Below are 57671 nucleotides of genomic sequence, written 5' to 3' on the forward strand. Positions count from 1 at the left end.
TCGCATCTTAATTTTGAAAATGCAGGTTGCTAAACAGGTGGAGTCCATATACGTCGTGTTCGGCCATTCGAAAGCCAAATCGATTTTGCCTAAAAGTCAGAGTCGTATTAAGTCAGGCGTTGCCTGACTGGGTAACTCACCAAACATTCAGATTTATTCAGTTAACTCTTTAATTGGTAAAGCTTTTATTAATCTGATACTAATAAGTCAAAGGAAAAAACGTGACTGATTGCGGTAGAAAAACGACCCATTTTCTCAATATTAAGTTGTTAAGTGCCTTTGGGAGGCTCTTTGGAAACATTAGACTATCTTAAAGATCGGTATGCCGAGGAGCTTTCTAGGTTTAATCATTTTGAAACCAAATGCTCCAAATTCTTGACGTTCATTACGGGCATTATTGGTGGGATGACCGCATTTGCTTCTTTCACTAAAGAAACATTACTTATGCCAGAAACACCAATTGGATGGATTCAATTACTTTTATTTTGTTTATCCTTATTCATAGCGATCTGCGCTTGGGGTCACTCGCTATTAGCTCTTCGAATCGGCAAATGCCCGATTCTACCAAAGAGTAAAGTCGCAGCGAGTTACATAAATAGAGTAAGTGAAACCGAGCGTATCGAATACATATATGAGTGTTATGTCGATACTCTGGAGTTGTTGACGGAAGAAATTGACAAAAAATCACATAACTTAGAGCTTGCGTATTCAGAACTAACTATGAGTGCATGGGGCTTAGGTATACTGGGATTCCTTACTATCTTTGTGGAGACTGCAAAATGACAAATCAAAAACCAGCAAACAACAATCAAAAACCAGACACAACTGAGTATGCCAAGAGAGGCCAAGAGCCGGCTCAAAACCAGAAGAAAAAATAGGCACTTAACAAACGCATCAAGTCGCGCGAGGGCTAGTTGGGACATCAAAACTACGTGGTGATTAGTTTTGGTGCTCAGCCCAAGTTTAACCAATCGCAGCTTAAGTTTTGCTGCCCCTTATGCGTGCGTTATGCCAAACGAGGAGCATACCATGTGCTTATCATTTGAATGGTTTGATGATTCATCAAACCGGAGGAAAAAGTGGGATGAAGAAGGCATATCACTAAAAGAGGCAAAAGGTGCTCTTTATACGTATTACAGCACTGTCTACCCAATTGCCACAGAAATGGCCGAGTACATCTTTGAAAATTGGACAGCTCGCAGAGTAGCGATGCTCGATCAAGAAAGCAGAAAAATTCTCTTTGAAATATGGGATAAGCATTTATCCTATAATGAACCGATAGAGTCAGCAAAGGCCCCTGGTGGTTTTGAGTTCAAGGGTATACTTTTTGAATCTGGTACAAAGCTCCGTGTGAGAGACAACCCAAGTGACACGGCAGAAATAACCGAAAACGGTATCTTATTCAGAGGGGAATATTTCACAAGCTTTTCCGCGGCAGCAAACATCGCAAGACCGCATACTCAAAACAATGGGTGGATTCAATGGGAGTACTTCGATCAGAAAGAAAGCCAATGGTTGCTTGTTGATCATAAAAGAAAAAATGCGCTTTCCGATCTGTTGTAATGGCATAACAAACGCATTAAGGGTGGACGCAAGCTAGGTTGCGCTCATTCTTCGCTTAGTAAAGCCAAACCTTTTTCGCCACGTTTGCTGGCGTTAAGTAGATAAAATCAATTACTGAAAAGTCAAACTCCCTTTCAAAGCCAAGCGCCAGCTTGGCTTTTGGTTTTTCTGCGACTCTGACTTTTAGGCAAAAGCAAACTGGCTGTCGAATGGCTAAACAGGAGGTTTAGCCAAGGCCAATGCTTTGCATGGATAGCTGCCTTTGGCCGGTTCGATTAAAAGACAGCTTGGTTTTGGCGTTAAAAAGTAAGGGAGCAAAGGAGCTTTTGCCTATTTGGCTCCTTCCAAATAGGCTCGCGCCCATAGGACTGGGCGTGAAAACAATCATGAATGATGGCGATAAATTCAAATTTTGCGACTAAAGTCGCTCCTACAGCACCTTCATTTGCTTACCGTGTCGGTCAAAAATATATTGCCCCGCAAGGATGCGGGGAGAATAAAGCTAGGGATGGCTGTGCGCCTGTAGAGGTGTTTCGCATGGATGCGAGTTATAAGTATCAGGGATGATAAAACCAAAAATCAGCAGATGATTTGCTGCAAAACATGCTGGTTTCCAGCTTCTACCACATGTCCTTGTGTTACTGCGGTTTCAACACAACAAAACGATAAATACCCATTATCTGGCATATCGGCCAGTGCTGCACTTTTTTCGGCCCAGGGGTTCCAGATCACCAGACTGTCGTGGCCTTGGCTTAACACCTGAGTTTGTTGGCTGTTATCTAATTGGCTGTCGTTGATCACGACTTCGGGGCTTGGGGTTAATTGGATACGATCCACTTCCTGGGCAAAACGATAGGGCACTGGGGTGGTTTTTTGTATGCCGTTATCGACTTTATCCAAATAATCGCCCTGTAAACCGGCTAATTGCACATTATCGATGTGCGACACGGTGAAATAACTGTGCAGTGCGGCGTTGTAGCTAAAGGCTGTTTCACCTTTATTTTCGGTAATCAGCTTAATGGTTAAGGATTTACCGACTGTGATTTGCAAGGTGAGTTCGGCGTGCCCTTCAAACCCTTCGCCTTTTGTGCTGGCCGGTTGCAGACTGATTTGGGTGCCTTTTTTATTGTCCGAGACTGCCACCATATGCCAGGTTTGGGTACGCACATAACCATGTTGTGGGTAGGCAGCATTTGGTGCCTGATGCGGGCCAAACCATGGCCAGCAAATCGGAATGCCACCCCGAATGGCTTTAGTGCCATCCATAATCGCTGCCGGGCTCATATAGATGCGTTCACGGAGATCATGTTTGGGTTTAAAGCTAAGGATATGCGCGCCATATAAACTAAGTTCACAGCTTGCCAGTGCATTTTCAATTTTGATATGCGTAACGCCCTGTTTTTGCTGGCTGTTTAGGTGAGGGTGGGAGAGCAAGCTGTTGTTCATTAAAAAGCCCCTAAAACGTTTGATTACCGGATCACATATTATCTGTCTGAACAAAAAAGGCGACCTAAGGCCGCCTTTATTTTATATCTGAGTTGAATTAAGCGATGTGCTTAACCAAATCCAGTACTTTATTTGAGTAACCGATTTCGTTGTCGTACCAGGACACCACTTTAACGAAGGTGTCAGTTAAGGCGATACCGGCTTCTTTATCGAAGATTGAGGTACGTACGTCACCGATAAAGTCTTGTGATACCACCGCATCTTCGGTGTAACCTAAAATACCTTTCAGCTCGCCTTCAGAGGCCGCTTTAACTGCCGCACAAATTTGCTCATAGCTTGCAGGTTTCGCCAGGTTAACGGTTAAATCCACAACCGATACATCAGCTACTGGAACACGCAGTGACATACCTGTTAGTTTGCCATTTAACTCAGGAATCACTTTACCTACGGCTTTTGCCGCACCGGTAGAGGAAGGAATAATGTTCTGAGAGGCACCGCGGCCGCCGCGCCAGTCTTTTGCAGATGGACCGTCAACGGTTTTCTGGGTGGCGGTAGTGGCGTGAACGGTTGTCATCAAGCCATCAACGATACCGAAGTTGTCGTGTAACACTTTAGCTAAAGGTGCTAAACAGTTAGTGGTACAAGAGGCGTTTGATACGATTTCCTGACCTGCGTAAGTATCGTGGTTAACACCCATTACAAACATTGGGGTGTCGTCTTTAGAAGGTGCAGACATAACCACTTTTTTGGCACCTGCTTCGATGTGTTTACGTGCGGTTTCGTCAGTTAAGAACAAGCCGGTTGATTCAACCACAACGTCTGCGCCAATCGCATCCCAGGCTAACGCTGCCGGGTCGCGCTCTGCGGTCACACGAATTTCATTACCATTTACAATTAGTTTACCGTCTTTAACTTCGACGGTGCCGTCAAATTTGCCATGGGTAGAGTCGTATTTCAGCATATAAGCCATGTATTCAACGTCTAATAAATCATTGATACCCACTACCTGGATATCGTCACGCTGACATGATGCTCTGAAAACAAAACGACCAATACGTCCAAACCCATTGATCCCTACTTTGATAGTCATGATTTACCCTTAGTTATACGTTTGTTAACGAATGATGTAAGTAAATTACAGAAATTATTGCCAATGTTCAATGATTACCCATGCATATCGCCAAAATCCGTTATTAAATTACAAGATTTTATACATTGATGGCGAATTATTCGACAACGGATGCGGGTTAAGTTCCGTTTGAGTGTAGCAATGAATAGCCAGACCGGTTGAAATGCTGCTGAATTTCCCCAATATTGTTGCTTACTGATTGAGTCTGCTCCGGGAGAGTGTTTTGAAATTAACAGAACAGCAATGGCGCGAACGTTTAAGTGATGAAGAATACCGTGTATGCCGCGAAAAGGGCACCGAACGCCCTTTTAGTGGTGACTTGCTGCACGAAAACGCGGATGGCATGTATGTGTGTAAATGCTGTGGTTCTGAGCTTTTTTCATCAGACACCAAATTTGATGCAGGCTGTGGTTGGCCATCGTTTTTTGCAGAATATGCCGATAATGTTGCGTATCACACAGATACCAGCCATGGCATGATCCGTACTGAAATTACCTGTAAACATTGTGGCTGCCATTTAGGCCATGTATTTGACGATGGCCCTGAACCCACCGGCCAGCGTTTTTGTGTAAATTCAGTGTCGGTGAGTTTTAAACAAAAAAATTCATGAAAGTTATTTTCAGCGTGTCGATAAATCATCGGCATGCTGAGTTTAATCCTATTTTGTTGCTGTGATGCAATTAACTCCTTCATCTTATTCATATTTTTAATTTTGTCTTTATGCTTTTTTCTTAAAGTGTTTGTGTTTTGCTGACGTTGAACCATCGCCAAATAGCTAATGGCATGGCGTTAATTTAAGCAAATGACGTAACATTACTAAAATTATTCGTCTAACTTACTAATTTATAAGGATTTAGTAAGTTTTGTACAATTTTGCATCAGTGCCACCTTTGATTACAATGCGCGCGTTTTTGAGCCGGGAAGTTAATTCCCAATCCTGTGTAGCGTTAAATTAAAGGCAGACAGCACATATGAATCAGCAGTTAGAGCAGCAATTACAATCCAGTTGGCAGGAAAGGCAGGAATTTGCCGAGCAAATGCAACCGCTACTGGGGAAGTTATTCCGGGATAAATCCGTTGATGTTTGTGTGTATGGTCGTTCACTGGTGGGGGCTACCACCATCGAAATTATTAAGGCGCATCGCACTGTGCGTCAGTACGAAGGTGAAAAGCTGCGCCTGCGTGAAACCTTTCCGTTTATTCAGGCATTAAGCCAGATGACGTTAGCCCCGAGCGAAATCGATGTGGGTAAACTGGCTTATGAATACCACTTTAAAGGTCAAAACCAACACAGCATTGAGGCGTTTTTACAGCAAAAACTCAGCTCTGTGATGAGCGATGGCAGCAAGACGGAACCGCGTGATGTGGTGCTGTATGGTTTTGGTCGTATTGGTCGTTTACTGGCGCGTTTGTTAATTGAAAAGCAGGGCAAAGGTCAGCAATTAAAATTAAAAGCGATTGTGGTGCGCGGCGGTAAAGACGGCGATTTGGAAAAACGCGCCAGCTTGTTGCGCCGTGATTCAGTACACGGACCTTTTAATGGCTCAATTACCGTTGATAACGAACGTAATGCGATTAAAGCGAATGGTGCGTTTATTCAGGTTATTTATGCCAATAGCCCTGAAGACGTGGATTACACCCATTACGGCATTAACGATGCGATTGTGATTGATAATACCGGCATCTGGCGTGATGAAGCGGGTCTCGGTCAGCATTTACACTGCAAAGGTGTCAGCAAGGTATTGTTAACTGCGCCGGGTAAAGGCGAGCTTAAAAACATTGTTTATGGTGTAAACCATGAGGACATCGCCGAATCGGATCGTATTTTATCGGCAGCCAGTTGTACTACCAACGCGATTACCCCGGTGCTTAAATTAATTGATGAAGAATATGGCATTGAAAATGGTCACGTGGAAACTGTGCACTCTTTTACCAATGACCAGCACTTAATCGATAACTTCCACAAGGCCGAGCGCCGTGGTCGCAGTGCGGCGCTGAATATGGTGATCACCGAAACCGGTGCGGCCAAAGCCGTGGCAAAAGCCTATCCCAAACTGGCGGGTAAACTGACCGGTAACGCTATTCGGGTGCCGACACCTAATGTATCACTGGCGATTTTAAATCTGCAATTAAACAGTCAGAGTGATAAAGAACAGGTCAATCAGTTTTTACGCGATGCAGCCTTGTTCAGCAATTTGCATCATCAGATTGATTATTCGGCGTCGACAGAAATTGTGTCCAGCGATTTGGTGGGCACACGATTTACCTCTGTGGTTGATTCACAAGCGACCATTGTGGCAGATAACCGCGCGACCCTGTACATCTGGTATGACAATGAGTTTGGTTATAGCTGTCAGGTGATGCGTGTGGCGGAAAAAATGGCTGGCGTAAACATTGTCAGTTTGCCTTAACGAGGTGACAACCTGGGGTTTAAAAGCCGGTTTTTAAACCGGCTTTTTTGTGCACATTTTTTGTGTAGTAAAACCGTACTGGTTGAAAACTGTACATTTGACATCGCACATGAGGTAGTCGTGTCTGAACTATGCTAGATTAGCTGCCTTTAGTACTTGCAACTTCAACCAAAAGATTTCCAATGAGAATAAGCAGCAATTTCGATAGCGGTAATATTGAAGTGATCAAGGCCGAGAGCGCCAGTGATATCCAATTACGCATCCGCAAAGACAATCAATCCGACTTTTATCAGTGGTTCCATTTCAGACTGGAAAGTACACCGTTTGTGCAACATACCATCAATATCCTTGAGCTGGATAAATCGGCTTATCCGGGTGGATGGGAAAATTATCAGGCAGTTGTATCCTACGATCGTCAGGAGTGGTTCCGTGTAGATACTGACTTTGACGGCAAAACCCTGACCATCACTCATACGCCAGAGCACGATGTATCCTATGTGGCTTATTTTGCGCCTTATTCCTACGAACGTCATCTGGATTTAATCAGCTGGGCACAAACTCAGTTTGATTGTCGCTTAGAACACTTAGGTGAAACCATCGATGGCCGTGATATGTCTTTGCTGATCATTGGTCAGCCGGAAGAAGGCAAAAAAGCCATTTGGATCACAGCGCGTCAGCATCCGGGTGAAACCATGGCGGAATGGTTGATTGAGGGAATGCTGGAACGTTTATTTGATGAAAACGACGGTATTTCACGTTCTCTTCTAAATAAAGCCGTACTGTATGTGGTACCAAATATGAATCCGGATGGCTCAGCCCGCGGTCATTTACGTACCAACGCGGTAGGCAGCAATCTCAACCGCGAATGGGCGACACCCACTCTGGAGAAGAGCCCGGAAGTGTATTATGTGTTAAATAAAATGCAGCAAACTGGCGTAGACATGTTGTTGGATGTACATGGTGATGAAGCGCTGCCATATAACTTTGTGGCAGGCAGTGAAGGCACACCAAGCTACAGTGCCAAACGTCAGGCACTGGAAAACGCGTTTAAACAGGCGCTTTTACAGGTGACACCTGAGTTTCAGGATGAGTTTGGCTATGACAAAGATGCACCGGGCAAAGCAAATTTAACCGTGGGCAGCAACGCTGTAGCGGAAAAATTTGACTGTCTGTCTTATACACTGGAAATGCCCTTTAAAGATAATATAAACTTGCCCGATGCTGCTTATGGCTGGTCACCCCAGCGCAGTAAACAGTTGGGAGAAGATGTGCTCGTTGCGATCCATGCTGTCGTCGAGGACTTAAGATAATTACTGAATAAGGTGGCCACTGGCCACCTTATTACCATAACAATAAGTAAAATTAGGGGAATAATTTGGAATCCTTTCATTCATTTCTGCAATTGCTGGACGGCAATTTAGGGGGAGCTGCGTGGTTTCCTTATGTGCTGTTAGGCGTTGGTCTGTTTTTTACCTTCTACCTTAAGTTTCCACAAATTCGCTATTTCAAACATGCCTGGAAAGTGGTTACCGGCAAATACGATAAAGCGAATTCACCCGGAGACACCACTCACTTCCAGTCATTGGCGACCGCATTATCCGGTACTGTGGGTACCGGTAATATCGGTGGGGTGGCATTTGCTATCTACTTAGGTGGTCCGGCTGCATTATTCTGGATGTGGGCAACGGCATTTTTGGGTATGACTACCAAGTTTGTTGAAGTGACCTTGTCACATAAATACCGGGTTAAAACCGCCGACGGCACTATGGCCGGTGGTCCTATGTATTACATGGAACGCCGTTTGAACATGAAGTGGCTGGCAGTTGGTTTTGCTATTGCTACGGTTATCAGTTCATTTGGTACCGGCAGTTTGCCGCAGGTAAATAACATTGCTGACAGTATGGAAGCCTCTTTTGGTCTGGATAAGATGCTGGTAGGCGGCGTACTGGCCGTGTTGTTAGGTTTGGTTATTTTAGGTGGTATCCACCGTATTGCTGCGGTGACATCAAGAGTTGTTCCCTTTATGGCTGCACTTTACCTGATTGGTGCCTTTGCGGTTATTTTTGCCAATCTGGGCAATATTGGTCCTGCCTTTGTGTCTATTGTTGGTGATATCTTTACCGGCTCAGCGGCAACCGGTGGTTTCCTGGGGGCAACCATCGCGTATGCGTTTAACCGTGGTGTAAATCGTGGTTTGTTCTCAAACGAAGCCGGTCAGGGCTCTGCGCCAATTGCGCACGCAGCGGCAAAAGCCGACGAGCCAGTTTCTGAAGGTATCGTTGCGATTCTGGAACCCTTCATCGATACCATCATTATTTGTACCTTAACCGGTTTAGTGATTTTGTCTTCTGGCGTATGGCATGAAAAATTTGAGAACACCTTTGAACGTTCCAATATGCTGATCGTTGATGGCAAATATGATGAAAACAATCAGGCCGACCGAGAGCATATGTTTAAATATTTAAACGGTCTGGAAAGTGACGTCATTCAACCTTATAACGGCAAAATTGATGTGGTAAATGGTGAAGCGGTCAGTGGTGGCTTTACCGTCATTGCAGCTCGTTCATTTGCTGAAGATGTTAAGTTTGGTGTGGGTGATATGGATGATGTGTACACAGGCACCATTAATGTCAAAGATGGTTTGCCGGTACGTGATTCTGTGATTGTACAAGGTAAATCGTTAATTCACTCGGCGGCATTAACCACACAGGCATTTACCCGCGGCTTCTTTGGTGAATCAGGTAAATACATCGTGTCTCTTGGTATTTTGCTGTTTGCTTTTTCAACGGCGATTGCCTGGTCTTATTACGGTGACCGCGCCATGACTTATTTATTAGGTCCACGTTCGGTGATGCCATACCGGGTAATTTATTGTGCCGGGTTCTTCTGGGCTTCTTTCTCGGATACCACACTGGTGTGGACTCTGGCTAACGTTGCAATTGTGGTAATGACCCTGCCTAACTTACTGGGTATTATGTTGTTACGTAAAGAAATGAAGCAGACCGTGAATAAATACTGGGAAGACTTTGATAAAGAGTACCCCAAAGATTCATAATGCATAAACCTGTCGGGTACAGGTGACAATGAGAAAATATCAACAGGAGTGTTGGCCCGGGGTCACACTCCTGTTGCGTTAACTGGAGTAACAGATGGCATTAATTGATTGCCCTGCGTGTAACAAAAAAATTTCTGATAAATCAAAACTATGCCAGCACTGTGGTGTGGCTGTAGGCGCGCTGGATGCTGACGATATTCGTCGCAAAGCGTCACTTAAAAAGACTCAGCAATTACAAAGTGTTAATACTCAGTCGATTATCGCTATTTTGATGATTGCCGGTGGTGCCTGGTTTGCTCTGCAGGACAATGTGGACAAAGAGTCACTGGAGTATCAAATTGCAGTGGGCGCAGCGGTAGGTGGTTTTTTCTGGGCCATTGTTAACCGTGTTCGTATTGTGTTTATTAAAAGGAAATAAGCCTTATGTCGATGGACACCTTGCTAAAAGCGATTACCCCGGAAATCTATCAAAACTTATCCAGTGCCGTTGAAACCGGTAAATGGCCGGACGGTACCCCGTTAACCGAAGAACAAAAAGCCAACAGTATGCAAATGGTGATGCTGTATCAGGCCAAAGTATTAAAATCGAATGAACACATGTCGATTGGCGAAAACGGCGAAATCGTGCATAAATCCAAACGTGAACTTAAACAGGAACTGGCCGACGAGGCTTACAGTAAACAATCGATAGTGCGATTTAAATCCGATGATATTTAAAAATCTGCTTACCCCTAAACATAAAAACACCAATCCTCAAATTCGTATTCAGGCTATTGCCGACTTATCCGCAGACAAAGCAGAGCAAAAGACACTTTTACACGAACTGGCATTTAATGATGGCCATACCGATGTGCGCCTGGCGGCGTTGAATAAACTGAATCAGTTTGTGATTTGGTGGAAAGTGGCAGAAACCGATTCCAATGAGCGCATTAAAAAAACAGCTTATGAGATTGTGGAAAAGCAGTTGTTGGCCGATGTGCCTGATTTAATCAGCGACAAAGAACGTAACCAGTTTTTAAGTGAGTGCTCAAATGCAGCCTTGCTGGAAAAGGTCGCGCGGCAAAGTGACAAACATGATGTGGTGCTGGGTATTTTACGTAAATTACAGCGCCCGCAGCTTAACAAACAAATTTTCTTTAATAGCGATAACGAACAACTGCAAAGCGCCTTGTTAGAAAACTTTGATGATATCAGTTCGCTATTAAAAGTGTTAAAACGTGTATCCAGTGAGCATATCAAACAGCTGGCTGAGCAAAAACTAAATGCGTTGCAAGCTTCGCTCGACAGGAAGTTGCAACTGGAGCGTGAGGTTAAATTAACTCTGGCGAAAATGGCAGCGTTAACTGACGGCAATGACTATCAGTCAGTTAAACAGCAATCTGACCGTTTGTTTAGTGATTTTAATCAGTATCAGGCCGAATTTGAGCTGCTTGATGGGGCGCAGCGTGAAGAGTTTGAGACTAAATATCAGCAGCAACAGCAACGCATTCAGCAAAAACTGGCTAAACTTTATCCTGCATGGATGGAGCAGCAGCGCCTTGTTGAGCAAAAAAATGCCGAGCAGCAAGTACTGCAATCTTGTATTGAACAATATCAACAATTAAAAGCTGCATTAGAAGATATTGATAACATCAGCGCCGACTGGCTGGATGCAGCGAGTAAACAGCTGGTGGATGTGCAACAGAAGATTCATTCCTTTTATTCCACCGAAGCTCAGACATTAAAAAATCAATTGCACAGCCTGCAGCAAAAGGTGGCCCAGTTTCCACGTTATCAGCAACAGTACCGCTTAGCACAACAGCTGTTAGAGGATTTTAATCAGCTCATACTGCCGGAAAATATTGAACAATGGTTATTAGTTAAAGACGACTACCAGCAATTGCAGCAACATTGGCGCGAATTAAACCGACAGGCTGATAAGGACTGGTTTAGTGAGTTAAAATATAAGTGGAAAACACTCTCCAAACAATGGACAGCGCATACTAAAACTCTGGAAGCTGACATTGAAAAGTCACTGACAGACGTGCGCCAGCAATTATTTAAATTTGACCGTTTAATCGCCGCCGGTAAGTTTCATGGTGCGATTGCGTTATACCGTAAATTGCCACAAAAATTGGCGGATATCCCCGGGTATTATCAGCGCAAACTGCAAAATAAACTGGATGCCGCTGCGTTAAAAGTCAGTGAGCTAAAAGACTGGCAGGATTACATTGCCGCGCCACGCAAGCCCGAATTGATCACAGAGGCACAAACGTTGGTTAATCAGCCTAAAGCGCCTCTGGAGCAAGCGGATGCAATTAAGCAGTTGCGTCAACAGTGGAATTCGTTAGGGCAGTTAAACACTGAACAGGACAATCAGTTAAATAAACAATTTGATGAGTTGTGCGAAAGCGCATTTGAACCCTGCCGTGTTTATTTTGAAAAGCAGGAAGCCCTGCGTGCGCAAAATCTGGCAGATAAACAAGCGTTAATCGATACCCTGAATGAGCTTGTTGCAGATACAGCATTAAGTGATAGCGATAAAGTCCAGCAATTTAGCCGCATTCAGAATCAGTGGCGCAAGATTGGTGAGGTGGATTACAAACAACGCAACAATATTGAAAATCAATACAATCAGGCGGCCGAAGCACTTAAACAATTGCGTAAAGCGCAGTTTGAAGTCAATAAACAGGCTAAACAGCGCCTGATTGCCCAGGTAAATAAGCTGGTCGAACTGGAAGATGCCGCTGATGCTGTAGAGCAGGCAAAAACGTTGCAGCAAAGCTGGAAAAACATTGGTAGCGCCGGACGCAAACAGGACGAAAGTTTATGGAAACAATTTCGTCAGGCGAATGATCCACTGTTTGCAAAACGTAATCAGCAAAATAGTGAGCAGCGCCAGCAGTTAAAACAGCAAACCGATGTTTTGTTTAATCAACTGCAAAAGGCGGTACGCGCTGCCAGTGATATTGCCAGCCTTGAAGCGGGTACTGAGCAGCTAATCGGCCAAATTCAGCAACAAATTAATTTGATCACTGATCCCGGTCAAAGAGCGCTGCGCAGCAGGCTTGATAAACTGTTGTCTCAGCTGCAGCAAAAACATCGCGACATTGCAGAACAGCAGCAACAACAGCAGTTAGTTCAGTTGTTCGATTATCTGGCACTACCTGAGGGACAAGCCTCGGATGATGATGTTATGCCAGCGGCAAAATGGCTACAGGCTTTACAGGGCCCGGCAGCAGATAAATCCAGACTGCAACTGACCATTGAGCTGGAAATTATCAATGAGGTGGCAACGCCAAAAAACGAACAAGCGTTGCGACAGCAGTACCAGCTTGAGTTGATGGCAGCTAAGTTGCAAAACGGCGAACAGCCTGCCAATGATGAATTGTTGCTGCAATGGTTATCACACGGTCCTGTATCAGATGACGAACAGTCACTGTTAAACAGGACTCGTAATATATTTTTAGCGTGATTTAATAGTCGGGTAGACAAGATGAGTGCACTGGCAAACTGGGACGATATTTTATTACTGACGCAGCAACTGACCGATGACGAACGTCAAATTCAGCAGCTGGCACAGGAGTTTTGTCAGCAGCAGTTAATGCCGGGTATCTTGCAGGCCAATCGTAATGCGCATTTTGATCGCGATATTATGCGCCAGTTTGGTGAACTGGGTTTGTTAGGGGCAACCATTGATGGATACGGTTGTGCCGGGATTAATTATATCTCGTATGGATTGATAGCACGCGAAGTGGAACGGGTCGACAGCGGTTATCGCAGTGCCATGAGTGTGCAGTCATCATTGGTCATGCATCCGATTAATCTGTTTGCCCATTCAGCATTAAAACAGCGCTTATTACCCGGGCTTGCCACAGGTGAGTTAGTGGGCTGCTTTGGTTTAACCGAAGCCAACAGTGGCTCTGATCCTGCTAGTATGCAAACCCGCGCCGTGAAGGTAGAGGGCGGGTATCAGATTAGCGGCAGCAAATTGTGGATTACCAATGCGCCGATTGCCGATGTGTTTGTTGTCTGGGCAAAAAACAGCGCTGAAGATAATCAGATTTGCGGATTTGTGCTCGAAAAAGGCATGCAGGGCTTAAGCACCAATACCATTCACGACAAATTATCGTTACGGGCCTCGATTACCGGTGAAATCGTGATGGATAAGGTGTTTGTGCCCGATGAAAATATGTTCCCCGAGGTGCGTGGATTAAAAGGGCCTTTTAGTTGTCTGAATATGGCGCGCTACGGTATTGCCTGGGGGGCACTGGGCGCAGCCGAATTCTGCTGGCATGCTGCACGTGAATATGGGCTTGAACGTAAACAGTTTGGTAAACCACTGGCACAAACGCAGCTATTTCAGACCAAGCTGGCCAACATGCAAACCGAGATTACGTTAGGTTTGCAGGCTGCACTCAGAGTGGGCCAGTTAATTGACCAGCAAAATTATGATCCTGCAATGATTTCACTGATTAAACGCAACAATTGCGGCAAAGCCTTACAGATTGCGCGTGAAGCGCGGGATATGCACGGTGCTAATGGTATTGTGGATGAATATCATGTGATGCGTCATTTGGTGAATCTGGAAACGGTTAACACCTACGAAGGCACCTTTGATATTCACGGTTTAATCCTGGGACGGGCGCAAACTGGTTTACAGGCCTTTAGTTAATCTAAGCCGGTTGATTTAATTCATTCAGACGACGTTTTACAACTCGGTAGGCTTGTGTAACTTGCCGGGTTTTCTGATTACTGCCACCTTTATCCGGGTGGTGTAAGTGAAGTTGCTTACGGTATTGATAATGAAGTTGCTTGTGTGTACAGGGCAATGTTATGCCGAGAACTTCCAGTGCGCTGTCAATTTGAATATCCTGATCGGCCATGCCAATTTCGCCGGCAAATTTGCGCCAGAACTGATTGAGTAATTGTTCAACCTGACGCTCACCCGTTTGTTTAAATTGATCCCAGTCGAGATAATAACGTCGTAATTCATCATTTGTTGCTAACCCGGCACTACCCGCTGTCCAGTCTGCAATCTGGATTTTCATGCAGTGAATACTTATATCCGCGGCTTGTTGGGCTAACCAGTTATCCCTAAGCTGGTAAAGTGCATTAAATAAAATAAAATGCGTCTGGTATAAACCCAGTGAATCCCCAAGTATATTCGGGTTAAAAAACTGGTAAGGTTTATCGGCTAATAACCGAATTAGCTCATATTCAGATATACCGTCGGTATAACGCGGGAGTATTTCTGCCAGATAGTCCTGCAGTGGTTGATTGTGTTCGGGATAAGATGTCATCGGATTTAGGGTAGGGGATTTAAGTTTGAAAAGCCAGAGGCCTGACGCAGGGAGTTTGAGTGAAAGATGCATAAAGTATCAATAGAACAATGGCGTATGTTTGTTGCGGTAGTGGAGGCAGGTGGTTTTGCTGCCGCCGGTGATACCTTATTTAAAACGCAAACAGCCATCAGCCATGGCATTAAAAAGCTTGAACAAAATCTGAATAAGCCACTGTTTGAAATTAAGGGAAGACGTGCCGAGCTGACATCTTTTGGACACAGTTTATTGCCCGCCGCAAGACAACTTATTGGTAGTGCAGAGCAACTGGAACGTCAGGCGGTGAGTCAGCCTGATTTACTTAGAAAACAATTATCCATTGCACTGGATATACTTTACCCCGTAACCACCTTTTATGCCGCAGCCAAACAATTTTCAGTGTTATACCCCGATTACAATCTGGATATACATCAAACCTGTTTATCGCGTGCTGCCGAGTTATTAGAAGACGGTAAAGTCCAGTTCGCCATTGCCAGTCGTTTGCCCGCAGGTTGTATTAGTCATAGCGTATACGATGCACATTTAATGCTGGTGTGTCATGCACAGCACCCTTTATCCGGGATTAAACAACTTCAACTGAACGACTTAAAGGCGTCCACTCAGGTGGTTATTCGCGATGCAGGTGTCAGGCGGGTCGTCGATTCCGGCTGGCTTGGTTGCCCAAACCGTTTTATTGTGGCTGATATGCAACAGGCGCTACAGGCCGTATTAGCCCAGTGTGGATTTGCCTGGTTACCCTGCTGGCTGGCCGAACCTTATGTGCAAAACCAACAGCTTTGTGCTCTGCAACTGGAGCAGGGGCATAAGCGAGTGGTGCAACTTCAGTTTGGTTATTATGAAAATGAAGCGAATAATCAGGCGTTACATAAGTTAATAGCATTACTTGATAGCCATTAAGAACCGATGATTTTTTTACATCGGTTTCCCAACTTTTAATCATTATTTTTCTCTCCACGCATTCTCTAGACTTTTGCCTGTTCAATAGTCCGGAGGTTTTAGCATGCTTACCATCGAGTTTTTTCACGATGCGGTTTGTGGCTGGTGTTATAACCAGTCTCCCCGATTACGTCAGTTAGCCAGTCGTTATCAGCTCGACATAGTGCACCGTGCGTTTGTTTTGCAACGTAACGAACAGGAAATGATTGCGCGTTTTGGTTCACTTGAGCTGGCCAAAATTGAGATTCTTGGTCACTGGCAACAATGTAAGCAACACGCAGACGAGCCTGACCGCATCAATATAGAAGGTATGGCAGCGACCTCCTTCAATTACCCCAGTGGTTATCAGGCGGCGTTGGCAGCAAAAGCGGTGGAATCCATTCAGGGGCAGCAGGGGCACTGGGATTATTTTGATGCGGTGCAATACGCTCATTTGTATCTGAATCTGAATATTGCCGATCCTGAGGTGCTGGTGGAAATTGCGCGGGAACAGGGCACTAACCCGGATTTATTTTTTAACCGTTTCCGTGCCGGCTTTATTAAAGCCAGAGTTGATGCAGACAATCAGCGTGCCCGTCAATTAGGTGTTTCCACTATTCCGGCTATGCACATCGATAACGCTTATCTTATTTGCCAGTCGCTAAATTATCAGCAACTGGTTGATATTACTAAACATATGACGCGGCAACCCGCCTGAGGAACCAAGATGAAATTAACCAAAATTGCTTTATTAATGGCTGCATTAAGCGGGCAAAATGTAACAGCTCAGCAGGCTCAGGTAGCAGATAGCCCCTGGGGTGAAGATGATGAGCTTGGCCAGCTTAACCAAATGACGGCACAAAAACGTATACGCCTGATGGCCACTGCCGACTGGTCACGTGTGTTTGATTTATCGGTTGAATATTTTATTGGCATGCCAAGCTGGCAAGCAGCAGGCGATCCTACCTATCAAATCTGGATGACACACACGCCTAAAGGGTCAGTGGTGGATAATGTGTTAGGTCAGGGGGAAAAAATTAACCAACATGTAAGTTATACCGGTAGTGCCGTTTCCATGTATACCCACAGCGGCACGCATATTGATGCGCTTAATCATTTTGGCCTCAATGGTGAAATATATAACCACTTTTCCGCGGATAAATATCTTGGAGATAAAGGCTGGACACGTACCGGGGCAGAAACCATTCCGCCAGTGATTGCCCGGGGAGTGATGATTGATATTGCAGCCAGTAAAAAGGTGTCTATGTTGCCTGATGATTATCGTATTACTGCCAATGATATTAAGCAGGCACTTGAATATCAGCAGGTTGAACTTATGCCGGGTGATGTGGTGTTGATCCGCACCGGGCGTATGCAAGTGTATGAAAATGCGCAGCAGTATATGCAGCATGCGCCGGGTCTTGGCTTGGATGCTGCGCGCTATCTGGCGGAGCAGGCCAAAGCCATGATAGTGGGGGCAGATAATCTTAGTTTCGAGGCATTCCCATCTGAACTGGAAGGCAACTACGTACCTTTACATACCTATTTTCTGGCACAGCACGGTATTCCAATAATGGAACTGGTTAACCTCGAATCACTCGCCAAAGCACAGGTTTATGAGTTTGCCTTTATCGGTAGTTCACTCAAATTACGTGGTGCAGATGCTGCGCCTATGCGCCCGATTGCGGTGCCTTTACATTCCACCGGAGATAAATAATGACATTATTAGATTCACTTAACTGGCGTTATGCCGTCAGACAATTTAATCAGCAAACCCTGTCACCGTCTGATGTTAATATTTTGCGTGAGGTTGTTCGCTTAACACCTTCTTCGTACGGTTTACAACCCTATCGTTTAATTGTGGTTGAGTCTCAGGCTGTAAAGGATGCGTTGTTGCCTTTTTCAATGGGGCAACAAAAGGTAGCGGAGTGTTCGCATTTATTTGTTTTGGCACAGCGCACCGATATTGGTCAGGGCATGATAGATGATATTTTCAGTTTAACGGAACAGCAACAGCAGCTGACTGCCGGGAGTCTGGACGGATACAAATCACACGTGTCTGATGTGATTGGTCAGTTTAGTCAGCAGCAAGCCAGTACATGGGCCAGTCAGCAAGCCTATATTGCATTGGGGAATTTGCTAACTGTCGCAGCCAGTATGCAAATTGATGCTTGTCCTATGGCCGGATTTGAAGCGCCTGGATTTGATGATGTGCTGGGGCTGTCGGCACACAATCTCACGACTACTGTTATTTGTGCGCTGGGATACCGTAGTGAGGATGATGCCGCAGCCAGCTCTGGTAAAGTGCGCATACCGGCTGATACTTTTAGTCGGGTGGCCTGATGCAAGCTTTGTGGCGTTTTCTGTCAGTGCTGCCTTGTGTTTATTGCTTATCAAAATAAAAAAGCCGTGGCCAGTGTGTTGCTCTTTCGAACAGCTAACACTTTAGGAGTACATCAAATGGGGGTAATTCCAGAGTGTCGCGGACAGGGTATTGCACAACAGTTGATGGGCTTTGTTATTGACTTTGCCAGATTACAGGGACTCAAATATATTGATTTGCAGGCTTCATCGATGGGGCGGTCTTTGTATCAAAAGCTCGGATTTAAGCAGTATTACAGCATTTATTTTTTATAGTAATAAGGCGTATTTTGTTTATCGCAAAATACGCCTTATTATATCCGGGAAAGTAACCTGTATTAGCCTAACTGACGTTCAGATTGATCAATTTTAGCGTCGTTGATGCTGGCTTCGCGTCGTTCCATCAGCCCATCATCGTTAAATTGCCACAACTCATTACCATATGAACGATACCACTGACCTTCTGCATCCTGCCATTCATAAAAGAATTTCACCGCAATACGATGGGAATCAAAACACCACAGTTCTTTTTTAAGTTTGTAATTTTGTTCCTTTTGCCATTTTTCACTTAAAAATTTCACGATGTTTTCGCGACCGGAAAATATCAGGTCACGGTTACGCCATTGTGAATCTTCGGTATAAGCCAGTGATACTTTGTGTGGATCGCGGCTGTTCCAGCCATCTTCTGCCATTTGCACTTTCAGAGCAGCAGATTCTGCAGTAAAGGGGGGTAAAGGCGGACGTGTTGTCATAAGTAATTCCTTAAGATAGTTAATAAGCTAATTGCCTGTTCCAAGTCCTGTGCCAATATTATTCTTTATATTATTCAATGGGTTATGATTTTCGCTATCTTTAATTTCACAGTATTGTGTAATTACAACCCATATTTGGTTAGGCGTTGTAACGCCTATTGCCGAGCGCGTTGGGTAAGCCATTTTACTTTTGTCTGATTCAATTTAGGTGTATTTACCATATTTGGTAAATTGAACCATATTTGGTGGTTTTTTGTGAGATCTTGTTATGGGGTAAGTTTATTAAGGTATTGAAAAATAATATAAAAAAGAGTTTTTAATGTTTGGCATGTTTTTCGCGATAGGTGACAGATATTTTATTATCAAGGAAAAAATTGTGCCTAAAGTTGAAATTTATACCCGTCCAGGTTGTGGATATTGCGCGTTAGCTAAACAGTTGCTGAATAAGCGCATGCTGGAGTTTACTGAATATGATGTTTATGCCGACCCGGTGCGTAAAGATGAACTGGCACGCCGGGTTCGTTACCAGACATATCCACAAATTTTCATCAATGATTTACCTGTTGGTGGCTACGATGATCTGGCCCGTTTAGACCAACAGGCAAAGCTCAGTGGTTTTTAACTGAGTGAATGATTCCGTTTAATACACAGTAAGGACGGTATGATGCTGACATTATGGCGAGTTTATCAAAGTCGGATCAAAAGATGGTGTCATCAGTGGTTTAATCCGGATGATATATCGACAGAACCGTGCGACTACTTCCCGCATGAACTGGTTAGTCAGTATCGCTACCCCAGGGCACAGTATCATGAGTCAGAGTAACCTGTTCCATCAGGGAGAATTGCGGTTGCAACAACGCACAGGCGCCAGAGCGCAAATTGCCAGTTATGCAGATCGCATGATCCGTGACTTTATTCCAAAACAACATCAGATGTTTTATTTGTCGCTGTCTTATCTGTTTGTTGGTGCAACTGATCAGCAAGGTCAGGTATGGGCAACTGTGTTAACCGGACAAGCGGGATTTGTTCAAAGTCCTGATCCTTATACCCTGATAATCAAAACGTCGTTAGCCGATACAGATCCTTTGTCAGATGCCTTAGCGCCGGGAACTGATATCGCAATTTTAGGTCTGGATTTTAATAATCGTCGTCGTAACCGCATATCCGGAACTGTGGTGGGGTATAAGCCGGGTTGTTTGCAAATTGCAGTCAAACAAACTTTTGGAAATTGTCCCCGTTATATACATGCTCGCCAGTATGAACCCGGTAATAGCGCCGCTAAACCCAGTATTGAACGATTTTCAGCACTGTATAAACCCGCAGTCGAAATAATTAGCAGGGCGGACAGCTTTTTTGTTGCGAGCCATAGTGGTTCACAAACAAACGGTAATTGTAGCGGAGCAGATATATCATACCGTGGGGGACAACCCGGATTTGTCATTGTTGATAACAGCAACACGCTAACTGTTCCCGATTTTGCCGGTAATTTTCATTTTAATACGCTGGGGAATTTTGAACTTAATCCAAATGCGGGCCTGTTGTTTATAGATTTTGAACATGGCGATATATTGTACTTAAACGGACGAGCAAAGGTGTTGTGGGATGATACACTCGTACAATGTTTGCCCGGTGCTGAAAGACTATGGCAGTTTAAGATCGATACTGTGATTAAAGTCTCTGATGCGCTACCCATTAGGTTTCAGTTGCAGGAGTATTCTCCTTACGTTGATATGCATTCAATCTGGCCGTCCTATAATCAGGCGGTGTAATGGATTGCTAGAGCGTGTTGATCTTTGCGGTATATTTTTGCAACGAGTTGCGCGGTATTTAAACAATGAAGCACGAATGTGGTGTAGTTGTTGTACATAAATGCGTGCTGAAGCAGTAGAAATGCCGCGCAAACGTTGCCGGAAGGGTTCGTCCTAAACACTTTTTACTCTTTGTTGCTTATTTTTGACTTAATCCATTAGGCCTGCAAATAAGCGCCGCGATTAAAAAGCGTTTAGTTAGAACAAAATTCATACAGCAAAGATCAACACGCTCTAATTTAACTTTTAGAAATTTGAACATGATGGCACCAGAAAATAACGCATTGACCGATTTACTTGAACTGAACTCGCTGATTTTAAACTCAGTGGGGGAAGGGGTTTACGGCATTAATAAAGAAGGTTTTACGACTTTTAGTAATCCTGCAGCTGAACGCATGACAGGCTGGTCGGTGGCAGACTTACAGGGTAGACAGGCACATTCCATCTGGCATCATACTAAATGCTGTGGCGCACATTATCCTCAGGAAGAATGCCCGATTTATATGGCACTGAAAGACGGAGTGGTGCATCACGAGCAGGATGAATTGTTCTGGCGTAAAGATGGATCGAGTTTTCCGGTGGAATACACCAGCACCCCCATGATCCGCGATGGACACATTGTTGGCGCTGTGGTGGTGTTTCGCGATATCACTACCCGTAAACAGAATGAAAAAAAACTGACAAGTGCGTTAGAAGAAGTTAAACGCCTGCAAAAACAATTACAGGCCGAGAATCGCTATTTAAAAGCCGAATTACGTGAACAGCATCAGGCAAAGAGCATTGTTGCGGGTCATGCAAAAATGAAAACGCTATTACAATTGGTACGTCAGGTGGCGCCCACTGATGCCAGTGTGTTGATCCAGGGCGAAACTGGTACTGGCAAAGAGTTGATTGCTAATGAAATCCATCATCTAAGTCCGCGTAGTAAGAATGCGTTAGTTAAAATTAACTGTGGTGCTATTCCTCATAACCTGGTTGAAAGCGAATTGTTTGGACATGAAAAAGGCGCTTTTACCGGCGCCACATCAACCCGTATTGGCCGATTTGAGCTGGCCAATGGGGGCACTTTGTTTTTGGATGAGGTAGCAGAATTACCGGCTGATACACAAACTAAGTTGCTCAGGGTATTGCAGGAAGGTGAGTTTGAGCGGGTAGGTGGTCACAAAACCATAAAGGTGGATGTGCGTATTGTCGCCGCCAGTCATAAGAATTTACAGCAATTAAGTGAGGCAGGGGATTTCCGTTTAGATCTGTTTTACCGTTTAAGTGTGTTTCCAGTACAGGTACCACCATTGAGGGAACGCATCAGTGATATTCCTATGTTAGCCAATAGCATTGTTCAGCAGCTTGGGGTTAAGTTAGGGCGTCATTTTAAAGCGTTAAGTCAGGCATCGCTGTCATCGTTAATGGCATATTCCTGGTTGGGTAATGTGCGGGAATTACAAAACGTGTTGGAACGTGCTGCAATTTTAAGCTTGGGAGATGAAATCCATATCACCCCTGAATTATTACCGGTAACCAAAGTGTCTAATCCTATAGACCGCAGCGCTGATCAATCGCTGGCGGCGTTTGAAACGGCACATATTACTAATATTTTACAGCGTACCGGCTGGAAAATATCTGGCTCTGGTGGTGCAGCCGAAATTCTGGATATGCATCCTAATACCTTAAGAGCTCGCATGGATAAGCTAGGGATTAAAAACCGCCTTAAAGCGTGAAACTTATTTCTCTGGTTTTAACGTGAATATAGTTATAAAGCGGGGTGTTACCACAAATGACACTCTGATTCTTATGCCGCTAAACCCACTGCGGAATCCTGCACAGGAATAAAACCCCGGAGTGATTCCACGTTATGAAGCCAGTGTTTTATGTTGCTGTATGCACTTAAATCAGCCTTGCCTTCCGATGTATGTACAATATTACTGTATTGTGTAATGTCCGCCAGCGTTGGTCTGCTGGCCACCAACCAGTCATTATTCTCTAACTGGCTATCAATAAAAGCCAGATAATCGTGTGATGTACCATTGGTTTCAATGGCCCCATGAGGCGCATTAAACAAAGTAAACAGCGGCACTGTGGTTGATCCATCGGCTAGTGATCCGGAAGCGAGTGATAAATAACGATTTACACTGGCAAATTGCTGAGGATGTTTGGGTAACCAGTCTTGATGTTTGGCATAAGTTTGCGCCAGATAAATCAAAATACTGTTGGAGTCGGGAATGATGGTTTGTCCATCTACCAATACCGGGATTTGGCCTGCTGGATTTAACGCCATAAACGGCGTCTGTCTGCGTTCCTCCCCGGCCAAGTCAGCAAACATATTGTCGTAACCTAGCTCAATGATTGACAAAAACAGTGCAACCCGATGTGTGTGTCCCGAAAACGGATGACCGTACAGTTTAATTAATGACATAACTCTCTCCTTAGCTAGTGGCGTGTCAAACTGACTAAGGCTATTTATGTGCCAACTTAAAATATTAAATTAAAACAAATAGTTATGGGTTTTGATTAATTGCAATTGTCGGTATTTCGGCAACAGAAACCAAATATGGTGATATAAATTAGTTTTATCTAAGTCCTGTTTTGTCTGGGGCAAAAAGCATGCACTTGGTGTGAGGTACAGAGAACGATTGTGCTCACTTAATAATTTATAAAAAATTATTAAGTGAGAATGGTGCGTCCGGGTAGACTCGAATTATCCGACCATTGGACCGGGTCACAGAGAGCGGTGGTGCTTGCACCAGCTTAATTCAATAAAGGGATTATTCAGGAAAGTGGTGCGTCCGAGTAGACTCGAACTACCGACCCCCACCATGTCAAGGTGGTGCTCTAACCAACTGAGCTACGGACGCACTTTGAGGGTATTTACAGCCAAACGGCTGGAATGGCGCGTATATTAACGATGCTCCCCAAGGGGTGCAAGTGCTTTTTGGCAATTTGATGACAGTTCGCACAAAACGCTAACCACTTGATTAATTTATATGCAGGTGATGATTAAAATGCGAATAAAATTGACGATTGTCAGGTAATTCATACTGCTTAGTTTTATGCTGCCAGTCCGATGTAATTAAGATTGAGAATATTATGCGATTCAAACTTTTAACCTTGTTAGCCTTTTTATTTTCTACATTATCACTCGCTGCAGAACCTATTACTGTCTATATGGCGGGCGATTCCACTATGGCAATTAAGGAAGTGAAAGATTATCCGGAAACGGGGTGGGGTGTGCCATTTAGTATTTTTTTTGATGACAAGGTGAAGGTTGATAACCGTGCTAAAAATGGTCGCAGTACCCGTACTTTTATCTCTGAAGGCCGCTGGCAAAGCATTATGGATACTCTACAAACCGGGGATTATGTGATCATCCAGTTTTGTCACAATGATGAACATAAAAAGAAAGTGGATCGTTACACCACGCCTGAACAGTATCGCGCCAATTTAACGCGTTTTGTTGAGGATACCCGTGCGAAAAAAGCAACGCCTGTTTTAATGACGCCCATTGTCAGACGTAAATTTGATGATAAAGGCGTGCTGCAGGATTCACATCCTGTTTATGCCGACATTGTGCGCGATGTAGCCAGGGTTATGAAGGTAGATTTTGTTGATGCTGAATTACTAACAAAACATTATGTACAGGGATTGGGAGTCGAAGGAAGTTTATTGCGTTTTATGCATATTAAACCGGGTGTGCATCCAAACTATCCGGTGGGGGTATCAGACAATACTCATTTAAACCGTCTTGGAGCAAGAGAGGTTGCTCAGGTGATTTTAGCTGATTTGAAAAGGCAACATCATCCACTGGCTGAACGTTTACGTGTACCCGATCCTAAACACCTGAAACTGGTATATAAAGATTAGCTATCAAAATTGAGCAGGTTAATATACCTGCTCATCATCTGAGTTGATGTAAAGTTGCACTTTTTGCTCAAGATCATCGATATGAAAGCTCAGGTGAATTGGATGACAACAATTGGTGCAATCTTCGATATAGTCCTGATCGCCGTTGCTGGTATCAAGAGTGATATGCATCACATGACCACAGTGTGGGCAGCTGATTTTTTGATGGTTAATGTTATTCATATTATTACTCCCAATCACGACTCGGGTTGTTAAAGGCGTTTCCCTCCATCAACAGTCAGACTGTGTCCTGTTACATATTTGGCGTTAATTAAATACGCCATAGCGTCAGCGATATCTTGTGGGTGACCTATGCCTTTCATGGGAATAGCGGCGATTGTCTTTTGTTTCGTACTTTCATCAATCGGGTGTTCCGGCCACAAAATAGCGCCTGGTGCAATTCCATTGACTCTTATTTCGGGCGCAAGTTCCGCTGCTAAGACTTCGGTCATCATGTGCAATGCAGACTTCGCCATGCAATATAAACTGTAGCCTTTAAGTGGTTGCTGAGCATTGATATCCAGCATGTTTATAATAACACCCTGATTTTTGGCTAATTCTTTTTTTAAATGTTGGCTGAGGAAAAAGGGCGCTTGCATATTTGAACCCACTAATGATTGCCAGTCATTAATATCATAGTCACCAAAATTTTTGGCGTAGAAAGTCGACGCGTTATTGACCAACACATCGATACGGCCAAAACAGCCAATAGCCTTTTCTGCCAATATAGTGAGCTGATTAATATCAGTAATATCTGCACAAATAACCCGGGCACTATTCGCTCGGGATTTATTGAGCTCATCAGCCAATTGAATGGCACTATTTTTTGAGTGATTACAGTGGATAACAATATTAGCGCCAAGCGAATGCAAATGTCTTGCGCAATGGGCGCCCAGGCGTTTGGCCGCGCCTGTTATAAGAATATTTTTATGCTGCATGATTTATGATGAAAGCGGAGTTTGAAAAATTGTAAAGACAAGCTGTTTACACATCAAGGTTAACCAGATGAGATTTGGCAGAATCAAGATAGGGTTGGCCAAACATAACGGCATGATTTAACAGGTGATAAAGTTGATACAAGGGTTTGCGATACTCATAGCCTTTTTCCACAGGCCAGACCGCGTTATAGCCTTGATAAAAGGCAGGAGGGAATCGGCCAAAGAGTTCTGACATAGCGAGATCGGTTTCTCTGTCACCGTAATAACAGGCTGGATCAAATATATAACCTGACGACAGTGTAAAACCTACATTGCCAGACCACAAATCGCCGTGTAACAAACTGGCACTGGGCTGATGCCCTTTTAGTAATTTCCGGCAGTTGCTGACTATGGCGTCAATATCACCGATAGAATGCCCACTTTCCTTGAGCAGTTGCAGCTGATAACCAATGCGCTGTTCGGCAAAAAACTGATCCCAGCGTTTTTGCCAGCTATTAATTTGCACGCTTTTACCGATGTAATTATCTTCCTGCCACCCATATTGAGACTGGCTAGTATGTTGGTGTAAGCGGGCTAGTTGTTGACCTAACTGTAACCATTGACGTTCACTTGCGCTGCTAAAGGCTAAATAGGGCAGCGCTATCAAGCTGTGTTCACGGTGTTTTTCCAGCAATATGGGTTTAGGGATGTCGATACATTGCGCTTCAGCCAGATGTAATAAAGAAAAATGCTCAGCTGCAAAGTAATGATAATCAAGCGGCTTGCCCAGTTTAATAAAAAGCTGGTGTTGCTGATTTTGCAATAAATAAGCAGCAGAACTACAAGGTACTTGTAATAATTGAGCAGTACAGTGGTTAAAGTCACTGTTCAGCTTTTCACTCAAACGCTGGCAAATACCCTTCCACACACCGAGATCCTCTTTAGGGCGGAAAACACTTCTGATTTGTCAATTATAGCTATTTGAATTGAATATTTTCCTAAATTGTAGATTCGAGCAACTATTAGCGAAATCAATCGCTTGAGCGCGTTGCCAAACAATTACTCAATTGGGTATACTCGACCGCTTTGGCGAAACAATATTCGCTGTGGTTTTGCGCTGAGAACAGCGCGTATTTTTATCGCATGTGGCACCTGGTTTGTGTCACCACTGTATAGGATGTATTTTCATGCCCATTATTACCCTGCCTGACGGAAGTCAGCGCGAATTCCCCCAAGCCGTTTCCGTATTAGATGTTGCCAGTGATATTGGTACTGGTCTGGCTAAAGCCACCATTGCCGGTAAAGTGGATGGTGTTTTAGTTGATGCCTGCGATTTAATTGAAACTGATGCCAAACTGCAAATCATCACGGTACGCGATGAAGAAGGGCTGGAGATTATCCGTCACTCTTGTGCGCATTTGTTAGGTCATGCCATTAAGCAGCTTTGGCCAAACACCAAAATGGCGATTGGTCCGGTTATCGATAAAGGGTTTTATTACGATGTGGATATGGATCATGCTCTGTCACAGGACGATTTAGATGCGTTAGAAAAACGCATGAAGGAATTAGCCAAAACCCAGTACGACGTGGTGAAAAAAGTAGTGAGCTGGCAGGAAGCGCGTGACACTTTTGAATCCCGTGGTGAAAGCTACAAAATGGAAATTCTGGACGAAAATATCGAAAAAGATGATCGCCCGGGTTTATATCATCACGAAGAATACATCGACATGTGTCGTGGCCCTCACGTGCCTAATATGCGTTTTTGTCAGTTTTTCAAAATTCAGAAAGTGGCAGGTGCCTACTGGCGTGGTAACAGCGATAATAAAATGTTGCAGCGCATATACGGTACCGCCTGGGGTGATAAAAAACAGCTGGCAGGTTATTTAAAACAGTTGGAAGAAGCGGAAAAACGCGATCACCGTAAAATTGGTAAAACGCTTAATTTATGGCACTGGCAGGAAGAAGCGCCAGGTATGGTGTTCTGGCACAATGATGGCTGGAGTATTTATACCGAGCTGGAAAACTTCGTGCGTAAAAAATTACGTGAATATAATTATGGCGAAGTTAAAGGTCCATTGATGATGGACCGTACTCTGTGGGAAAAATCGGGTCACTGGGATAAGTACGCGGAAAATATGTTCACCACTGAGTCAGAAAAGCGTGAATATGCCATTAAACCAATGAACTGTCCCGGACACGTACAAATTTTCAATCAGGGGCTTAAATCATATCGTGATTTACCACTACGTATGGCGGAATTTGGTTGCTGTCACCGTAATGAGCCTTCAGGTGCATTACACGGTTTGATGCGTGTACGTGGCTTTACTCAGGATGACGCACATATCTTCTGTACTGAAGAGCAAATTCTGGATGAAGTAGGTGGTTGTATCGATATGATTTACGACACCTACAAAACGTTCGGTTTTGAAAAAATCGTGGTGAAGTTATCAACGCGTCCGGAAAAGCGTGTAGGTTCTGATGAGGTGTGGGATAAAGCTGAACAAGCCTTAGCCGATGCTTTAAAAGGTAAAGGTATTGAGTTTGATTACCTGCCCGGCGAAGGAGCGTTCTATGGTCCTAAAATTGAATTCACCTTACATGACTGTTTAGATCGTGCATGGCAGTGCGGAACGGTTCAGCTGGATTTCTCAATGCCGAATCGTTTGGGGTCTACTTATGTTGCTGAAGATGGTGAACGTCGTGTGCCGGTGATGATTCACCGTGCAGTGTTGGGATCGCTGGAACGTTTCATTGGTATTCTGACTGAAGAATACGCCGGATTCTTCCCACCCTGGTTGGCACCTACCCAGGCTGTGGTGATGAATATTACCGATAATCAGGCTGATTACGTTAAACAAGTTGAAAAAATACTCAAAGAAGCGGGCTTTAGAGTGAACTCGGACTTGAGAAATGAGAAGATAGGCTTTAAAATCCGCGAGCACACTCTTAAGCGAGTTCCTTTTATGCTGGTTGTAGGTGATCAGGAAATGGCTTCAGGCGAAGTCGCAGTAAGGACTCGTAAGGGTGAAGACCTGGGCAAATTCAGTATTGACGCTTTTAAAGCCTTACTGGATGAGAAAGTTTCAGGCAAAAATATTATTTAATTTCTTGGAGGAATAGCACATTAAAGGCGCTAATAACAAAGGCCAGGCATCTGATAAGGCACGTATTAACGAAGAAATCGATGCAAAAGAAGTTCGTTTAATTGGTAAAGATGGAGAGCAGGCAGGTATTGTTTCATTAAGTGACGCAATCGCCGCCGCAACTCAGGCTGATTTAGACTTAGTTGAGATCAGTCCTAATGCAGCCCCACCGGTTTGCAAATTGATGGACTACGGCAAGTTCCTCTTTGAAAAGAGCAAAGCTCTTAAAGAGCAAAAGAAAAAGCAAAAGCAAATTCAGGTCAAGGAGATTAAATTTCGCCCTGGCACTGATGAAGGCGATTACCAGGTAAAACTGCGCAACCTGCGTCGCTTTCTAGAAGGGGGTGATAAAGCCAAAGTCACAATCCGTTTCCGCGGACGTGAAATGGCTCACCAGGAGATTGGCATTGAACAGTTAAATCGCATTAAAACCGATTTAGAGGACATTGCTAACTGCGAGTCTTTCCCTAACCGGGTTGAAGGCCGTCAGATGATCATGGTGCTTGCCCCTACAAAACGGTAGTAAAGGTATAAAGTAACAACTCATCACTGTTCACCTTGCTGCTTTATTTAACTTTCGGGAATGTCCCGTTTATTGAAAATGCGGAGTTTTAGCAATGCCTAAAATGAAATCTAACAGCGGTGCCGCGAAGCGTTTTAAAAAATCTGCTTCTGGCCGCTTTAAGTCTAAGCAGTCTCACTTGCGTCACATCCTGACCAAGAAGAGCTCTAAGCGTAAACGTCACTTACGTGGCAAAAAATTGGCTCATGATTCGGATACTGCGTTAATCCAACGCATGTTGCCGTACGCTTAAGTTTGAGGAGACTGAATAATGGCTAGAGTTAAAAGAGGCGTTATCGCCCGTGCTCGTCACAAAAAAGTTTTAAAACAGGCTAAAGGTTATTACGGTGCTCGTAGCCGTGTTTACCGTGTTGCTGTTCAGGCAGTAACTAAAGCTGGTCAATATGCCTATCGCGACCGTCGTCAGCGTAAACGTCAATTCCGTCAATTGTGGATTGCACGTATCAACGCTGCGGCACGTCAAAATGGTTTGTCATACAGCCGTTTCATCAACGGTCTGAAAAAAGCGTCTGTCGAAATCGATCGTAAGATCCTGGCTGACATCGCTGTTCATGACAAAGCAGCATTTAGCGCATTAGTCGAAGCGGCTAAAGGCGCATTGGCTTAATTAACTAGTAATTAATTAAGTTTAAGTTCTTTCGGGAAGCGGGAAGCAGGATGCTTCCCGTTTTTCTTTTCCGCGCATTATTTCTCAATTGTTAATCCTGCGTAATTTTTTCCGATAAATCTGTGTTTTAACTCAACAAAACTGGCAGGCGGTACACCTTTTCGTGTAAAATTTCGGTCTTTTATCGTGACCGAAAGAGGTCAGGCAATTTTAGATTGCGTGTTGGAGAAACAATGGATTTAGATGCCATCATTAGTCAAGCGGAAACGCTGATTTCTCAGGCTGAGCAGCCTGATCAACTTGATGCGGTTCGTGTTGAGTTTTTGGGTAAAAAAGGCAAGTTAACCGAGCTGCTAAAAGGGTTGGGTAGACTGTCGAATGAAGAACGCCCAGCGGCAGGCCAAAAGATCAATCAGGCCAAACAGCAAATTCAGCAAATTATTTATCAAAAAGGTGAAGCGCTAAAAACAGCTGAACTGAATGCCAAATTAGCGTCTGAAAAAATCGACGTTACATTACCTGGCCGTAGCATCGAAATGGGTGGTTTACATCCGGTTACCCGTACCATTGAGCGTATGGAAAACTTTTTCTCTGAAATTGGTTTTAGTGTAAAAACCGGCCCTGAGGTGGAAGATGGCTTCCACAACTTTGACGCATTGAATATCCCGGCACATCATCCGGCACGTGCTGATCACGATACCTTTTATTTTAATCCTAATCTGATGTTGCGTACTCAAACGTCAGGTGTGCAAATTCGCACTATGGAAACCGAGCAGCCGCCTTTGAGAATTATTTCTCCGGGTCGTGTGTACCGTAATGACTACGATCAAACCCATACGCCAATGTTCCATCAGGTAGAAGGATTGATGGTAGATAAAAACGTTAATTTCGCTGAGTTAAAAGGCATATTGCACGATTTCCTTAATCACTTTTTTGAACGTGAACTGGAAGTACGTTTCCGTCCTTCCTATTTTCCCTTTACTGAACCCTCAGCCGAAGTGGATGTGATGCAGGAAAATGGCAAGTGGCTTGAAGTATTAGGCTGTGGCATGGTGCATCCAAATGTGCTGCGTGCAGTGAATATTGACCCTGAAGAATACACCGGTTTTGCCTTTGGTATTGGTGTCGAGCGTCTGACAATGATCCGTTATGGCGTCACAGACCTTCGTTCATTTTTTGAAAATGACTTACGTTTCAACAAGCAGTTTAAGTAAGGACAATACCAATGAAATTCAGTGAAAAGTGGTTAAGAGAGTGGGTAAATCCTGCGGTATCGTCTGACGAACTGGCCCATCAAATTACAATGGCAGGATTAGAAGTTGATGCAGTTGAGCCTGTGGCGGGAGAATTCAGCGGCGTTGTAATTGGTGAAGTGGTGGAGTGTGGTCAGCATCCGGATGCGGACAAACTGCGCGTAACCAAAGTTAATGTAGGCGAAGACGAATTGCTCGATATCGTTTGCGGTGCACCCAACTGTCGTTTAGGCCTAAAAGTAGCAGTAGCTATGGTAGGTGCTGTTTTACCTGGCAACTTTAAAATTAAAAAAGCCAAATTACGCGGTCAGCCATCACACGGTATGTTGTGTTCTTTTTCTGAACTGGGTTTATCGGATGATCATGATGGCATTATGGAGTTACCAGCAGATGCGCCGCTAGGTACAGATATTCGTGATTACCTGCAATTAGATGACGTTACGATAGAAGTTGATTTAACCCCTAACCGTGCAGACTGTTTAGGCATTCGTGGCCTTGCACGTGAAGTAGGCGTACTTAATCAAGCGGACGTTAACGAACCTGTTATTCAGCCTGTTGCTGCATCTATTGATGATAAACGTGAGATTGTGTTATCGGCACCAGATGCATGCCCTCGTTATTTAGGCCGAGTGATTAAGGGGATCAACCCGCTTGCGACAACACCACTATGGATGCAGGAAAAGTTACGCCGCAGTGGTGTGCGCAGTATTGATCCTGTGGTTGATGTGACTAACTATGTTCTACTGGAACTTGGTCATCCGATGCATGCCTTTGACTTAGCTAAAATTGAAGGCGGGATTAATGTGCGTTTGGCTAATGAAAATGAAACGTTAACTTTGTTGGATGGCAATGAAGTGACACTTAAATCCGATACATTGGTGATTGCAGACGATAATAAAGCGCTCGCCATGGCCGGTATCTTTGGTGGGCTGGATTCTGGCGTTACTGATGAAAGTAAGGATATTTTCCTTGAAAGTGCCTTTTTTGCGCCATTAGCCATTACTGGTCGTGCTCGTCAATACGGTTTACACACCGACGCTTCGCATCGTTATGAACGCGGTGTCGACCCACAATTGCAGCGCACAGCGATGGAGCGTGCGACTCAGTTGCTGATTGATATTGTTGGTGGTGAAGCGGGGCCTGTGGTTGAGGCTGTGTCTGTGCAACATATTCCTGCGGCAAATCAGGTGACTTTGCGTCAGCGTCGCTTAAGCCGGTTGTTAGGCGTTGAAATTGAGGCACAGCAGGTTACTGAGATTTTAAAACGCCTGGGATTTGATGTGGAAGTATCTGAACAGGATGCACAGAACGTCTGGACTGTTAGTGTTCCTGCTTACCGTTTTGATATCAGTATCGAAGAAGATCTCATTGAAGAAGTCGCTCGTGTGTACGGCTATAATAATATTGCAGATCAGGCACCCGTTGCAAAACTGACATTAGGCAGTGCGGTTGAGTCTGATGTTCCTCTGAATAGTCTAAAACAAACTATGGTTAATCTGGGTTATCAGGAAGCCATTACCTATTCGTTTGTTGACCCGTCCGTTCAATCTAAACTATTTCCGCAGATTGAAGGTTTGGTGTTACCACACCCGATTTCATCTGATATGTCGGTGATGCGTGTTAGCTTACTGACCGGTTTATTTAGTGCAGTGTCCTATAACCAAAAGCGTCAACAAAATCGTATTCGTTTTTTTGAGACTGGATTACGCTTTATTCCTGATCAATCCGCAGAGAATGGCGTAAGACAGCAAATGATGATTGCAGGTGTTATAGCCGGCACACGCAGCGGTGAGCATTGGGATTTAGGCTCTGACAGCGTTGATTTTTACGACATTAAAGCTGATGTCGAAATGTTACTGGCTAAAACCGGTCGCGCAGGTGAGTTTGTATTTAGTGCGGCAGAGCATAGTGCATTACATCCGGGACAAACGGCGTCTATCCATCTGGATGGCGAGCTAGTGGGGCATGTGGGGGCGGTTCATCCCGCATTTCAAAAAGACTTAGGCTTGAATTCCCGTGTTTTTGCATTTGAATTATTGTTACAACCTTTGTCATCACGTGTCTTGCCTCAAGCAAAAGAGTTATCCAAATTCCCTGCAAACCGCCGGGATATTGCGCTTGTTGTTGATGAACAAATTGCAATTGGTGAAATTATGGCTACTATTGAAAAATGTAGCGTAAATCAACTAGTTGGCCTAAACTTGTTCGACATATATAGAGGCAAAGGTGTTGCGGAAGGCAAGAAAAGTGTGGCAGTATCTCTAATCTTGCAAGATGCAACGAAAACGCTTGAAGAGCAAGAAATTCAAGCAATGGTAAACCAAATTGTCTCGGTATTGGCCGACAAATTTGACGCGTCCTTGAGGGAATGAATCTATGGCACTTACCAAAGCAGAAATGGCAGATCATTTATTTGAAAAGTTAGGGATTAACAAACGTGATGCCAAAGAGTTGGTCGAAGCGTTTTTCGAGGAAGTCCGCGAAGCGCTGGAAGCAGGGGAGCAGGTAAAGCTATCCGGCTTTGGTAATTTCGACTTACGGCAGAAAAACGAACGGCCGGGACGTAACCCTAAAACAGGTGAAGATATCCCGATTCGAGCCCGAAGGGTGGTTACATTCCGACCTGGGCAAAAATTGAAAAGCCGCGTTGAAAATTCTAAATTTTAAATAAAGCACCTTCGGGTGCTTTATTGTTATATTTCAGTCGATTGCAAATATTAGGTATCTATATCACCTGATAGGTATTGGTTTCGATAATTCCATTTTTTTCCTTTTTACTACATTTTAATGGCAGTTAATCTGACTGTTTTCATGGAGGTAGTTATGTCTGTGGAAACTTTGGCTATACAACATAGTTTGAGTCCGGCCGGAATGATAGGTAAAACTGTTTTTATCAAGCGTGGTGAATTTCAGGCTAAGCGTGCAAAGGTATTACATCAGCTTGGGGATGATGAATTTGAATTGAAATTGTTAGGCAGTGATGAGAGTGTAACCTGCCACAGAGGGGATTTTGTGCCAATGTGTCGTCACCGTCCCAATTACAGTTTTCATTTTCTTCTGTAAATAAAAAAGCCTGTTGTTAAACAGGCTTTTTTATTGATGTTTTACAGAATGTCGTTAGCGTGGGTTTTTATTATTGGCGTCTTTTTCTGCCAATAATTTGCTCCAGAACGCTTTTACTGAAAAAGAAGAGGATTTTTTCGCAGCCGCTTTTTTCGTTTTAGCGGGTGCTTTTTCTTTCTTGGCTGCAGCAGGTTTATCAGCCACTTTGGCTTTTTTCTCTGCAGGGGCGGAAGTTTCTGCCTTAGCTGCACCACCGGCTAATTCATCAGCCAGTTCATCCAGTTGAGCCAAGCGCATATTTTTACCACCATCAACGCTGTACCATCCACCTTTGGCTTCTATTTGCGGTGCCTTACCATTGGCTGCTTTGTAAGCTTTAGTGAACTTTTCTACAACTTGATCTTTGTCCAGTTTTGTCATTGCGGGATGGTTCCGTTTTTCTTTATGATTAAAAGTAATGGTTTTTATACCGTGTTTTCATTTGGAAGTCTAATTTCCGGCTACAGGATAAGCAATATGGGCTTAAAAAACAAACAATTACTCAATGTACTTAATGAATTACTTAAACCTGAAAAAGTGAAAGATTATTGTCCGAATGGATTGCAGGTTGAGGGACGCGAACAAATCAAAAAAATTATCACTGGGGTAACTGCTACTCAGGCGTTGATAGACGAAGCGATTAATAAAGGTGCGGATGCCATATTTGTTCATCACGGATATTTCTGGAAAGGAGAGAATGAATGTATTGTCGGCATGAAATATAAACGTTTAAAAGCCTTGTTAGAAAATGATATAAATTTATATGCTTATCATCTTCCCTTAGATATTCACCCTTCCTTAGGAAATAACGCTCAGCTAGCTAAATTACTAAATATCAATGTTACCAATGGGTTAGATATTGGAAATCCTCAAAGTGTAGCAATGCAAGGTCAGTTTAATGTTGAATTGTCAGTGGATGAGTTGAAGGTAAAAATAAATGACGTTTTACAGCGCGAACCGCTAGTGGAAGCTGGTGGAACACACCCAATTAAAACTGTCGCCTGGTGTAGTGGAGGTGGGCAAGGTTACATTGAACAAGCTGCAGAACAAGGCATCGACGCGTTTATAACGGGTGAAGTATCTGAACAAACTATTCATACCGCACGGGAAATGGGCATACATTTCTTTGCTGCCGGGCATCATGCGACTGAACGTTATGGTGCTAAAGCGGTGGGGGAACATTTAGCTAAACAATATAACCTGGATGTTGAGTTTGTTGATATCCCTAATCCCGCATAGGACACAAAATATGTTGAGAATACGTTTTTTAATACTTGTTTTTATATGCCAGTTCAGTGGAATGGTATGGGCCGGCCAGTTTATTAGCGCTGAGGATAAAGGGTTTGTATATAGTGGTCGTATCGATTTTTCAGATAAGTCAGCGCCCGTTTTTAGCTGGCCAGGCACCAGTGTGCAATTTAATTTTCAAGGTACAAATCTGGCTGTTAAATTAAAGGATGAGCAGGGCAAAAATTACTACGATGTGATCATCGATGGAAAGGCAAACTTTCCTTATGTGATTGAGGCCAAACAGGGACAACAGCAATACCAGATAACGTCGAATCTGGCTAATACAAAACATCATGTACTGATATACAAAAGAACCGAAGGGGCCGAGGGGGCAACACAATTTCTTGGCGTTGATATTGGTGACCAGGATAAAATGCTTGCTAGTCCTGTATTACCACAGCGTAAGATCGAGATCTTTGGAGATTCAATTACCAGCGGCATGGGCAATCTGGCGCCAATAAATGCTAAGGATAATGTCGCATCGCAAAAAGATAATTACTGGGCATATGGTTCTATTGCTGCGCGACAGTTAAATGCGCAGTTACACACTATTTCTAAAAGTGGTATCGGAATTATGGTGAGTTGGTTTGATTTCACCATGCCTGATTATTTTGACCAATTAAGTGCGGTTGGTAACAACAATTCAGTGTGGGATTTTAACCAGTGGACGCCAGATGTGGTGGTAGTGAATTTGTTTCAAAATGACAGCTGGCTTGTGATCAAAAAAGAGTATATGTCGCAGCAGCCAGACCCGGCACAAATCATTCAGGCCTACGAGGCCTTTATAAGCAGTATCCGAAACAAATATAAAAACGCCCATATTGTTTGTGCTTTAGGAAGTATGGATGCGATTAAATCTGATTCGGCATGGCCCGGATATATAAAATCTGCAGTAAAAAGTTTAAAACGCCAAGGTGACAATAATATCAGTACTTTATTTTTTGATGATCAGGGGTATTACGCGCACCCCAGAGTTATGCATCAGCAAAATAACGCTGATAAACTGGTCGCGCATCTTAAGCAGCAAATGAGTTGGTAAACGCGGCTGTTATTTACCGCGCAGTTTCAGCCACCATTGACCGAGAGTCTCATACCAAAAACGCTCGGTTTTATGAATATTATCTGAGCGCGGTAAATCACTAAACCATCTGGCTGGTTCTGTGGTATCAAAACGTACCAGGTGTTCGGTGGGAGCGGCGATAGGGTGAAGTCCGGCAGCTTCAAATAAATGTATCGCTCTTGGCATATGGGTAGCTGAGGTAACCAGTGCAAAAGGCGCAGAGCCAATCATGGGTTTTAGCGCCAGTACTTCTTCTTCGGTATCTTTGGAATTATTCTGTAATCTGATACGTTCTGGTGCGACCCCCATATCCACTGCCAGCCGTTTTAACATTTGTGCATGGGTATAAGGCTGGGTGTGCTGACCAGATGTTATCAGGATACTATCCGGATTAGCTTTGAGTAACCGGATCCCTTCCACCAATCGATACAGCGAGCAGGGTTTAATTTGGGCACTTAAGGGCAGGGCTCCGTCATAGGCGTGACCGCACCCTAATACAACAACGGTGTTAACCGGTGTAGACATATCAAACTGATGGTATTGCTGTTCAAGATCGCGTAAAACGTGGTTAGGTAACCAGGGGGTGGACACTAAAATGAGTAAAAGACAACTGGCGAGCTGGCAAGCTATAGCGACACGTTTTTTATTACGCCACCAAAAAATCCAGCTTAATAGCATTAACGCAATGATAGCCGGTAGTGGCATAATAAGCATCGCAGCGATTTTTTTTACTATAAACATATCCATATTTACATCTTTATAAAGTACATGAGCATCCATCATAAACCAGATCAGAGCTTTGATTCGATAGCAGATAAATTTCAACGCAACATTTACGGCACGACAAAAGGCCGGTTGCGCCATGAATTATTAATGCATTATCTGACGCCTTTTATTGAGCGCTCTTCAATGCGAATTCTTGAAGCTGGAGGTGGCAGTGGAGAGATGGCTGAAGAATTACTTAAACTGGGACATAGGGTACATGTAATTGATATTTCTTCAGATATGATTGAACTGGCGAAAAAGCGCTGTGCTCGTTATCCCGGGTTTAGTTGCGAAGTTAACGAAATACAGCAACATGACTCGCCTGAAAAGTATGATTTTATTCTGTGCCATGCCGTTATGGAATGGTTAACTGACCCACTTAGTATTATTCCATCATTAATCAGCTTGCTTGGTCAGCACGGGCATTTGTCATTGAGTTTTTTTAATAAGGATGCACATTTGTTTGGCAATGTGCTGTACGGCAATTTTGATTACATTGCTAAAGGGTTTAATGTGCCGAATAGAGTAAGGCTAAATCCCAACAATGCGGTTAAACCACAGGATGTGATCGATTGTTTGGGAGAACTGCAATTAAATGTCGTGCATAAGGCCGGACTACGTTGCTTTCATGATTATGTAAGAGATAAAACCATTCAACAAAGTCATTATCAGCAGTTAAAAGAAATGGAGCTTGAGTATGGCACCCAGGCTCCATTTATGTGGTTAGGTAAATATTTTCACCTTATTGCACAAAATCCTGCGGCCTAACCAGATAAGTATGTTGATCAGTTTGTTGCTGATGATGTAACAACAAGTTGTGGCATGTTGTTGACGCTATTTGTAGCAGGGCTTCTTTGGTAAAAAAGCCCTGGTGACCGGTTATCAATACATTGGGGAAACTTGATAAACGTTCAAATATATCATCCTGAATAACGGTATCGGATAAATCCTCAAAAAACAGCTCGGACTCCATTTCATATACATCAAGTCCCAGATAACCTATATGTTGATTTTTAAGGCCCTGAATGACTGCAGGAGTATCTATGAGCCCGCCACGGGATGTGTTAATTAACATGACGCCTGATTTCATTTGAGTGATATTTTGTGCGTTGATTAAATGATGGGTGGCGCTGTTTAACGGACAATGCAGACTAATAATATCCGATTGCTGAAACAATTCATTCAAAGCCACATATTGCCCGCCATGCTGAACCGCCTGCTCATTAACCTGAGGGTCATAACACAAAATATTACAACCAAAACCACGCAGGATTTTTACCAGTGCTAATCCAATATGTCCGGTACCGATAATGCCAACGGTTTTTTGATGTAAATTAAAACCCAGCAATCCTTTAAGGGAAAAGTTACTTTCGCGTATACGGTTATATGCTTTATGCGTTTTGCGGTTTAATGTCATCATTAAACTTAAGGCATGCTCCGCCACGGCTTCCGGCGAATATTCAGGAACCCGTGAAACGGAAATACCATTTTGTCTGGCCGCATCTATATCCAGATTATTAAAACCGGCACAACGAAGTGCAATGTGTTTGATGCCCAGCTCTGCCAGTTTATGAATGACATTGCGATTTAGCTGATCATTCACAAACACACAAACCGCATGATAGCCTGCGGCTAACTGACAGGTTTCTTCATTTAATCGAACATCAGTAAAGTGCAGCGACAAGTCTGCATGCTGTTGCATGGTTAAAAACTGTTGATCATATTCCTTGGCACTAAAAACCAGAACCTGCATAAGTAACTCCGTTACAGTAGGGATTCTATTTCATTTTTCAGTTGTTCAGGCTTAACAGTGGGAGCAAAACGTTTGATTACTTTGCCATCACGGTTAATCAAAAACTTAGTGAAATTCCACTTAATGCCTTTGGTGCCTATGATGCCTGGCGCCTGTTTTTTTAAATGATTATAAAGGGGATCGGCATTATTACCGTTCACTTCTATCTTTTTAAACAGTGGAAACTGTGTATTAAAATTCATTGAGCAGAACTGGGCAATATCAGAATCACTGCCAGGCTCCTGATGACCAAACTGATCACAAGGAAATGCCAGAATTTCAAAGCCCTGGTCTCTGTACTGGTCGTAGAGCTTCTGCAAACCCTCATATTGTGGAGTAAAGCCGCATTTACTGGCGGTATTCACAATCAGCAGTACTTTGCCTTTGTATTCACCTAGCTCAATTTGCTCACCGTTATTTTTAGTTACGCTGAATTGATAAATATCGCTGTTCATATGCTGTCCTTTGTTTGGTATCTGCGTTGCCAATAGTGTAACCTTTAACGCCTTGTATTGGTTACTAAAAGAGCGAATTATGCCACAAAAAGTTGCGTTTATCGGATTAGGGGTAATGGGCTATCCCATGGCCGGTTATTTGGCAAAACAGGGTTATGACGTGTGTGTATATAACCGTACAACCAGCAAAGCGGAAAAGTGGTGTGAGCAATATAGCGGACGCATGGCATTAACCCCTGCATTAGCAGCACAAGATGCTGATATTGTATTTTTGTGTGTGGGTAATGACGATGATTTACGTCAGGTGGTATATGGTGAAAATGGTGTGTTAGATAGCATGCAGCAGGGCTCAATTCTCGTTGACCATACGACAGTATCTGCCAGCGTATCACGTGAAGTTTATGCAGCGGCTAAAACTAAAAATATAGGATTTTTAGATGCGCCAGTCTCAGGTGGTCAGGCAGGTGCTGAAAATGGTGTATTAACCGTAATGGTGGGTGGTGATAAAGCCATTTTTGATAAAGCCGAGCCTGCCATTCAAAGTTTTGCCCGTTGTGTAAAACTACTGGGCGCATCAGGCAGTGGTCAACTGGCGAAAATGATGAACCAAATTTGTATCGCTGGCGTTGTACAAGGTTTAGCAGAAGCATTGCATTTTGGTCAGAACGCGGGCCTTGATTGTGAGGCTGTGATTGACGTGATTAGTCAGGGGGCCGCACAATCATGGCAAATGCAAAACCGCTATCAAACTATGTTGAATAACCAGTACGAACATGGTTTTGCCGTTGACTGGATGCGAAAAGATCTTGCTATTGCGCTGGATGAGGCAAGACGCAACGGCAGTACTTTGGCGCTGACTGCGTTAGTCGATCAGTATTATGCCGATGTGCAAAAAATGGGCGGCAATCGCTGGGATACATCCAGCTTACTGGCCAGACTGCAAAAATAAAAAAGCAGCCGGGTGGCTGCTTTTTTATTCAATTGCAAATTTACAACACGTCATACTGCCACTGGTGGTCATGATAATGGATACGTGCTGCAGCATATTCACGGTCAGCCTTCCAGGTACGGTTATTTAGTTTAACTACCACACCCGGGTAAAGCTTTTTAGTGGCGTTTAGCTGTATTTGTTCAATATACCTGTCTTTTGCAACACGCAACATATCAGACTTTCTAATGAGCTGTTGCAGCATAGAGCGTTCATCGCGATATTTGCCAATCAGTCTGTCGAGTTTGGTTCTTAATTCATAAGGAATCGTATATTTACGTAGCGAAGACATTTTCTTTTGATGCCGCTCTACGTGAATTTTTAGTTCTTCCAGCAGTTCATCGACTAAATCTATGCGCTCCTGAAGCAGATTAAATCCTTCACTGAAATCAATAAATAAGTTGCTGCCGGAAATTGCGCCTAAAATTCCGGAACGAATTGCTTCCTGGCACTGGATTTCACAGGCAAATAAATTGCCATTGGGATTTTCCAGAGGTCCTATAGTAAGGCTACCTCGGCATTTGACTTTGCTGTAGGCCAGCTGTTTACCCACAGTGACATTACCATTACTGATAATGTGCAACCCTTGTCCATGCTCGAGGTGAATACTGCCATCGGCGATTAACGTGCCTGAATAGGGCTGGTCTTCATTTTCATCATATTTGCCCATGGCACCCTGGGTAATAATAATGTCTCCACCTGACTCAATATGAGCGGACTCAACAAAGCCGTTGATGGTGACATCGCCAGTGGCAACGATTTTCATTTTTTCAGTGACATCACCGTTGACAATAACCGCGCCATCATAATTAATGTTGCCGGTACCTATGTTAACGCCTTTACACATAAAGGTTTCGTCAACCCACATTTTGCCGTCTTTAAACTTCGGCATACCAGCAATTTCAGCGCGCAAAATATTGGGGTTGCTGTCACAGATATAGGTGCCTTCACCTGCTTTTAACTTCTGCCATTCACCTTCTTTCGCATCAATAATGCCCCCACGCACGGTATAGCCATTACGACCTTTTGTCGGCGGCAGCATTTCCAGAATTTCGGTACCGGGTTTTACACAAATAATTTCGCCTAAATCACGCATGTCGACCCGGCTGCTGCTTACCGTTTGAGGTTGTAATATGCGCTCAAGTGCATTGGGAACCAGAGGGACCATTTTAGAATTTTTGCCCTGACGGGGAGGTAAACCTTTTGCCACCAGTTCATTTAGAACCGCGCCTGGTTTAGCGACGCGGGCACGTGTCGCCATATCAATCAGACGTTTGCTACTTAATCCTTTTTCAATGCCTGCATGTTTGGCCTTTGAAATTAAATAAGTTGGTGTCGCGTGTTTACCACCATAAGCAGCGGTAATTTCCAGATTTGCACTCATATCGTCTGAGGCAAAGATGAATTTAATGACGGCATCACGTTTTTCAGCAATGCGTTCTTTAATGGGGTCAGTGGTTTCGTTACGGATGGCTGCAGTATAGGCTTTAAATGCGATTCTTACTGTTTCGTCAAACAGATACAGATCGGCATGTTTTTCCTTAATGTAGTCGAGCAGGGCTTTTTCATTAAAGCTGTCTACTTCTACTTCATCGGGCTGAATTGTTAAATCAAGATAACGATCGTCATCAAGAGTACTTAAATAAATTCCGCGCATATCTTTCGCCCGCTATCGCCTGCCTTCTGTGTATATCGGCCAATCACGAATTTTGATTATTATAAACCCTGCCCATATTGATATAATGCTCTGATTATTGCCAGTTTTTTCGTATCATTTTGATATTCCTCAGCCAGCATATTGAGCTCGTTCACAAAAGATTCCAGTGTTAGTGGTCCAGTTTCCAGTAATTGTTGCTGACGATGTTGCTGCCATTTTATCGCTTCCTGTTCCGTTAACGTATGTGGGAAGTTTCTTGCGCGGTAGCGGAATAACATGGTTGATAAACGTGCATCATCAAATGACCATTGTTGACCACTTAACTGTTCTGGTGACATGCTGCGTATTTGGTCCATGGCTGCTTTGTCTTTTTCGCTGAAAAAACCGCCGGAATAGAGGGCATAATCAACATTTTCAATCGGTTCGTGAGTCATTAACTGGTACATATCTGTTAATTTTTGCGCTATATCAGGATGCCGTTTTATTAGCTGCAAATGTTCCAGGCATTGCTTGCGGTCAATACCCAGCCGTTGTGCATTTTCTTCGGTAAGCGTTTTGGCAGGAGCCAATACCGGGCATTTATTCAGATGAACCAGTTTAACGGGCAGGCGTTGTTCATCAGGTGCTAAATCGGCGTTACGTGTAAATAGCTTTTCCAGCAATTGTTCACTACTTAGTTCAATTAAAGGGGTGGGATCCAAGGCCAGATTAAGCACAATGACTGCATTTTTGTTGGTTGGGTGATAGGCCACAGGCACGATCCAACTGGTACAGCCATTCTCAGCCGGCAATTTGGATGAGATATGCACTAAAGGTAGCGCTTCCTGAATATTAATTAGCTCACCGACATTTTTCTTTTTACGTAAATTAAACAGATAGTCATAGAGCTTTGGTTGTTTTTGTTTAATTAATTTTGCCATGGCGATAGTGGCGCGCACATCTGATAAGGCATCATGCGCATCTGCATGCTGAATATCGTTAGCCTGGGTAAGTGCTTCGAGTTTAAAACTCGGTGAGCCATCTTCACGCATTGGCCAGTTAATACCTTCCGGACGCAGGGCATAACAAGCGCGCACCATATCAATAATATCCCAACGACTATTGCCGTTTTGCCATTCACGGGCATAGGGATCATAAAAATTTCTATATAAACCATAGCGGGTGACTTCGTCATCAAAACGTAAGCTGTTGTATCCCGCCACACAGGTTTGCGGCTGGCTCATTAATTCATGCACTTTACGCATAAACTCAGCTTCGCAATAACCATTTTGCATTGCATGTTGCGGTGTAATACCGGTAATTAAACATGCCACCGGCTGCGGAAGACAGTCGTTTACCGGCTGACAGTAAAACATGCTGGGTTTGCCCACTTCATTTAAGTCAAGGTCAGTACGGATGGCGGCAAACTGTGAAGGGTGATCTTTTTGTGGATCTGCTCCCCAGGTTTCATAATCGTGCCAAAGGATAGTGGGTTGGTTTGTTGGGGTATTCATGCTGTTCAGAATTAAGTGCCTTCGCTACGTTTAGTACATGGTTTGTCTGTTGGTTGAGAACTAATCAAACTCATGTATTAGGTCAGATTTTATAGTCTTTATTTGGGGTGAATCATAACGCAGCAAATTCTGTTTAGATACCGCTGTAAAAAGGTAGCGAAAATATAAACTTAGGGTCTATCTTTTAAGTGATGATGTTTTTGCAGGGGATACAAGATGGAATCACTTAAAGTTGCCGATTATATGAACACCCACCCGGTAACACTAAAACCTACCATGTCTGTGGCTGAAGCGGTTGAAAAGCTGATTAATACACCTTACTTAGGGGCGCCGGTGATTGCCGATAACCGTCAGCTACTGGGTTTTTTATCGGAACAGGACTGTCTGGCCAAAATGATTGAGTCCAGTTATTACAATCAGCAAACGGCTTATGTCAGAGATATTATGCGAACCGATGTATTAACGGTAAAACCATATCAGTCGGCATTGGATTTAGCCCAACAAATGCTTGGTGCCAAACCGAAAATTTATCCTGTGACTGACGATAATGGATTTTTAGTTGGCGCGATTAGCCGGACAGATGTTTTAAGAGCTGTTGATCTGCACTTACGTGATGCCTATCGCAAAGTAGGTTAAACAACACTGGCAATCGCTTTGCTCTTCTTCTAGGATCGGCTCCTTAGTTTATAGGAGCCGTATTTTTGTCTGTTTCAATTTCCGCTTTATCTGCCTTACTGCCTTCAACTCTTAATAGCGAAAGACATCGTTTTCGTCAGCGCATTCAGCGTACTAAAAAACTGGATAACGACAAAAAAGCATCAGCATTACAAAAACTGGCTGATGATATGCAGATATCTGCGCAAAAGGTGGCTGCGCGCATAAGTAATTGTCCGAGGATAGAATACCCGCCTTTACCTGTTAGTGAGCACAAAGACGAATTGGTTGAAGCGATTAAAACCAATCAGGTGGTGATTATTGCGGGTGAAACGGGCTCAGGTAAAACCACACAGTTGCCCAAAATATGTCTGGAAGCCGGGCGAGGCATGACGGGACTCATTGGTCATACTCAACCCAGGCGGCTTGCAGCACGTACAGTTGCCAACCGAATCGCCGATGAACTTAATTCGCCGCTGGGTGATAAGGTTGGTTTTAAAATCCGTTTTAGCGATGAAACAAGTGAGAACAGTTACATCAAGCTGATGACCGACGGTATCTTGTTAGCTGAAATTCAGCAGGATCGTTTTTTAAATCAATACGACACGCTGATTATCGATGAAGCCCATGAACGTAGCTTAAATATCGACTTTATTCTGGGTTATCTCAAACAACTGTTACCGAAACGTCCTGATTTAAAACTGATTATTACTTCGGCCACTATTGATCCCGAACGTTTTTCGCGACATTTTGATGATGCACCGATTTTTAGCGTCAGTGGGCGTACTTATCCTGTAGAAGTGCGTTATCGTCCGTTGGCCGATATGGTGGATGAAGAGGGGCAAAGTGCAGACCAAATTCAGGGGATTATTGAAGCGGTAAATGAGTTATCACGTGAAGGACGGGGTGATATTCTGGTGTTTCTAAGTGGTGAACGTGAAATTCGAGACACCGCAGATGCACTGAACCGTTTGAACTTAAAATCCACCGAAGTATTACCTTTATATGCACGTTTGTCTGCCAGTGAGCAGAACCGAATCTTCCAGTCACATGCAGGCAGACGCATTGTATTGTCTACCAACGTGGCGGAAACCTCATTAACTGTGCCCGGCATTAAATATGTTATAGATCCCGGAACTGCGAGAATTTCGCGTTACAGTTATCGCAGTAAAGTACAACGCCTTCCAATTGAAGCGATATCGCAGGCCTCAGCTAATCAGAGGGCAGGGCGTTGTGGTCGTGTTTCTGCGGGTATTTGTATTCGTTTGTATGCTGAGGATGATTATTTAAGCCGGGATGAATTTACCCAGCCTGAAATTCTCAGAACTAATTTAGCCTCAGTTATTTTACAGATGTTGTCGCTGGGCTTAGGCGAGATGTCGGCTTTCCCCTTTGTGGAAGCGCCGGATAATCGCCAGATCAATGATGGTTTCAGGTTACTCGAAGAAATACAGGCAATTGAAACCAGGCAGGGAGATAAAAAGCTCACCCAAATAGGCCGTCAGATTGCACGTTTACCTATTGACCCCAGATACGCTCGTATGGTGATTGAAGGGGCGAGCCAAAACAGTATTGCAGAAGTGTTGATCATTGCAGCAGGCATGAGTATTCAGGATCCGCGCGAACGTCCTCAGGATAAAAAACAAGCCGCAGACCAGCAACATGCTGAGTTTGCTGATAAAGAGTCTGACTTTATTAGTTTGTTTAATTTATGGCAGGCCTTTCGCGAACAACAAAAATTGCTCAGCAATAGCCAGTTACGCAAATGGTGTACCCAACATTTTATTAATTATCTGCGCATGCGCGAATGGCAGGATATTGTCAGCCAGCTGAAAAAATCCATTGCAGAAATTGGTTTACGTTTAAACTCAGCCGCAGCAGATTATGATGCGGTACACAAAGCGTTGTTAGCCGGTTTGTTGTCGCATATAGGCAGTAAAGAGCCTGAACGCCAGTACTTAGGTGCGCGCAATACCCGCTTTATGATTTTCCCGGGTTCACCCTTGGCTAAAGTCAATCCCAAATGGACCATGGTGGCCGAACTGGTGGAAACGTCGCGTTTATTTGGTCGCATCGCAGCAAAAATCCAGCCGGAATGGATTGAGCCGCTTGCCGCCCATTTGGTCAAAAGTAATTACAGTGAGCCGCACTGGTCGAAAAAACGCGGTGCGGTGATGGCCTATCAAACCGTTACCTTATACGGTCTTGCTGTGGTAAACCGGCGCTTAGTTAACTATGGTCAGATTGATCACAGGGTTTGTCATGAGATTTACCTGCGCGAAGCGCTGGTGGAAGGCGAAACCAAACTTAATCTGCCGTTTTTAAAACACAACTTGTCATTAGTCGATGATATTCAGGCACTGGAAGATAAAACCCGTCGCCGTGATATTTTAGTTGACGAACAGGTGATGATGGCGTTCTACCAACAGCAATTGCCAGAGCATATTGTTAGTGACGTGTCATTAACCAAGTGGTGGAAAAAACACGGTCAGCAGCAGCCTGATTTATTGCATTTTGATCCTGATACATTAATGAACCATCAGGCAAATGAGGTTAATCAATATAATTATCCAACTCACTGGCAGCAGCAAAATCTCAATCTTGCGCTGGAATACGTTTTTGAGCCGGGTGCAGCCGATGATGGCGTGAGTGTTATCGTGCCGTTACCCCTGTTAAATCAGTTAACGTCAAAAGGATTTGACTGGCAGGTGGCCGGTTTACGCTACGACATGATCCTTAACCTGATAAAACAGTTACCCAAAAGCTTGCGTAAAAACTTTGTACCGGCACCCAACTATGCACAGGCCTGCATGGATGATATGACGCCGTCTGATGAGGACTTTATCGCCGCACTAACACTTAAACTTAAGCGCATGACAGGTGTTGAAGTCCCGCCTGAAGAGTGGTCACCACAGGATTTACCGGACCATCTTAAAATTAATTTTAAAGTGATGGAGGGCAAAAAACTGCTGGCGCAAGGACGGGATTTAGCCAAGTTGCAGTTTTCACTGAGTGACAAGGTCAAACAAAGCTTACGTAAAGTGGCCACACCAAAACTGGAACAAACGCAATTAACTGACTGGAGCTTTGGCAAACTGCAGCAGGAATACACAGATGACAGGGGCGGCTATCAGGTTAAAGCTTACCCAGCCCTTGTGGATGAGGGGGAAAGTGTGGCGATTAAGTTATTTGACCAGCCGCATCTGGCACAAAAAAATCAGCAGCAAGGGTTACGTCGCTTAGTGCGCATTAATATTCCATCACCGGTTAAATACCTGCAGGATAAGCTGCCAAATAAATCCAAGCTTGGTCTGTATTTTAACCCCTTTGGTAACATCAAAGTCCTGATTGATGATTGTATTGATGCCGCCATTGATGACTTACTGGCCGAAAAATTTAGTGACATTCGCGATCCCGATATCTTTAAGCAGGCCTGTGATTATGTCAGAGCTGAGCTAAACGATAAGGTTCTGGCGATTGCCACTGCCATAGAGCCGGGTTTGACCCTCGCACACCAAATTAATAAACGCATGAAAGGCAATGTGCCACTTAACATGATCAATGCCCATGGTGATATTAAACAGCAGCTACAAGGTCTGGTATTCAGTGGTTTTGTAACTGAACTGGGGGCGAAACGTGTGGCTGACTGGCAACGTTATATAAAAGCCATTGAGCGCCGTCTGGAAAAACTTGCGATTGATCCCAATAAAGACCGCATGGCGCAGCTAAGCGTTGAAAAGGTGCATAAAGCCATTGAAGTGGCTAAAAATAAAATACCGGCAGGACAACCTTTGCCCGCTGAAATAAATGAGGCGCGCTGGATGATGGAAGAATTGAGGGTTTCCCTTTTTGCTCAACAACTTGGCACTGCCTATCCAGTGAGTGAAAAACGAATCCTTAATCACCTGTCAAATTTTAGCCGTTGACTTATGATAGTAAGGTGAATATAACCATGTCTGAGGCTGTAATTTGGTGAGGAGATAATCAATGCTGGGATATGACGATAAACGGAATTTTTTTCGTATGATGGTCAATTCAGGCTGTGAACTAACAGTAGTGGATGAGCAATCAAGCCGCACGGTTTCTGCAGTTTGTCATGATATCAGTGCTACAGGTATGTCGTTCGAAGTCGATGAGCCAATTGAAGTGGGTACCCGGGTTCAGGTGTCCATAGAATCAACCAGTAGTCAAATCCCGTCACTCAACGCCGACAGTAAAGTCGTGCGCTGTTCTGAGCAGGGCGAATCTAACTACATGGTTGGTGTTGAAATTACCGAAATGAAATAACGTTGCTGTTTAAATCAGGTGAGTCGGGTTATAGCACCCGACAAACCAGGCCTTTTAAATAGTAACTTTCTGGAAATGCCGACAAGGTTGGATGGTCACCAGCCTGACTCATTCGCTGAATATATTGCACTTCGCGTCCTGCATCTAAGGCGGCATCTGCCACCACTTTGTTAAATAAATCGCTGCCCATTAAACCCGAACAACTGAATGTTAATAAAATGCCATCCGGTTTTAGAATTTGCATGGCTAAACGATTGATATCTTTATAACCACGGCATGCGCGGTTTAAACTGGCTTTTGAATCCACAAATTTAGGTGGATCCAGCACTATCATATCAAATTGTTTGCCTTGTTCGGCGTAATCTCGCAGTGCCTGAAATACGTCTGCGTTAATAAATGAACAGCGACTGACATCCAGTTTGTTGATTTCGGTATTACGTTTAGCGGTATCTAAAGCTAAATCGGACACATCCAAATGGGTGACAGATTTAGCGCCTGCGGCTAAACAATAGCTACCAAAGGTGCCGGTATAACTAAAACAATTGAGTACGTCTTTATCTTTGGCGTAGCTGGCAGCGATAGCGCGGTTGTCACGCTGGTCGAGGTAAAAACCGGTTTTATGACCCTGTTTAACATTCACCAGAATTTGCACGTCATTTTCGCTGATGATCACTTCGTCTGGCACGTCACCATGTAATACCTGGGTAATCTGCTCCAGACCTTCTTTTTCACGTACGGCAACATCTGAACGCTCATAAATCGACGCATCAGGGAAACATTTTTGTAATGCCCAGACGATTTTACTGCGGTGCTTTTCTGCACCTGTGGTTAATAGCTGACAGACCAGTACGCCGTTGTAATAGTCGATTGTGATGCCAGGCAAACCATCTGCTTCTGAGGCGACAACCCGATAGCCGGTTAGTTTTTGTTGATTAATCAGGTGCTGACGGCCGGCCAGGGCTTTTTCTATCTTGCGCAGGAAAAAGCCATTATCGATAATTTCATTTTTATCAAAGGTCCAGACTCGCACCTGAATTTGTGATTGCGGTGACCAGGCACCTCGTGCCAGCCAGGTTTTATCGTGACTATATACATCCACCGTATCGCCAGCACGTAATTTCCCCTGTTGTTCGGCAATCGCCCGGGAAAACACCCAAGGGTGACGGCGGAGTAAGGATTTTTCGCGCTCTGGCTGCAAAATTACGCTGGATGACATAGCATGGCCTTTTAAATAGCTATAAAAAGCGGGAGTTTATACCAAATGAGAGAGCTATGTATAAAAGCTTTTGTGAGTGGCAAAGTACAGGGCGTGTTTTATCGTCAATCCACCAAACAACAAGCTGAAACTCATCAGTTATATGGCTACGCGAAAAATTTAGCTGATGGTCGGGTGGAAGTAGTGTTGCAGGGCGATGAGCAAAACGTGCGTCTTGTCACTGACTGGTTGCATCTGGGACCTCAGCAAGCCCGGGTTGAATCGGTTGACTGGCAACAAATTGAACCAATGCGCTTAGATGGATTTGAGACTTATTAATGAAAATTATCCAAAATCAAACATCAGAAAATAATAGCTATCAATTAGTGTTAGCAGAAGGAGATGTACCCAATCCCTTGCCACATCAGGTTTTAATTAAAGTTAACGCATTTGGTATTAATCGTGCAGATATATTACAGGCTCAGGGGCATTATCCGGCACCAAAAGGGCATAGCGAAATATTAGGCTTAGAAGTCAGCGGAGAAATAGCTGAGCTTGGAAATAAGGTGTCTGGCTGGCAAACAGGCCAGCGAGTCTGTTGTCTGGTATCAGGCGGTGGTTATGCACAATACGCTGTGGTTGATGCCAGACATTTAATTAATGTGCCGGATGATATGTCAGATCATCAAGCCGCAGGTATTGCTGAAGTCTTTTTAACTGCCTATCAGGCGATGTTTAGTCTTGGCATGTTATCAAAACAGCAGCGGGTATTAATTCACGCTGGTGCCAGCGGTGTCGGCCTAGCGGCTACACAGTTGGCCAAATTGCATAATTGTCATGTGAGTGTTACCAGCAGTAGCAGCGAAAAACTGCAGGTGTGTGCCAATAATGGTGCCGATTTGCTGATTAATTATAAAAAACAAGATTTTGTTGAGGTATTAAAGCAACAAGGGTTGCAGCATCAGATTAATCTGGTGATCGATGTGGTTGGGGCGGATTATGTAAACCGTAATTTATCTGTGATGGCGATGGATGCGACATTAGTGCAACTGGCAATGTTAGGTGGTCGCTACAGTGACAAATTTGATTTAGCTAATCTGCTGGCCAAACGTATTCGCTTTATTGGCTCTACATTACGCAATCGCAGTGATGACTATAAAGCCCAGTTAGTAATGGATTTTACTCAAAAGTTTGGTCAGGCACTTAATAGCGGGCAACTAAATACCAATCTGTATGAGGTGTTGTCCGTAAATGAAATAAACCAGGCTCACCAGGTTTTGTCGCAAAATAAAAATGCCGGAAAAGTGGTGGTGAGCTGGGATTAATTCTAAATCAGAACATTTTTTATGCGGGCTTAAAGCCCGTGTCTTCTAATAAATCGCTGCCTTCAGCGGCTGTTCTGGCAAGGTCATCACAGCGCTCATTTTCCGGATGGCCTGAGTGACCTTTTACCCATTGCCAGTCTATTTTATGGGTTTGGGTAGCGTCATCCAGTTGTTTCCACAAGTCGACATTTTTGACTGGCTTTTTATCGGAAGTACGCCAGCCATTTTTACGCCAGCCATGGATCCACTGGCTGATGCCCTGGCGAACGTATTGGCTGTCGGTAGTGAGGGTAATATCACAGGGCTCAGTTAAACATTTGAGTGCGGCCACGGCGGCAAGCAGCTCCATGCGATTATTGGTGGTTAATTTGTACCCCTGACTCAGTTCTTTACGGTGTTTGCCAAAAATCATAACCGCGCCATAACCGCCGGGTCCCGGATTACCTAAACAGGAGCCATCAGTATAAATTTCTATCTTTTTCATATGCCATTTCTAATTAACGCTTTTGTGGGATTATACCCAAAGCTAATCAAAATGCGCTGTAAATTCAGATCGTTAGTTGTTTGATTTGTGAGCGCTAGTGACTCGCATATCCAGGGCAGTCGGGTATAATGCAGCGATTAATATTAAGGTAATAAACGTGATGCGTCAGATAGTACTGGATACAGAAACCACAGGTATTGACCCGAAACAGGGGCACCGAATCATTGAAATTGGCTGTGTTGAACTGGTCAATCGCCGCCTTACCGGCAACCATTTTCATGTGTATATCAATCCCGAGCGTATTATCGAAGCTGAAGCGATTGAAGTTCACGGTATTACTAACGAACAGTTAGTCGGCGAGCCGGTATTTAAAGACATCGCCGAGGATTTTATTAATTTTATTAAAGGCGCAGAGTTGGTTATCCATAATGCCTCGTTTGACGTTGGCTTTATGGATCATGAATTTGGACTATTAAAAAACTGTTCTATTCGCAAAACTGCTGAAGTCTGCACCGTATTAGATACATTAGCACTAGCGCGTAATTTACATCCGGGGCAAAAAGCTAATCTTGATGCCTTATGTAAGCGTTACGGTATCGATAACTCTCATCGTGTGCTGCACGGCGCTTTGCTCGATGCTGAGATTCTGGCAGATGTATATCTGTTAATGACAGGTGGTCAGACTGATTTGAATTTATCTGGTAAGTCAGGTGATAACAAACAAAGTGGTGGTGAGGATATAGTTCGTCTGGCTAGCGACAGAAAACCATTAAAGATTGTTAAAGCAACGGCCGATGAACTAGAACAACATGAACAACGTCTTGATTTAGTTGCAAAAGGTGGCAACTGTCTTTGGAGACAATAAGGTAAAACGACATTATGCATAAACTTCGGTTATGGCTGCTTTGTATCTGTGCTGTATGCAGTAGTGCAATGGCACAGCAATCTGATCGAAGTCGTCCTGTTTCTCCTGTCGCACCCGATAAAACCCCGCTCACTATGTTAGGGGATGATTATCAAAACAGTGTTCCACTGTTGCAAAATCGTTTTCGTATTGACTACAAAGTAGACGAAATAAGCATGATCTTTTTCCGCCAGTATGGCAGTGCTCCTGTGGTGCTGGTCAAACCGGACGGCTCCAAGTTATTTCAGTCCCGGGTAACCGATGATGTGGCTGAATGGGTTTACGGACCCAATTACGATGCGATTAAAATAAAAAATCCGATGCCAGGGCCCTGGCAGGCTATGGGGCAAATCCTGCCCAGCAGTCGTTTAATGGTAATGTCTGACGTTAAACTGCATGTACCACCGTTGCCAGATGTGATGTTCTCGGGTGAGATCATGAAACAGACGGGCAAACTAACCAATGGCGGAAAGCCAATTCTGGATAAGGAATTTGGTGATGCGGTGAATCTCAAAATCCGTTTTGTTAGCACTAATAACCCTAATTACGATAATTTTGGCGCAGATGATGTGGAAATTGCCACCTTTAAAGATGATGGCAAAGGCATGGACGAATATCCATTGGATGGTGTATTTACCGGTCAGTACGATTTAACTGCCGGTGATGGAGAATGGTTACCGGTTTTTGTGGTTGATACGCCATTGGTTAAACGTGAGCAAATTGGTAAGCCTTTGATAGTGCATAATAATCCAGTGCATTTGAGTGTGGATGTTAGTGATGGTGAGCGTGCTTATCATGAATTGACGATAGACGCTGACCGTGAATATATCGATATGAGCAGTTTGTTGATTGACGGTAAAATCAAATTTCCCAATGGCGATATGCAGAATTTTTCGATTACCAACCCATCGCCTAATGCGCGAATCTATCATATTACTCATTATGAATACGGCTTGTTTAGAGTAAAAATAACCGCTTACGGTAATACTAAATCTGGTCGCAATTTTATTTTGGATGTGCCGGAGTTCACCTTTTTAGTGGAGCAGCCTCAGTTAAAACAAGCAGATGTTCCCCCGCTAATGGATGAAAATGGCCAGCCTATTGCAACTGCGGACAGTATGCCCGTTAGTGAGGAAACCCAAAACGATGAGAATATGTATCCTGCGATGCCAGAGCAACCCGAGCAAGAAGGGGTTTCTATTGGTTTGATTATTGGCGTTAATTTAGTGTTGTTGATTGTTGGTGTGGGAGCATTGCTGTTTATTTTTAAAATAAAGGTTCCTTTGCCAAAAGTGTCGTTACCTAAACTGAAGAAGAAAGAGAAAGTTGAAAAGGCAGAGGGTGACGACAAAACGGATAAAAAAGAAAAAAAAGCGACTAAAAAATAATCGCGCAAGCCTTGTAAACCCTGAGCTTGCTTATATTTAAAACAGTATCGCTCAATAGTTAGGCATACGGAAAAAAAGCCCAAAAAAGTGGTTGACTCACTATAGGGTAAACCGTATCATCTGCGCCGCAGTTGGGGAGGGAGCCATGCTCATCGTTCTTAACTGTATGATTTGTTTGAATAACTGGAGCGGTAGTTCAGTTGGTTAGAATACCGGCCTGTCACGCCGGGGGTCGCGGGTTCGAGTCCCGTCCGCTCCGCCAAGTTCAAATCACATCGCGTTGGAGCGGTAGTTCAGTTGGTTAGAATACCGGCCTGTCACGCCGGGGGTCGCGGGTTCGAGTCCCGTCCGCTCCGCCAACATCAAATCAAATCCCAATGGAGCGGTAGTTCAGTTGGTTAGAATACCGGCCTGTCACGCCGGGGGTCGCGGGTTCGAGTCCCGTCCGCTCCGCCAATAACTTAAGATACTATCTTAAGGGGATTAAATAAAACACGCTTTGAGCGTGTTTTGTTGTTTCTGGGGTTTGTGTTTTTTTCTCTTCTGTTCCCCCGTCTCAGTACTTAAACGTATTTTTATGCAGTATTTACACTCTGTTGCATTTTTAATCTGTTAATTCAGCAGGCTGCATTTAAAATAGCTGTTTTAAAACAATAAGTTATTTCAAGGAAAGAGAATGCGTTTTAGTTTATTTTCATTGCTGGTGAGTCTTTCCTTTTCAGGACTGGCGTCCCAGCCCTTGTTAATTAAAAACGTTAATATCGTTTCTGCGCATTTATCGGCTCCGTTAAAAAATACCAGTGTATTGATTGAAGATGGACGAATTCGCCAATTATCACCGCAGGTAATTCATTCGTCGGATAATATTCAGGTCATTGATGCAACGGGGAAATATCTGGTGCCGGGTATTTTTGATAGTCATGTGCACGTTTCTTCGGTGCCTGGAATGGGATTTGGGGTTGAGCCAGTAACGCAAAAGCATCAGCAATTAGCCAATGAGTATTATGCGCAACAGCCAGCCAGCTTTCTATATTATGGGGTCACGCAGGTACTGGACCCGAATCCCGGAAACAGCTGGCAGAAATTCACTAAAACCGGGTTACATCCCGATTACTTTCGATGTGAAGTGATCACCTCTATAAATACCTTTCCATTGGTAGAAAAAACAGATGAGCAGTCAAAATCGATGTTTCATTATCTGGTGAACGAAAAGGCCACAGCAGGTGAAGCTAATTCAGCAGAAGTGTTAGTCGAGCAAATTAAACAATCCGGTGCGTTATGCATAAAACTGTATTTTGAAGATGGCTATGGCAACGCCAGTCACTGGCCATTGTTATCTGATCATACGTTGAAACGTATTCGAATGGCTGCCGACAAGGCCGGTTTATCTATTTTGGGTCACGCTAATGCGCTTGATATGTATCAGGCTGCCATTAAAGCAGGTATTAATATCATGGCGCATGGCATGTGGAATTGGGGCCCTTATATGCGTGAAACGGAATTGCCTGAAGAGATTAAGTCTGAGCTGGATACCTTAATGTTGAATAATATTCAGGTGATGCCAACCCAAATGGTTATTAGCGGGTTAGGGGAAGTGATGCTCGAAAACACGGCTGACAACCCTGACTTTGCCGCTATTACACCCGCACCATTAATTGACTGGTATCACTCAGATGAAGCACAGTGGTTTAAACAGGAACTTCGGGTCGGCTTTGATAATTTGCCAGACGAGATTATTGCACGCATCTTTTTAAATGAGACTAATGGACGAGTAGGTAAGGGCAATAAGGTGATGGCGTATCTAAAACAGCATAATTATCCGTTGTTACTGGGGTCGGATTTTCCGGGCAGTCCCAGTTTTGCCAATCAACCGGGTTTGACCTCTGTACGTGAAATGGAAAAAATGGCTGAGGCCGGTTATACACCAATGGATGTGTTAAAGGCTGCAACTATTAATAATGCGCGTCAATTTCATCTGGAGTCAGATTTTGGAACGGTGCAATCAGGTAAGGTTGCCAATTTATTGTTATTAAACGCTGACCCGCTTAACGACGTGAGCGCATGGCGCGATATCGATTTAGTGATACTTAAGGGGAAAGTGATCAACCGCGAAACTCTTAAAGCAAATAAAGCAAAACACCAATGACGCCTGAACAAATTGCACAAGCCTATGATCAAATAACTCATTTATGGACCCGGTCTGGTTTTAACCTGAATAATGGCATTGGGGCACATCAACAAGCCATTTCATTGTGCCAAAATAAAGGCATGGCACTGGACATTGGTTGTGGCTGTACAGGACGGTTTATCCGTCTGTTACAACAAAATGGCTTTGAAGTGGAAGGCGTTGATTTATCGTTAAAAATGTTAGAGATTGCACGAAAATCAATGCCTGATGTGACATTTCATCAACAGGATATTTGTACATGGAAATCCTCCGGTACATATGATTTTATCAGTGCCTGGGATTGTTTATGGCATGTGCCCTTAGATCAACAAGCATCGGTGATCGCTAAACTGCTTGGCTGGTTGAATAAGGGGGGCGTGATGATATTCTCCTTTGGCGCACTGGAGCATGCTTCTGAACATACTGATGCCAGTATGGGACCGGAGTTGTATTATGCCACCCTGGGAAAGCAGCGAACCTTTGAGGTCATTGAACAAGCTGATTGTAAAGTGGCTTACTTTGAATCAGACCAAGCCCCCGAGTTACATTCTTTTGTTATTGCACAAAAGGTGAGTTAAACGGGGGAGCTGATTACCCCCGTTTACATTTCTATTCGCGTTTTAACGCAAGGTGTAATACCAGAAGGCCCATCGCGCCAGACAATAACGAACCGAGAATAATGCCCAAACGTTCATCAAATAGCTGATTAACGCCACTTTCTTCAAACGCCAGTCCGCCAATAAATAAACTCATGGTAAAACCAATACCACACAGGGCGGATGTACCATATAAGGCCGACCAGTTCATGCCACTGGGCAATTGGGCAATTTTAAGTTTGATACTCAACCAGCATAAACTGAATATACCCAGTTGTTTACCAATAAACAGCCCGGCGGCTATACCTAATGGCACGCCGTGCATTAATTGTTCAGTACCAACACCGTCAAAACTAATGCCTGCATTGGCAAACGCAAACACCGGCAGGATAAAAAAGGCAACAGCGGAGTGAAGATCATGTTCTAACTCTTTTACTGGCGAATAATCGGGGTTTTGCTGGCTACGCATAGGAATAAACATCGCCAGAATGACACCGGCTAAGGTAGCATGTACGCCGGATTTCAACGTAGCTACCCACATGATAGCGCCAACCAAAATATACAAGCTTTTAGATTCAATATTTCTGTAATTGAATAAAGCTAAAACAGCGATACAAATAGCAGCAACCACTAATGAAACTAAAGATATTTTGGCAGTATAGAAAAAGGCAATAATCAGAATTGCGCCGATATCGTCAAAAATGGCCAGAGAAGTTAGAAATATTTTGACCGATACGGGGACACGGCTGCCCAGTAAACTTAATATACCCAAAGCAAAAGCAATGTCCGTGGCGGCCGGGATCGCCCAGCCCTGCATGGCAGTGGGGTCATCCGCATTAAAATACCAGTAGATGAGCGCAGGCACTGCCATACCTCCGATAGCGCCCACTCCCGGTAAAATAATATTT

57 protein-coding genes and 4 tRNA genes (1 of these 61 running past the window's edge) are annotated in these 57671 nt (G+C 43.9%); 43 read left to right on the forward strand and 18 right to left on the reverse strand.

Translation table 11 applies throughout. From position 1 onward, the window contains the following. Positions 1-291 precede the first annotated feature (291 nt). Positions 292-783 (forward strand): hypothetical protein, encoded by a 492-nt coding sequence (locus tag H8B19_RS15490; protein ID WP_186507801.1) that lies wholly within the window; start codon positions 292-294, stop codon positions 781-783. 246 nt (positions 784-1029) lie between these two features. Then, a complete protein-coding gene (locus H8B19_RS15495; RefSeq protein ID WP_186507802.1) occupies positions 1030-1563 on the forward strand; it encodes a hypothetical protein in 534 nt (177 codons plus the stop codon). Between the two features lie 579 nt (positions 1564-2142). Here the strand turns inward: H8B19_RS15495 and H8B19_RS15500 are convergent. Beyond that, positions 2143-3009: a D-hexose-6-phosphate mutarotase gene (locus H8B19_RS15500; protein WP_186507803.1), complete on the reverse strand. Its 867-nt coding sequence runs from the start codon at positions 3007-3009 to the stop codon at positions 2143-2145. Between the two features lie 97 nt (positions 3010-3106). After that, positions 3107-4099 (reverse strand): type I glyceraldehyde-3-phosphate dehydrogenase, encoded by a 993-nt coding sequence (gene gap, locus H8B19_RS15505; protein WP_186507804.1) that lies wholly within the window; start codon positions 4097-4099, stop codon positions 3107-3109. Positions 4100-4361: 262 nt separating this feature from the next. On the opposite strand from gap, the gene msrB reads away from it, so the two are divergent. The 8 genes from msrB to H8B19_RS15545 all read left to right on the forward strand — a co-directional run bounded on the left by msrB (position 4362) and on the right by H8B19_RS15545 (position 14258). Then, the gene (msrB, locus tag H8B19_RS15510) at positions 4362-4748 is read left to right on the forward strand and encodes a peptide-methionine (R)-S-oxide reductase MsrB (RefSeq protein ID WP_186507805.1); all 387 of its coding nucleotides are present in this window, start codon (positions 4362-4364) and stop codon (positions 4746-4748) included. 361 nt (positions 4749-5109) lie between these two features. Further along, on the forward strand, positions 5110-6549 hold the full coding sequence (locus H8B19_RS15515; RefSeq protein ID WP_186507806.1) for a glyceraldehyde-3-phosphate dehydrogenase: 1440 nt from the start codon (positions 5110-5112) through the stop codon (positions 6547-6549). Positions 6550-6731: 182 nt separating this feature from the next. Beyond that, on the forward strand, positions 6732-7859 hold the full coding sequence (locus H8B19_RS15520; protein ID WP_186507807.1) for a M14 family metallopeptidase: 1128 nt from the start codon (positions 6732-6734) through the stop codon (positions 7857-7859). Between the two features lie 65 nt (positions 7860-7924). After that, positions 7925-9604, forward strand: a complete 1680-nt coding sequence (locus H8B19_RS15525; RefSeq protein WP_186507808.1) for an alanine/glycine:cation symporter family protein — start codon at positions 7925-7927, stop codon at positions 9602-9604. Positions 9605-9698: 94 nt separating this feature from the next. Continuing rightward, positions 9699-10022: a zinc ribbon domain-containing protein gene (locus tag H8B19_RS15530; RefSeq protein WP_186507809.1), complete on the forward strand. Its 324-nt coding sequence runs from the start codon at positions 9699-9701 to the stop codon at positions 10020-10022. Between the two features lie 5 nt (positions 10023-10027). Then, a complete protein-coding gene (locus tag H8B19_RS15535) occupies positions 10028-10321 on the forward strand; it encodes a YeaC family protein (RefSeq protein ID WP_186507810.1) in 294 nt (97 codons plus the stop codon). After that, positions 10311-13058, forward strand: a complete 2748-nt coding sequence (locus tag H8B19_RS15540; protein WP_186507811.1) for a DUF349 domain-containing protein — start codon at positions 10311-10313, stop codon at positions 13056-13058. The genes H8B19_RS15535 and H8B19_RS15540 overlap by 11 nt, the downstream gene beginning before the upstream one ends. A 21-nt stretch (positions 13059-13079) precedes the next feature. Further along, positions 13080-14258 (forward strand): acyl-CoA dehydrogenase, encoded by a 1179-nt coding sequence (locus H8B19_RS15545; protein ID WP_186507812.1) that lies wholly within the window; start codon positions 13080-13082, stop codon positions 14256-14258. Position 14259: 1 nt separating this feature from the next. Here the strand turns inward: H8B19_RS15545 and H8B19_RS15550 are convergent, their stop codons facing one another. Next, positions 14260-14886 (reverse strand): DNA-J related domain-containing protein, encoded by a 627-nt coding sequence (locus tag H8B19_RS15550; RefSeq protein ID WP_186507813.1) that lies wholly within the window; start codon positions 14884-14886, stop codon positions 14260-14262. A 66-nt stretch (positions 14887-14952) separates the two neighbouring features. On the opposite strand from H8B19_RS15550, the gene H8B19_RS15555 reads away from it, so the two are divergent. From H8B19_RS15555 to H8B19_RS15575, 5 genes are all read left to right on the forward strand, one after another. Then, complete coding sequence (locus H8B19_RS15555; protein WP_186507814.1) at positions 14953-15822, forward strand: LysR family transcriptional regulator; 870 nt, start codon at positions 14953-14955, stop codon at positions 15820-15822. Positions 15823-15925: 103 nt separating this feature from the next. Further along, the gene (locus H8B19_RS15560) at positions 15926-16558 is read left to right on the forward strand and encodes a DsbA family oxidoreductase (RefSeq protein ID WP_186507815.1); all 633 of its coding nucleotides are present in this window, start codon (positions 15926-15928) and stop codon (positions 16556-16558) included. A gap of 9 nt (positions 16559-16567) precedes the next feature. Continuing rightward, complete coding sequence (locus H8B19_RS15565; protein WP_186507817.1) at positions 16568-17557, forward strand: cyclase family protein; 990 nt, start codon at positions 16568-16570, stop codon at positions 17555-17557. Next, positions 17557-18183 carry an NAD(P)H-dependent oxidoreductase gene (locus tag H8B19_RS15570; protein WP_186507818.1) on the forward strand — a complete coding sequence of 209 codons (627 nt, stop codon included), beginning with the start codon at positions 17557-17559 and terminating at the stop codon, positions 18181-18183. The genes H8B19_RS15565 and H8B19_RS15570 overlap by 1 nt, the downstream gene beginning before the upstream one ends. A gap of 36 nt (positions 18184-18219) precedes the next feature. Beyond that, complete coding sequence (locus H8B19_RS15575; RefSeq protein ID WP_186507819.1) at positions 18220-18477, forward strand: GNAT family N-acetyltransferase; 258 nt, start codon at positions 18220-18222, stop codon at positions 18475-18477. 62 nt (positions 18478-18539) lie between these two features. Here the strand turns inward: H8B19_RS15575 and H8B19_RS15580 are convergent, their stop codons facing one another. Next, positions 18540-18953, reverse strand: coding sequence for a nuclear transport factor 2 family protein (locus H8B19_RS15580; protein WP_186507821.1), 414 nt, complete (start codon positions 18951-18953; stop codon positions 18540-18542). A gap of 376 nt (positions 18954-19329) precedes the next feature. Between H8B19_RS15580 and H8B19_RS19175 the strand changes: the two genes are divergently transcribed. The 3 genes from H8B19_RS19175 (at position 19330) to H8B19_RS15595 (ending at position 22479) form a co-directional block, all read left to right on the forward strand. After that, on the forward strand, positions 19330-19575 hold the full coding sequence (locus H8B19_RS19175) for a glutaredoxin domain-containing protein (RefSeq protein WP_338401535.1): 246 nt from the start codon (positions 19330-19332) through the stop codon (positions 19573-19575). A 109-nt stretch (positions 19576-19684) separates the two neighbouring features. Further along, positions 19685-20722: a pyridoxamine 5'-phosphate oxidase family protein gene (locus H8B19_RS15590; RefSeq protein WP_186507823.1), complete on the forward strand. Its 1038-nt coding sequence runs from the start codon at positions 19685-19687 to the stop codon at positions 20720-20722. Positions 20723-21021: 299 nt separating this feature from the next. After that, entirely contained in the window at positions 21022-22479 is a 1458-nt protein-coding gene (locus H8B19_RS15595; RefSeq protein WP_186507827.1) for a sigma-54 interaction domain-containing protein, read from the forward strand. 71 nt (positions 22480-22550) lie between these two features. Here the strand turns inward: H8B19_RS15595 and H8B19_RS15600 are convergent, their stop codons facing one another. Both H8B19_RS15600 and H8B19_RS15605 read right to left on the reverse strand, forming a co-directional pair. After that, on the reverse strand, positions 22551-23174 hold the full coding sequence (locus H8B19_RS15600; RefSeq protein WP_186507829.1) for a glutathione S-transferase family protein: 624 nt from the start codon (positions 23172-23174) through the stop codon (positions 22551-22553). A gap of 362 nt (positions 23175-23536) precedes the next feature. After that, a tRNA-Val gene (locus tag H8B19_RS15605) sits at positions 23537-23613 on the reverse strand. Between the two features lie 232 nt (positions 23614-23845). Here H8B19_RS15605 and H8B19_RS15610 point away from each other — a divergent pair. Next, the gene (locus tag H8B19_RS15610) at positions 23846-24619 is read left to right on the forward strand and encodes a rhamnogalacturonan acetylesterase (RefSeq protein ID WP_186507831.1); all 774 of its coding nucleotides are present in this window, start codon (positions 23846-23848) and stop codon (positions 24617-24619) included. An 18-nt stretch (positions 24620-24637) separates the two neighbouring features. Here the strand turns inward: H8B19_RS15610 and H8B19_RS15615 are convergent, their stop codons facing one another. Genes H8B19_RS15615 through H8B19_RS15625 form a run of 3 tightly spaced genes read right to left on the reverse strand, consistent with a single transcriptional unit; the run spans position 24638 to position 26503 of the window. Beyond that, a complete protein-coding gene (locus tag H8B19_RS15615; protein WP_186507832.1) occupies positions 24638-24841 on the reverse strand; it encodes a CPXCG motif-containing cysteine-rich protein in 204 nt (67 codons plus the stop codon). A gap of 29 nt (positions 24842-24870) precedes the next feature. Next, positions 24871-25596, reverse strand: a complete 726-nt coding sequence (locus tag H8B19_RS15620; protein WP_186507834.1) for a pteridine reductase — start codon at positions 25594-25596, stop codon at positions 24871-24873. A 46-nt stretch (positions 25597-25642) separates the two neighbouring features. After that, positions 25643-26503, reverse strand: coding sequence for a fructosamine kinase family protein (locus H8B19_RS15625; RefSeq protein ID WP_186507835.1), 861 nt, complete (start codon positions 26501-26503; stop codon positions 25643-25645). 259 nt (positions 26504-26762) lie between these two features. Here H8B19_RS15625 and thrS point away from each other — a divergent pair, with 259 nt between their 5' ends. From thrS to H8B19_RS15665, 8 genes are all read left to right on the forward strand, one after another. Then, a complete protein-coding gene (thrS, locus tag H8B19_RS15630; RefSeq protein WP_186507836.1) occupies positions 26763-28679 on the forward strand; it encodes a threonine--tRNA ligase in 1917 nt (638 codons plus the stop codon). Positions 28680-28698: 19 nt separating this feature from the next. After that, a complete protein-coding gene (infC, locus tag H8B19_RS15635; RefSeq protein WP_186507877.1) occupies positions 28699-29241 on the forward strand; it encodes a translation initiation factor IF-3 in 543 nt (180 codons plus the stop codon). A 94-nt stretch (positions 29242-29335) separates the two neighbouring features. Then, entirely contained in the window at positions 29336-29533 is a 198-nt protein-coding gene (gene rpmI, locus H8B19_RS15640) for a 50S ribosomal protein L35 (RefSeq protein WP_102795353.1), read from the forward strand. A gap of 18 nt (positions 29534-29551) precedes the next feature. Further along, positions 29552-29908 (forward strand): 50S ribosomal protein L20, encoded by a 357-nt coding sequence (gene rplT / locus H8B19_RS15645; RefSeq protein ID WP_186507837.1) that lies wholly within the window; start codon positions 29552-29554, stop codon positions 29906-29908. Between the two features lie 233 nt (positions 29909-30141). Beyond that, on the forward strand, positions 30142-31122 hold the full coding sequence (gene pheS / locus H8B19_RS15650) for a phenylalanine--tRNA ligase subunit alpha (protein WP_186507838.1): 981 nt from the start codon (positions 30142-30144) through the stop codon (positions 31120-31122). 11 nt (positions 31123-31133) lie between these two features. Then, entirely contained in the window at positions 31134-33533 is a 2400-nt protein-coding gene (gene pheT, locus H8B19_RS15655) for a phenylalanine--tRNA ligase subunit beta (RefSeq protein WP_186507839.1), read from the forward strand. 4 nt (positions 33534-33537) lie between these two features. Beyond that, positions 33538-33828 (forward strand): integration host factor subunit alpha, encoded by a 291-nt coding sequence (locus H8B19_RS15660; protein WP_186507840.1) that lies wholly within the window; start codon positions 33538-33540, stop codon positions 33826-33828. Positions 33829-33984: 156 nt separating this feature from the next. Continuing rightward, positions 33985-34224 (forward strand): hypothetical protein, encoded by a 240-nt coding sequence (locus tag H8B19_RS15665; RefSeq protein ID WP_186507841.1) that lies wholly within the window; start codon positions 33985-33987, stop codon positions 34222-34224. A gap of 54 nt (positions 34225-34278) precedes the next feature. Here H8B19_RS15665 and H8B19_RS15670 read toward each other — a convergent pair whose 3' ends face one another. After that, the gene (locus H8B19_RS15670) at positions 34279-34644 is read right to left on the reverse strand and encodes a hypothetical protein (RefSeq protein WP_186507842.1); all 366 of its coding nucleotides are present in this window, start codon (positions 34642-34644) and stop codon (positions 34279-34281) included. Positions 34645-34740: 96 nt separating this feature from the next. Between H8B19_RS15670 and H8B19_RS15675 the strand changes: the two genes are divergently transcribed. Then, a complete protein-coding gene (locus H8B19_RS15675) occupies positions 34741-35502 on the forward strand; it encodes a Nif3-like dinuclear metal center hexameric protein (RefSeq protein ID WP_186507878.1) in 762 nt (253 codons plus the stop codon). 10 nt (positions 35503-35512) lie between these two features. After that, positions 35513-36592 (forward strand): GDSL-type esterase/lipase family protein, encoded by a 1080-nt coding sequence (locus tag H8B19_RS15680; protein ID WP_186507843.1) that lies wholly within the window; start codon positions 35513-35515, stop codon positions 36590-36592. Between the two features lie 9 nt (positions 36593-36601). Here the strand turns inward: H8B19_RS15680 and H8B19_RS15685 are convergent, their stop codons facing one another. Then, a complete protein-coding gene (locus tag H8B19_RS15685; protein ID WP_186507844.1) occupies positions 36602-37360 on the reverse strand; it encodes an ElyC/SanA/YdcF family protein in 759 nt (252 codons plus the stop codon). A 21-nt stretch (positions 37361-37381) separates the two neighbouring features. On the opposite strand from H8B19_RS15685, the gene H8B19_RS15690 reads away from it, so the two are divergent. Further along, on the forward strand, positions 37382-38146 hold the full coding sequence (locus H8B19_RS15690) for a methyltransferase domain-containing protein (RefSeq protein WP_186507845.1): 765 nt from the start codon (positions 37382-37384) through the stop codon (positions 38144-38146). Here the strand turns inward: H8B19_RS15690 and H8B19_RS15695 are convergent. Continuing rightward, the gene (locus H8B19_RS15695; protein ID WP_186507846.1) at positions 38121-39131 is read right to left on the reverse strand and encodes a 2-hydroxyacid dehydrogenase; all 1011 of its coding nucleotides are present in this window, start codon (positions 39129-39131) and stop codon (positions 38121-38123) included. The genes H8B19_RS15690 and H8B19_RS15695 overlap by 26 nt on opposite strands. An 11-nt stretch (positions 39132-39142) precedes the next feature. After that, positions 39143-39625: a glutathione peroxidase gene (locus H8B19_RS15700; protein ID WP_186507847.1), complete on the reverse strand. Its 483-nt coding sequence runs from the start codon at positions 39623-39625 to the stop codon at positions 39143-39145. Positions 39626-39704: 79 nt separating this feature from the next. On the opposite strand from H8B19_RS15700, the gene H8B19_RS15705 reads away from it, so the two are divergent. Beyond that, positions 39705-40574 (forward strand): NAD(P)-binding domain-containing protein, encoded by an 870-nt coding sequence (locus tag H8B19_RS15705; RefSeq protein ID WP_186507848.1) that lies wholly within the window; start codon positions 39705-39707, stop codon positions 40572-40574. A 40-nt stretch (positions 40575-40614) separates the two neighbouring features. On the opposite strand, the gene H8B19_RS15710 is transcribed toward H8B19_RS15705, so the two are convergent. Both H8B19_RS15710 and sbcB read right to left on the reverse strand, forming a co-directional pair. Further along, positions 40615-42270: a DUF342 domain-containing protein gene (locus tag H8B19_RS15710; RefSeq protein WP_186507849.1), complete on the reverse strand. Its 1656-nt coding sequence runs from the start codon at positions 42268-42270 to the stop codon at positions 40615-40617. Between the two features lie 59 nt (positions 42271-42329). Continuing rightward, positions 42330-43763: an exodeoxyribonuclease I gene (gene sbcB, locus H8B19_RS15715; RefSeq protein ID WP_186507850.1), complete on the reverse strand. Its 1434-nt coding sequence runs from the start codon at positions 43761-43763 to the stop codon at positions 42330-42332. 216 nt (positions 43764-43979) lie between these two features. Between sbcB and H8B19_RS15720 the strand changes: the two genes are divergently transcribed. From H8B19_RS15720 to H8B19_RS15730, 3 genes are all read left to right on the forward strand, one after another. Beyond that, complete coding sequence (locus H8B19_RS15720) at positions 43980-44399, forward strand: CBS domain-containing protein (protein WP_186507851.1); 420 nt, start codon at positions 43980-43982, stop codon at positions 44397-44399. A gap of 65 nt (positions 44400-44464) precedes the next feature. Next, positions 44465-48343: an ATP-dependent RNA helicase HrpA gene (gene hrpA, locus H8B19_RS15725; RefSeq protein WP_194362743.1), complete on the forward strand. Its 3879-nt coding sequence runs from the start codon at positions 44465-44467 to the stop codon at positions 48341-48343. Positions 48344-48404: 61 nt separating this feature from the next. Next, positions 48405-48704, forward strand: a complete 300-nt coding sequence (locus H8B19_RS15730) for a PilZ domain-containing protein (protein ID WP_186507852.1) — start codon at positions 48405-48407, stop codon at positions 48702-48704. Between the two features lie 28 nt (positions 48705-48732). Here H8B19_RS15730 and H8B19_RS15735 read toward each other — a convergent pair whose 3' ends face one another. After that, positions 48733-49920 (reverse strand): class I SAM-dependent rRNA methyltransferase, encoded by a 1188-nt coding sequence (locus H8B19_RS15735; protein WP_186507853.1) that lies wholly within the window; start codon positions 49918-49920, stop codon positions 48733-48735. Positions 49921-49965: 45 nt separating this feature from the next. Between H8B19_RS15735 and H8B19_RS15740 the strand changes: the two genes are divergently transcribed. Further along, complete coding sequence (locus H8B19_RS15740) at positions 49966-50238, forward strand: acylphosphatase (protein WP_186507854.1); 273 nt, start codon at positions 49966-49968, stop codon at positions 50236-50238. Further along, complete coding sequence (locus tag H8B19_RS15745) at positions 50238-51224, forward strand: NAD(P)H-quinone oxidoreductase (protein WP_186507855.1); 987 nt, start codon at positions 50238-50240, stop codon at positions 51222-51224. The genes H8B19_RS15740 and H8B19_RS15745 overlap by 1 nt, the downstream gene beginning before the upstream one ends. A 19-nt stretch (positions 51225-51243) precedes the next feature. Here H8B19_RS15745 and rnhA read toward each other — a convergent pair whose 3' ends face one another. After that, a complete protein-coding gene (rnhA, locus tag H8B19_RS15750; RefSeq protein ID WP_186507856.1) occupies positions 51244-51708 on the reverse strand; it encodes a ribonuclease HI in 465 nt (154 codons plus the stop codon). A 160-nt stretch (positions 51709-51868) separates the two neighbouring features. Here rnhA and dnaQ point away from each other — a divergent pair, with 160 nt between their 5' ends. From dnaQ to H8B19_RS15785, 7 genes are all read left to right on the forward strand, one after another. Next, on the forward strand, positions 51869-52573 hold the full coding sequence (dnaQ, locus tag H8B19_RS15755) for a DNA polymerase III subunit epsilon (protein ID WP_186507880.1): 705 nt from the start codon (positions 51869-51871) through the stop codon (positions 52571-52573). Positions 52574-52641: 68 nt separating this feature from the next. After that, entirely contained in the window at positions 52642-54000 is a 1359-nt protein-coding gene (locus tag H8B19_RS15760; protein ID WP_241737638.1) for a TIGR03503 family protein, read from the forward strand. Positions 54001-54185: 185 nt separating this feature from the next. Next, positions 54186-54262 (forward strand) — tRNA-Asp (locus H8B19_RS15765). 20 nt (positions 54263-54282) lie between these two features. Then, positions 54283-54359 (forward strand) — tRNA-Asp (locus H8B19_RS15770). Positions 54360-54379: 20 nt separating this feature from the next. Further along, positions 54380-54456 (forward strand) — tRNA-Asp (locus tag H8B19_RS15775). A gap of 220 nt (positions 54457-54676) precedes the next feature. Beyond that, the gene (locus H8B19_RS15780) at positions 54677-56146 is read left to right on the forward strand and encodes an amidohydrolase family protein (protein ID WP_186507858.1); all 1470 of its coding nucleotides are present in this window, start codon (positions 54677-54679) and stop codon (positions 56144-56146) included. After that, positions 56143-56745, forward strand: a complete 603-nt coding sequence (locus H8B19_RS15785) for a class I SAM-dependent methyltransferase (protein WP_186507859.1) — start codon at positions 56143-56145, stop codon at positions 56743-56745. Before H8B19_RS15780 ends, H8B19_RS15785 begins: the two co-directional genes overlap by 4 nt. 31 nt (positions 56746-56776) lie before the next feature. Here the strand turns inward: H8B19_RS15785 and nhaA are convergent, their stop codons facing one another. Continuing rightward, on the reverse strand, positions 56777-57671 hold the 3' portion of the coding sequence (nhaA, locus tag H8B19_RS15790) for a Na+/H+ antiporter NhaA (protein ID WP_206683199.1). It continues 302 nt past the right edge of the window; the window shows 895 of its 1197 coding nt (coding positions 303-1197); its start codon lies off the right edge, out of view — the gene reads right to left on this strand; it ends in the stop codon at positions 56777-56779.

This window comes from Neptunicella marina (assembly GCF_014270035.1).
GTDB lineage: Bacteria > Pseudomonadota > Gammaproteobacteria > Enterobacterales > Alteromonadaceae > Neptunicella > Neptunicella marina.

Excerpts from the sequence above, each read along its gene's own strand:
- H8B19_RS15495 (WP_186507802.1), top strand. The coding sequence starts at position 1,030 with ATGTGCTTATCATTTGAATGGTTTGATGATTCATCAAACCGGAGGAAA.
- H8B19_RS15500 (WP_186507803.1), bottom strand. The coding sequence starts at position 3,009 with ATGAACAACAGCTTGCTCTCCCACCCTCACCTAAACAGCCAGCAAAAA.
- gap (WP_186507804.1), bottom strand. The coding sequence starts at position 4,099 with ATGACTATCAAAGTAGGGATCAATGGGTTTGGACGTATTGGTCGTTTT.
- H8B19_RS15515 (WP_186507806.1), top strand. The coding sequence starts at position 5,110 with ATGAATCAGCAGTTAGAGCAGCAATTACAATCCAGTTGGCAGGAAAGG.
- H8B19_RS15520 (WP_186507807.1), top strand. The coding sequence starts at position 6,732 with ATGAGAATAAGCAGCAATTTCGATAGCGGTAATATTGAAGTGATCAAG.
- H8B19_RS15530 (WP_186507809.1), top strand. The coding sequence starts at position 9,699 with ATGGCATTAATTGATTGCCCTGCGTGTAACAAAAAAATTTCTGATAAA.
- H8B19_RS15535 (WP_186507810.1), top strand. The coding sequence starts at position 10,028 with ATGTCGATGGACACCTTGCTAAAAGCGATTACCCCGGAAATCTATCAA.
- H8B19_RS15540 (WP_186507811.1), top strand. The coding sequence starts at position 10,311 with ATGATATTTAAAAATCTGCTTACCCCTAAACATAAAAACACCAATCCT.
- H8B19_RS15545 (WP_186507812.1), top strand. The coding sequence starts at position 13,080 with ATGAGTGCACTGGCAAACTGGGACGATATTTTATTACTGACGCAGCAA.
- H8B19_RS15550 (WP_186507813.1), bottom strand. The coding sequence starts at position 14,886 with ATGACATCTTATCCCGAACACAATCAACCACTGCAGGACTATCTGGCA.
- H8B19_RS15555 (WP_186507814.1), top strand. The coding sequence starts at position 14,953 with ATGCATAAAGTATCAATAGAACAATGGCGTATGTTTGTTGCGGTAGTG.
- H8B19_RS15560 (WP_186507815.1), top strand. The coding sequence starts at position 15,926 with ATGCTTACCATCGAGTTTTTTCACGATGCGGTTTGTGGCTGGTGTTAT.
- H8B19_RS15565 (WP_186507817.1), top strand. The coding sequence starts at position 16,568 with ATGAAATTAACCAAAATTGCTTTATTAATGGCTGCATTAAGCGGGCAA.
- H8B19_RS15570 (WP_186507818.1), top strand. The coding sequence starts at position 17,557 with ATGACATTATTAGATTCACTTAACTGGCGTTATGCCGTCAGACAATTT.
- H8B19_RS15580 (WP_186507821.1), bottom strand. The coding sequence starts at position 18,953 with ATGACAACACGTCCGCCTTTACCCCCCTTTACTGCAGAATCTGCTGCT.
- H8B19_RS15590 (WP_186507823.1), top strand. The coding sequence starts at position 19,685 with ATGATATATCGACAGAACCGTGCGACTACTTCCCGCATGAACTGGTTA.
- H8B19_RS15595 (WP_186507827.1), top strand. The coding sequence starts at position 21,022 with ATGATGGCACCAGAAAATAACGCATTGACCGATTTACTTGAACTGAAC.
- H8B19_RS15600 (WP_186507829.1), bottom strand. The coding sequence starts at position 23,174 with ATGTCATTAATTAAACTGTACGGTCATCCGTTTTCGGGACACACACAT.
- H8B19_RS15610 (WP_186507831.1), top strand. The coding sequence starts at position 23,846 with ATGCGATTCAAACTTTTAACCTTGTTAGCCTTTTTATTTTCTACATTA.
- H8B19_RS15615 (WP_186507832.1), bottom strand. The coding sequence starts at position 24,841 with ATGAATAACATTAACCATCAAAAAATCAGCTGCCCACACTGTGGTCAT.
- H8B19_RS15620 (WP_186507834.1), bottom strand. The coding sequence starts at position 25,596 with ATGCAGCATAAAAATATTCTTATAACAGGCGCGGCCAAACGCCTGGGC.
- thrS (WP_186507836.1), top strand. The coding sequence starts at position 26,763 with ATGCCCATTATTACCCTGCCTGACGGAAGTCAGCGCGAATTCCCCCAA.
- rpmI (WP_102795353.1), top strand. The coding sequence starts at position 29,336 with ATGCCTAAAATGAAATCTAACAGCGGTGCCGCGAAGCGTTTTAAAAAA.
- rplT (WP_186507837.1), top strand. The coding sequence starts at position 29,552 with ATGGCTAGAGTTAAAAGAGGCGTTATCGCCCGTGCTCGTCACAAAAAA.
- pheS (WP_186507838.1), top strand. The coding sequence starts at position 30,142 with ATGGATTTAGATGCCATCATTAGTCAAGCGGAAACGCTGATTTCTCAG.
- pheT (WP_186507839.1), top strand. The coding sequence starts at position 31,134 with ATGAAATTCAGTGAAAAGTGGTTAAGAGAGTGGGTAAATCCTGCGGTA.
- H8B19_RS15660 (WP_186507840.1), top strand. The coding sequence starts at position 33,538 with ATGGCACTTACCAAAGCAGAAATGGCAGATCATTTATTTGAAAAGTTA.
- H8B19_RS15665 (WP_186507841.1), top strand. The coding sequence starts at position 33,985 with ATGTCTGTGGAAACTTTGGCTATACAACATAGTTTGAGTCCGGCCGGA.
- H8B19_RS15670 (WP_186507842.1), bottom strand. The coding sequence starts at position 34,644 with ATGACAAAACTGGACAAAGATCAAGTTGTAGAAAAGTTCACTAAAGCT.
- H8B19_RS15675 (WP_186507878.1), top strand. The coding sequence starts at position 34,741 with ATGGGCTTAAAAAACAAACAATTACTCAATGTACTTAATGAATTACTT.
- H8B19_RS15680 (WP_186507843.1), top strand. The coding sequence starts at position 35,513 with ATGTTGAGAATACGTTTTTTAATACTTGTTTTTATATGCCAGTTCAGT.
- H8B19_RS15685 (WP_186507844.1), bottom strand. The coding sequence starts at position 37,360 with ATGGATATGTTTATAGTAAAAAAAATCGCTGCGATGCTTATTATGCCA.
- H8B19_RS15690 (WP_186507845.1), top strand. The coding sequence starts at position 37,382 with ATGAGCATCCATCATAAACCAGATCAGAGCTTTGATTCGATAGCAGAT.
- H8B19_RS15695 (WP_186507846.1), bottom strand. The coding sequence starts at position 39,131 with ATGCAGGTTCTGGTTTTTAGTGCCAAGGAATATGATCAACAGTTTTTA.
- H8B19_RS15700 (WP_186507847.1), bottom strand. The coding sequence starts at position 39,625 with ATGAACAGCGATATTTATCAATTCAGCGTAACTAAAAATAACGGTGAG.
- H8B19_RS15705 (WP_186507848.1), top strand. The coding sequence starts at position 39,705 with ATGCCACAAAAAGTTGCGTTTATCGGATTAGGGGTAATGGGCTATCCC.
- H8B19_RS15710 (WP_186507849.1), bottom strand. The coding sequence starts at position 42,270 with ATGCGCGGAATTTATTTAAGTACTCTTGATGACGATCGTTATCTTGAT.
- sbcB (WP_186507850.1), bottom strand. The coding sequence starts at position 43,763 with ATGAATACCCCAACAAACCAACCCACTATCCTTTGGCACGATTATGAA.
- H8B19_RS15720 (WP_186507851.1), top strand. The coding sequence starts at position 43,980 with ATGGAATCACTTAAAGTTGCCGATTATATGAACACCCACCCGGTAACA.
- H8B19_RS15730 (WP_186507852.1), top strand. The coding sequence starts at position 48,405 with ATGCTGGGATATGACGATAAACGGAATTTTTTTCGTATGATGGTCAAT.
- H8B19_RS15735 (WP_186507853.1), bottom strand. The coding sequence starts at position 49,920 with ATGTCATCCAGCGTAATTTTGCAGCCAGAGCGCGAAAAATCCTTACTC.
- H8B19_RS15740 (WP_186507854.1), top strand. The coding sequence starts at position 49,966 with ATGAGAGAGCTATGTATAAAAGCTTTTGTGAGTGGCAAAGTACAGGGC.
- H8B19_RS15745 (WP_186507855.1), top strand. The coding sequence starts at position 50,238 with ATGAAAATTATCCAAAATCAAACATCAGAAAATAATAGCTATCAATTA.
- rnhA (WP_186507856.1), bottom strand. The coding sequence starts at position 51,708 with ATGAAAAAGATAGAAATTTATACTGATGGCTCCTGTTTAGGTAATCCG.
- dnaQ (WP_186507880.1), top strand. The coding sequence starts at position 51,869 with ATGCGTCAGATAGTACTGGATACAGAAACCACAGGTATTGACCCGAAA.
- H8B19_RS15760 (WP_241737638.1), top strand. The coding sequence starts at position 52,642 with ATGGCACAGCAATCTGATCGAAGTCGTCCTGTTTCTCCTGTCGCACCC.
- H8B19_RS15780 (WP_186507858.1), top strand. The coding sequence starts at position 54,677 with ATGCGTTTTAGTTTATTTTCATTGCTGGTGAGTCTTTCCTTTTCAGGA.
- H8B19_RS15785 (WP_186507859.1), top strand. The coding sequence starts at position 56,143 with ATGACGCCTGAACAAATTGCACAAGCCTATGATCAAATAACTCATTTA.